The following is a 57671-nucleotide window of genomic DNA, read 5'->3' as shown; positions in this document are numbered from 1 at the left end:
TTGCTCAGGCAGCTGAACGCTTCGCTACCATGAGCGACGAAGACAAAGCGCGTCTGACCCGTAACATCATCGCCGGTCTGCCGGGCGCGGAAGAAGGTTATACCCTCGACCAGTTCCGTAAGCACCTGGAGCTGTACAAAGATATAGATAAAGCGAAGCTGCGCGAAAACTTTGCCGTCTTCCTGAAAGCGATTATTCCAGTTGCCGAAGAAGTTGGCGTGCGTATGGCTGTTCACCCGGACGATCCGCCGCGCCCGATCCTCGGCCTGCCGCGCATTGTTTCCACCATTGAAGATATGCAGTGGATGGTTGATACCGTAAACAGCATGGCGAACGGTTTCACCATGTGCACCGGTTCCTACGGCGTGCGTGCTGACAACGATCTGGTTGATATGATCAAGCAGTTCGGTCCGCGTATTTACTTCACCCATCTGCGCTCCACCATGCGTGAAGATAACCCGAAAACCTTCCACGAAGCGGCGCACCTGAACGGTGACGTTGATATGTACGAAGTGGTGAAAGCGATTGTTGAAGAAGAACACCGTCGTAAAGCGGAAGGCAAAGAAGACCTGATCCCGATGCGTCCGGACCACGGTCACCAGATGCTGGACGACCTGAAGAAGAAAACCAACCCAGGTTACTCCGCGATTGGTCGTCTGAAAGGCCTGGCCGAAGTTCGCGGTGTCGAACTGGCGATCCAGCGCGCTTTCTTTAGCCGTTAATATCCACCGGCATGGCTGCGCGCCGTGCCGGTTCCTTCTTCCTTGCCGTCACTCTCTGAAGACGGATTCTGGAGTTTACGATGACTACTATTGTTGACAGCAATCTGCCGGTTGCCCGCCCGTCATGGGATCATTCTCGTCTGGAATCACGCATTGTGCATCTCGGTTGCGGGGCGTTTCACCGCGCGCACCAGGCGCTGTATACCCATCACCTGCTGGAAAGCACCGATAGCGACTGGGGTATCTGCGAAGTTAACCTGATGCCAGGCAACGACCGCGTGCTGATCGAAAACCTGAAAAAACAGCAGCTGCTGTACACCGTGGCGGAAAAAGGCGCGGAAAGCACCGAGCTGAAAATTATCGGTTCGATGAAAGAAGCGCTGCACCCGGAAATCGACGGTTGCGAAGGTATTCTCAACGCGATGGCGCGTCCGCAGACGGCGATTGTCTCCCTGACGGTCACGGAAAAAGGCTACTGTGCCGATGCGGCGAGCGGTCAGCTGGATCTCAATAACCCGCTGATCAAGCACGATCTGGAAAACCCGACTGCGCCGAAGTCCGCAATTGGTTACATCGTAGAAGCCCTGCGTCTGCGTCGTGAAAAAGGGCTGAAAGCGTTTACGGTGATGTCCTGTGATAACGTGCGTGAAAATGGTCATGTGGCGAAAGTTGCCGTTCTGGGGCTGGCTCAGGCGCGTGACCCGCAACTGGCGGAATGGATTGAAGAGAACGTCACCTTCCCGTGCACCATGGTTGACCGTATCGTTCCGGCGGCGACGCCTGAAACGTTGCAGGAAATTGCTGACCAGCTGGGCGTTTATGACCCGTGTGCCATTGCCTGCGAACCATTCCGTCAGTGGGTCATTGAAGATAACTTCGTTAATGGTCGTCCGGACTGGGATAAAGTCGGCGCGCAGTTTGTTGCGGATGTTGTACCGTTCGAAATGATGAAACTGCGTATGCTTAACGGCAGCCACTCTTTCCTGGCGTACCTCGGTTACCTCGGCGGTTATGAAACCATTGCCGACACCATGACTAACCCGGATTATCGCAAAGCGGCCTTTGCCCTGATGATGCAGGAACAAGCGCCAACGCTGTCGATGCCGGAAGGGACGGATCTGAACGCCTATGCGACGCTGCTGATCGAGCGTTTCAGCAACCCGTCTCTGCGTCACCGTACCTGGCAGATTGCGATGGACGGCAGCCAGAAGTTACCGCAGCGTTTGCTGGATCCGGTGCGTTTACACCTGCAAAACGGCGGTAGCTGGCGTCACCTGGCGCTTGGCGTAGCGGGCTGGATGCGTTACACCCAGGGCGTGGATGAGCAGGGTAATGCTATCGACGTGGTAGACCCGATGCTGGCCGAGTTCCAGAAGATCAATGCGCAGTATCAGGGCGCAGACCGCGTGAAAGCGTTGCTGGGCCTGAGCGGTATCTTTGCCGATGATCTGCCGCAAAATGCAGACTTTGTTGGCGCGGTGACTGCGGCATATCAGCAGCTGTGCGAGCGCGGCGCGCGTGAGTGTGTGGCTGCACTGTAACTGACTGATTACCCTACAGACTCACTGGTCAATCAAAAACATATTTGGTTGACCAGTTTTCGTTTTTTGCCCACCTGTACGTGCCAACTTCCAGTGCTAATGGTATAGTTTGAAATTAACGGTCAACGTAAAATTGCCCGGTAAGTAAGCCTGGCGGGCCTACGGATCAATCGCAATTTATTGAATACGCACTCTTTGTAGGCCGAATAAGGCGTTCACGCCGCATCCGGCAATAATTTGATTAATCGCATCTAACGGACACAACATCATGAAATCTGCCACCTCTGCGCAAAGACCTTACCAGGAAGTTGGGGCGATGATCCGCGATCTGATCCTTAAGACGCCGTACAATCCTGGCGAACGGCTACCGCCGGAGCGTGAAATCGCAGAAATGCTGGATGTCACCCGCACGGTGGTGCGTGAGGCACTGATCATGCTGGAGATCAAAGGGCTGGTAGAAGTACGACGTGGTGCCGGTATTTATGTGCTCGACAGTTTACCCAGCCACAATGCAGAGAGCACAGAGGCCAACGTCTGCAATGACGCCGGTCCTTTTGAGCTGTTACAGGCGCGCCAGTTGCTGGAAAGTAACATCGCCGAGTTTGCCGCTTTGCAGGCTACCCGCGAAGACATCGTTAAAATGCGTCAGGCATTGCAACTGGAAGAGCGTGAACTGGCTTCCAGCGCGCCGGGTAGTAGCGAAAGCGGCGACATGCAGTTCCACCTCGCTATTGCTGAAGCCACGCATAACAGCATGCTGGTGGAACTGTTCCGTCAGTCTTGGGAGTGGCGGGAAAATAATCCAATGTGGATCCAGTTACATAGCCATCTCGATGACAGCTTATACCGCAAAGAGTGGTTGGACGATCACAAACAAATCCTGGCTGCGTTAATCAAGAAAGATGCCCGCGCGGCAAAACTGGCGATGTGGCAGCATCTGGAGAATGTGAAGCAGCGCTTGCTGGAGTTCTCTAATGTTGATGACATCTATTTCGATGGTTATCTGTTTGATTCGTGGCCGTTGGATAAAGTGGACGCCTGATCCCTCATTTCTGGTGCAAAGTTGAACCGCTTTGCACTATGTATGTTCCCTGAATAATTAATTATGTTCTGCAGAATATATTATGCGTAATTTAATCATTACGTACGATATATTGTTTTGGAATAATTATATATCAGTTTAACGCTGAGAAATTATTCGGAATAATCAGAATATGTTAACGTATTTCCGTTATGTTTAATGACTTTTGTCAAATGATACCTTTTTAAATAAAAAGTCAGTGGATATTCTTTTCTGTACAGTGTTTTATCTTTGGCGGATCTTATAAATCCCTTATGAAAGTGCCAGGGACGCAATGAGCATAAAGGAATGATTATGGAATATGAGCATCAACCCAGTGGTGTCCAGCAGCCAGGGCAGGATACAGATGCCACTAAACGTCAGGAGTGCGCAAAATGATGCGCCAATCAGTTCAGACGGTATTACCTGAAAGTACAGGGAACAATACGTTATCGCTGCGTGATTCCGTATGTCGGGATCTCTTTCAACTTTTTAGTTCTCCCCATTCACCGCTACCAATATTACTTGTTTCAGGCATGCCTGAGTGGCAAGGGCATAATCAGAGCGACAAGCTTCTCCAGAGTTGGTATTGCCGCCAGTTACGTTCCGCGCTTTTATTTCATGAGCCACGTATTGCGGCATTGCAGGTCAATCTGAAAGCAGTCTATTGCCACGAGTTGGTCATTAGTCTGGAGATGATGCTGTACCACGATGATGAGCCGCTAACGTTTGACCTGGTCTGGCAGAAGGGGAGCTGGCATAGTTCAATACCGGGACTTTCAGCCAGGTTCAATCTTTAGCCCACGCAGTTCACGCCAGAAACGCTCTGCAACGGGATTCATCCGGAATGCGGGATAACTAATTCGTCCCGATTCAGGACAATGAGCTACCCGCTGCGAATTTCTTGTTGTATGGCGTACTCCGGTAGCCAGATATTCCACAGCTGCCGAAGGCAACTTGCTTGAATAATTGGCCCATGAAGAGCCAAAAAGTGCTGAAACGTAACTCGCAGTGGCATGTCAGGGGGCGGTTAATAAATCGCCCCACACAGGAGTTGTAGCGTTGCCTTTGGCGATTAAACAGCTCAACGCCAGTCGCCTGTTCAAGCGTTCGGAACTGCTTATGCAGTTTCAAACGTCCCTTTCACACACGCTTTGCCGTCTTTGACCATCAGTTTGCCGCGAGCGTATACCTGCTCAATACGCAACTGCGGTGTCATCACTAACAGATCCGCGTCATTGCCCGGCAGAATTTCGCCTTTACCGGTCAGGTTGAGGAAACCAGCGACGCTACTGGTGAGTGGACGCAGAGCATCGCTGATACTAAAGCCATAGTCTTTAACCAACACTTGCACGGTTTCCAGCAACGTCTCAAAACCCGCAACACCGATATGCGTTAAATTCCCTTCATCGTCAAAGAACGGCTGACTGCCGTTGCCGTCGGAGCTAAGGGTAACGCGAGCCAGCGGAATACCCGCCTGAACGGCGCGGGCAATACCTTCGGCAGGGGCGACCGGTTCGTCAATGCTGCTGGTGATATCGATGGTGCCGCCTTTGCGCGCGAACTCCAGCGCCTGCTCAAACAACGGAACGTTGCGGTTAACGTGGGTCGGCAGCAACTTGCTGATGGGGACGTCGCAGTTTTCCAGCAGGTCATAGATAGGCTGTAACGCCTTTTTGCTGTCGCCCATGTGGAACACGGTGACGCCAGGTTTACCGCCGAGCAAACCTCCAACGCGGGATTCCGCCGCCATATTGGCCAGGTGATAAACGTCCGGCGCGGCCGAGCGGTGGTCTGAGATGGCACATTTCACGCCAATCACGCGATCGATAATCGCCACATCTTTTTCCACCGAGCCTGTAATGGTACGGGAAGGAACATGATAAGCACCGGTCAGCATCCAGGCGCTAATGCCTTCTTCATTGAGCGCACGAGTCTTGGCGAGTAAGGATTCCGGGTGGCGAGAGATAGAGTCGGTGCCGAGCAGACCAACCACTGACGTGACGCCCGCTTCTGTCAGACGACTAAGCGCGACTTCCGGCGTGCGTGTAGTGGGGCCTGCTTCGCCGCCGCCGCCAATCAAATGGACGTGTTGATCAATAAAACCGGGGCAGAGGATCTGCCCGCTGAGATCGACAACCGTGCAGTCCGGTACGATGTCAGAAGGGATGTTGCTGGCAACGGCGATAATCTTGCCGTTAGCGACGAGGACATCGCAAATTCCTCGATCTTCCGGCGCATATAAATGCGCTCCCTGCAGCAGGGTAAAACCGGCTGCGGAATAATCAATCATGGTAACTCCTTGTTAAATAATAAGCTGCATAACCAGGTTTGACAGCAACGCGTTAATCACGCCGACGGCAATGATATGCGGGTAGCCTTTGGCATTCACTTTAGCTGTCTCCATGCAGCGACCGACATTTTGCACCGGGTTGCCTATTAAATACATCGCGGGCAGTAAAACGGTGACATCATGCTCGGTTAACACGCCAGCTACAGCATCCCCTTGTTGTGCCATAACAATCCCCATTATGTATGCTTGTGGCGGCTACGTGGAAAAATTACGCTGCGCGGAGAACCTTCCTGTAAGGATTGAGTTGCAGAAAATTCATAAACACAGTGACAATAACAGCTGGTGAGTAAAGGCGGCGAATACAAGGACGAATGCAAAATGGCAAAATACAACGACAAAGAGCTGGCAGAGACGAGCAAGTTTTTAAGTTTTGTCCTCCGACATAAACCGGAGGCGATTGGCATCGTGCTGGACCGTGAAGGATGGGCGGATATCGATAAGCTCATACTCTGTGCACAAAAAGCTGGCAAGCGGTTAACCCGCGCATTACTGGATACTGTGGTCGCCACCAGCGATAAGAAGCGCTTTAGTTATTCCAGTGATGGTACGTGTATTCGCGCCGTTCAGGGGCATTCGACTTCGCAGGTCGCCATTGCCTTCATCGAAAAAACACCGCCACAATTTCTCTACCACGGTACGGCAAGCCGTTTTCTTGAGGCGATAAAAAAACAGGGGCTGATTGCAGGGGAGCGTCATCATGTGCATCTCTCTGCTGATGAAGCAACGGCCCGCAAAGTTGGGGCAAGACACGGTTCGCCGGTTATCTTAACCGTCAAAGCACAGGAAATGGCGAAACGAGGGATCCCTTTCTGGCAAGCGGAAAACGGGGTCTGGCTGACATCAATGGTTGAGGTTGAGTTTCTTGAGTGGTAAGGGAAACAGCCCTCATGAAGTGACCACTTGTAGCTTAAATAATTGCACTGTGCTGATAAGCGCAGCAATAAACAACGCCGCCGCGCCGCAGAGAGTGGCGCTGGCAAGCGCCGATGTTCCATTGCCGAGCATACTGGTCAGCGCCGGGCCGAGGATTTGCCCAATGCCGTAAATGAGCGTCACAAAGCCTAAAAGATTGAGATTTCCCGGTACGCTCAGTTGGCGGGCGATAGTCATCACCAGAGATGTCGTGCCCATAAAGGTACCGCCAAAACCGATACTACTGATGATAAGCAAGAGAGGCGAGTCGCTGGCGAGAGTAAGCAGCACACAGACAGCCTGCACCAGTAAATTCGCCGTCAGGCAGGGTAATGCTCCCCAACGTTTTGCTGCCCATAGCCAGCCAAAACAACCAGGCACAATTGATAAGCCGACTAACGTCCAGAGATGGGCGGTTAACAATGGTGAGCCTGCATCTTTCGCCATGAGCGGCAGGTAAGTCGCGACGATGATATAACCAAATCCCGCCAGGCCGTACAGAATAGCCAGTAACCACCAGCTCATTATCTGTTGCTCCGTTTTTGCCAATGGCGTTGGCGCGACGGTGTGTTTTTTCGAGGGCATTAAAAGCGTAAGTGCAATCAGCATCATGCCAGAAAGCACCCCAGCGCCTTGCCATAACGTTTGCGAGGAGAGGGCAAAATGCAGGCCTGCCAGAACATATTCATTGCCTAGCGCGATGCCAATGCCAACGCCAGAAAACAAAGCTGCCAGCACAAAAGGATGGCGCGTGTGCTGCATAATCAGCGTCGAACCAAAAATCAGCATTCCAGCGCTGGCGACACCCGCCAGGAAGCGAATCAATAACACCAGGATAAATGACGGCAACCATGCCATTGCGAGGATCAACAATCCGCTCGCCAGGGCAGAAGCCAACAGAAATGGGCGCAGGCGCGACGGCTGGTGAAATGCGCCAAACGAAAATAGCAGACTGCCAGCCAGATACCCCGCATAGTTGCCGCTGGCAATCCACGAGAGCTGGCTAAATGAAAACGCCCCTTCCGCCATCATGACGGGCAACATAGGTGTATAAAGGAAGCGACCTAATCCCATACCTAAGGTCAGAACCAGCATCCCGAAAAGCGCGGTGCTGAAAGAAAAGCGTTCTACGGGATGCGAGGACGGGGGCATGTTTAACCTTGTTTGTATTTTTTGTAATTAACAAGTTAATAACAAAAAAGTGAAACATGCCAGCCTGTTAATGTGATTATTTAGGGGTAAAGCGATAAAAATGATTTGGTTCGCTAACGATATAAATATTACCAGAGGCATCCATCGCAACCCCTTCGGCCTGTTTGATGTTATGTGAAAGGCCATACTTGCCTTTGGTTAACGACATTTCGCCGATCACGTCTCCTGTTACGGTTACTTCCTGGAGTGCGCGTGATTCATGAGACAACACCAACAAGCTATTTTTTTGTGGGTTAAAATCTGCGCCAGAAACATCATCTAAATTAAACTGCTGCTGTAATGTCTGGTCTTTGCTGATGTGTAATTCATCGTTACGCAACAGCCCGCTCACTTTGTAGACCTCGATCGGATTTTTCTCTTTAAAAAACCAGAAAGTTTGATCGGCAGGAGAATAGGCCAGCCCTTCAAAACCACAATTGGTCGGGGTTTCCTGCAGCGGGATTTTTATTTTTTTGAGGATTTTTACTTCCGAGTTGGCATTAAGTGAAATCACATAAATGGCATAATCGCGCTCATCGCTAATGACAAACTGATTATCGCCAATGTATTCGATCGTCTCGAGATCTTTAACAAAATCCAGAGGAATAGTGCGGATCAAATCGCCATTGGTGGTCATTTCAACAATGGCGGCAGGTTTGTTGATAGTGCTAAACAGGGTATTGCTCTGTGCCGACCAGGTCAGCGAGGAGATATTATTCGTTACGCCTGCAATTTCTTTGCCGTCAATGGTGGCGTGGTAATTCTGAAATGATGCTGCATGATTGCTTTTACGGGCGCAAGATTGCACGAAGAAAGTACACACTGCCACAATGGCAAAAAGAATCACAATAACGGAGATGCGTTTACTTAATGAAATACTTTTTGTCACGGTAATCCCTTTAAGGCAAATCAATAAGATATCGGGAAGTATACGTAGCGATCTTAATAAATCCTTAACGCCGTTCGGCTGTTGCATTACATGAACAGGTTTAAACGCCGCCATGTATTCGTACATTTTCTTTTTGCTGTCGCAGATAGCTTCACTGACCACCAGGTCAGAAAAATAGAAGTAGGGGCATTATTGGTTTGCTGAAACTGTAGCTGCTTTTCTCAGTTCGCCCCTGGCATAATTTTTATCGCTTCCTAAAAATTGCTGAAGGGTAGCAAGGCCGGGATCTGCGACAACAAATACAAAATCAGACCAATACAACCGCCGACTAGCGTACCGTTAACACGGATAAACTGGAGGTCCTTGCCAATATTTAACTCGATCTGCCGCGACATATCGCGCGCATCCCAGCTTTTTACCGTATCGCTGATGTGGCGCGTCAGGAATGCCGAAAACTCTGGCGCGACGCGGTGCGCGGCCTGTTCCAGATGACCATTTAACGAGGCGCGCAGGGCATCATCGGCAATTAACGTCTCGCCAAACCACTGTCCTGCATGAGCAATACGTTCTTTCACGCGAGAATCTTCGCTGTTGATATCCGCTTTCAGCCACTCCCGCAAATCTCCCCACAATTCACCAAGATAGCGGTTAAATGCTTCATCTTCTTTCAGATAACTTTTCACGGCATCGGCCCGCGCCGCCATTTCCGGATCGTTTTTCAGTTTCTCGATCAGCGCGAAGGTAGCGCGATCAAACGCATGGCGGATCTGATGTGCGCGATCGCGGCTGATATCATCAAGCAAAGAATTCACGGCGTCAGAAACCAACTCCGCACTGTGTTCGCCCAGCCATTCAGTGGGCAAAATTTTCGCTTTCAGCGGATGCTCGCTCTCCAGCCAGCGAACAATTTGCTGGGCAATAAACTTGCGCGATTTGTCTCGTTGCAGCAGGGCGATCAGTTGTGCGATTAACGTATCGAGCAGCACCTGATGACGATCGTTTTTGGTCATGCTCTCCAGCATCAGTGCACTGGTGCCGGAAAGATCCACTTTATCGATCGCCTTATGCACCGCACGCTTAAGCAGACGTTGAATACGCGCATCATCGGTCAGTTCGAGAAAACCACTCATGATCTGCAACAGATGCTGTCCAACGCGACGGGCGTTTTCCGGCTGACTAAACCAGTTGCCGATTAACAACGCCGGTTCATGACGCCGGATTAGCGCTACCAGCGACTGAGTATCGAGAAATTTTTCCTGCACGAACTGGCCGAGATTTTCGCCAATCCGGTCTTTATTACGCGGAATAATCGCCGTATGGCGAGAAATAATCGGTATCGGCACGCGGCGAAACAGTGCCACCACCGCAAACCAGTCCGCCAGCGCGCCGACCATCGCCGCTTCGGCAATCGCCTTCACGCCGCTCACCCAAAAATTAGGCGGTAAAAACAGCGTAACGATAAAAGTCGCGGCAGCAACGAGCAGCAAAGAGAGCGCCAGCATTTTGGCGCGTCGGAGTTCAATGATTTTATTCATATCGTAAGAATAGAGCCTGACGGTAAGAAAACGCAAAAAGCGAGATATCTTCCATAAAAATGTATCGCTTGCAGGAGAATAAAAATAGCCTGGAAAGTGCCTCGGGGAATGGGAAATTGCCGGGTGAGAATGGTTTTATTAGTCGCTAAAGTCGGGTCATCTTATCAACAGGTGATGGATCGCCATGACAAACTTCACGACCAGCACGCCGCATGATGCATTATTTAAAACCTTTCTCACGCACCCTGACACTGCGCGGGATTTTATGGAGATCCATTTACCAAAAGGCTTACGTGAACTATGCGATCTCGACACCTTAAAACTGGAATCTGCCAGCTTTGTCGATGAAAAATTGCGGGCGCTACACTCCGATATTTTATGGTCGGTAAAGACCCGCGAAGGCGATGGCTATATCTATGTGGTGATTGAACATCAGAGCCGCGAGGATATCCATATGGCGTTTCGCCTGATGCGCTATTCCATGGCGGTGATGCAGCGCCATATCGAGCATGATAAACGCCGGCCGCTACCGCTGGTCATCCCGATGCTGTTTTATCACGGTAGCCGTAGTCCTTATCCCTGGTCCCTGTGCTGGCTGGACGAATTTGCCGACCCGGCTACCGCACGGAAGCTTTATAACGCCGCGTTCCCGCTGGTGGATATCACTGTCGTGCCAGACGACGAGATTGTGCAGCATCGCAGAGTCGCCCTGTTGGAGTTGATCCAAAAGCATATTCGCCAGCGCGATCTGATGGGGCTATCGACCAACTGGTAGTATTACTGGTTACAGAGTGTGCTAATGACAGCCAGATAACCGCGCTGTTAAATTACATTTTACTGACTGGCGATGAAGCGCGTTTTAAGGCGTTTATCAGCGAACTTACCCGTCGAATGCCACAACAAAGGGAGCGAATAATGACTATTGCAGAGCGAATTCATAATGATGGATGGCTGTTGGGGAGGGAGAAAGGGAAAGAAGAAGGGGAACAGCGCCTCCTCCGATTGTTGTTGCAGAATGGGGCAGATCCTGAATGGATACAAAAGATTACTGGACTTTCGGCAGAGCAAATGCAGGCATTAGAGCAGCCCTTGCCTGAAAGCAAGCGCGATCCATGGATCGAATACTAATCAGAGGCTGATGACAAACGCAAAGCTGCCTGATGTGCTACGCTTATCAGACCTACATAATCTCTGCAATCTATTGAATTTTCGCGGTTTGTAGGCCGGATAAAGCGTTCACGCCGCATCCGGCATGAACAAAGCGCGCTTGGCCTAAGCCATGCTGGAACGTGGCGATGGCCCAGCAGAGATAAAACGAGTTACAGGTGATTCGTGAGAGTAAATCAGGTGTTTCGCCACTATTTCGAAATTATTCCATTGCCCGATACACGGCCTCGCCAATTTGCTTCAGTGCTTCGCGATAGGTTTCGCTGAGCGGCAAAGCGCAGTTGATGCGCAGACAATTACGGTATTTGCCGGAAGCCGAGAAAATCGAGCCTGCCGCCACCTGGATTTTCATGCGATACAGCTGCCGCGCGACGCAGACCATATCGACCTGTTCAGGCAATTCTATCCACAGTAAAAATCCGCCTTTCGGGCGCGTAATACAGATTTCGCAGGGAAAATATTCCCGTATCCAGCAGGTATAAAGCGCCATATTGCGCTGATAGTTCTGCCGCATACGCCGGATATGGCGATGATAGTGGCCTTCCAGTACAAACGTTGCTGCCGCCATTTGCGTGGACGGTACGTTAAAGCTGCTGGTGGCGTATTTCATATGTAGCAGTTTATCGTGATAACGTCCCGGCGCGACCCAGCCCACGCGCAGGCCGGGCGCAATGCTTTTACTGAACGAGCTGCACAGCAGCACCCGACCGTCGATATCCCATGAGTGAATGGTCCGCGGGCGCGGATACTCCGTTGCCAGCTCGCCGTAGACATCATCTTCAAAAATCACAATATCATGACGCTGAGCGAGAGAGAGAACGGCCCGTTTGCGCGCGTCCGGCATAATAAATCCCAGCGGATTATTACAGTTTGGCACAAGAATGATGCCTTTAATCGGCCACTGTTCCAGCGCCAGTTCCAGCGCTTCAACGCTGATGCCAGTTTCTGGATCGGTCGGGATTTCAATCACGTTCACGCCAATGCCACGCAGCATCTGCATCGAACCGTAATAACAGGGCGATTCGACTGCGACGATATCGCCTGGTTTACACACTGCCATTAACGCCAGCGCCATCGAGTTATGGCAGCCGCTGGTGATGACAATGTCATCAGCGGTGACCACCGAGCCGCTGTCGAGCATCAGTCGGGCAATCTGCTCGCGCAATACCCGCTGACCGGTTAATGAATCATAGCTGAGAACGGTTTGTAGATTATGCTGCACCACCCGACTTAGCTCCCGCCAGAGCGGTTTCAGGCTGGGCGCTTCGACATCCGGCGTGCTTTTACTGAACGGAACAATAGAACTGTCGCTATGCGCTTTCAACATATCCAGCACCTGATCCCACTGGGTAATTTCCACCGGGCGCTGCACCGGACGTGTCATTGGCGGCACTGGCGGCTGGGCTTTATGTTGCGTGACAAAATAACCCGAACGTGGTTGCGGAGTGATGAGCTTCATCGTCTCCAGCGTCTGATACGCCTGCTGCACGGTGCTGATGCTGACGCCGTGCTCCTGACTTAAGCTGCGCACCGACGGCAATTTCTCCCCGTGACGATACAGCCCTTGCTCAATCCGCCCGGCAAGCAGAGTCGCCAGATGTTGGTAACGCGTCATGCTGTATTCCTTCTTTGGACCATACAGAGAGAAAAACCGGTACAGATGAGGCTAAAAAACCGGATGCAGATGCTGTTTTAACCTGTCTGTATGTTAAATAAAAGTAATATTTGCATCTGTATTGTGAGCTGCCAGAAGGCGGATGATGAAGCCTCTGAAAGATGAGGAGGCAGCAGATGGAATTTCACGAAAACAAAGCTAAAGCGCCGTTTATCGGACTTGTGCAACTCTGGCAGGCGGTGAGGAGTTGGTGGCTGAAAAAGCAGGCCCGGCGCGTGTTACAGCAGATGAGTGATGAGCGGTTGAAGGATATTGGGTTACGCAGGGAGGATGTGGAGTGAGAGGGGCAATTCGTCGCGGATAAACTGGATTTCTCTATAACCTCCACAAGGAAGTGGTTATTATTGCGAAATCATCGCTTCACGGAAAGACGTCAGAATGAAAGCTACAGAAGCTCGCCTACTCGATTTTTTAAAACGTTCGCAGCAGTTTGTTATTCCCATTTATCAACGCACCTATTCATGGACAGAACAACAATGTCGGCAACTTTGGGACGACATCATTCGTGCCGGAAAGCGTGACGATATATCAGCGCATTTTATCGGTTCGGTTGTTTATATTGAGCAGGGGTTGTATCAGGTTTCTGGTATTTCTCCGTTGCTGGTCATTGATGGTCAACAACGGCTGACGACCGCAATGTTGCTGATTGAGGCTTTATCGCGCCATCTTGGCGAAGACGAAGTGTTTGATGGCTTTTCGGCAATGAAATTGCGTAATTATTATTTGCTCAATCCTTATGAGTCCGGCGAGAAAGGATTTAAATTACTGCTGACCGAGACTGATAAAGACAGTTTGCTGGCGTTAATAAAACAAAGACCAATGCCAGAAAACTATTCCCATCGAATAATGGAAAATTTTACTTTCTTTGATGAACAAATTGCCAAACTCGGTGATGACTTGATCCCCTTATGTCGTGGGTTAGCAAAGTTATTAATTGTCGATGTGGCGCTTAATCGTGGTCAGGATAATCCGCAACTGATTTTTGAAAGTATGAACTCCACCGGTAAGGCGTTAAGTCAGGCCGATCTGGTGCGCAATTTTATTCTGATGGGCCTCGAACCAGAGCATCAAACCCGGTTGTATGAAGATCACTGGCGTCCAATGGAAGTCGCTTTTGGTCAGCAAGGTTACAGCGAATATTTTGACAGTTTTATGCGTCATTATCTGACGGTAAAAACGGGGGAGATCCCTCGGACAGATGAAGTCTATGAGGCATTTAAACTCCATGCCCGCAGCCAGAGTGTTGCTGAAAAAGGCGTAGATCGGCTGGTTGAGGATATTCACATCTACGCGGAGTATTACTGTGCAATGGCATTGGGAAAAGAAAGTGACAAATCGCTTGCTACGGCTTTTCAGGATTTGCGCGAGTTAAAGGTCGATGTGGCGTATCCTTTCTTACTGGCGCTTTATCATGACTATAAAAATGGCGTTTTGTCTCACGAAGATTTCCTGAGCATAATTCGTTTAATTGAATCTTATGTTTTCCGCCGTGCAGTATGTGCGATTCCGACAAATTCTCTTAACAAGACGTTTGCTACTTTTTATAAGGTCATTAATAAAGAAAAATATCTGGAAAGTATTCAGGTACATTTTATGAACCTGCCTTCATATCGTCGTTTCCCCAACGATGATGAATTTAAACGGGAATTAAAAGTTCGCGATCTCTATAACTTCCGCAGTCGCAGCTACTGGTTACGACGACTGGAAAACGATAAACGCAGAGAGCGCGTGGAAGAGTTTACGATTGAACATATTATGCCGCAGAACGAAAATTTGTCGGCTAAATGGCGTGAAGAGCTGGGAAGCGACTGGCAGCGTGTGCATAAAGAACTGTTACATACGTTGGGGAATCTCACTTTAACGCGCTATAACTCCCGCTACAGTGACAGACCTTTCGCGGAAAAACGCGATATTGAAGACGGCTTTAAACATAGCCCGCTCTATTTGAATATCGGTCTTGGACAGTGCGAAAAATGGGATGAAGCCGCCATTCACGCCCGAGCCGATCGTCTGGCGGAGCTTGCGGTTCAGGTCTGGCAAGCGCCTTCTCTTCCTGAAGAGGTTTTAGCTGTTTATCGAGGTCAGCCGGAGAACAAAACCAGTTACAGCCTGAGTGATTATCCTTTTCTTGCTGATGGTTCGCATAGCCGGGTGTTATTCGATCATCTTCGCGATGAAGTTATGCGCCTGGACGCAGGGATCACGCAGGAAGTTTTAAAGCTGTATATTGCGTTTAAAGCTGAAACGAATTTTGTTGATGTTGTGCCGCAAAAAAGCCGACTGCGATTGTCGCTTAATATGCAGTTTCATGAACTGGTCGATCCGAAAGGTATTGCCAAAGATGTGACAAATGTTGGGCGCTGGGGCAATGGCGATGTAGAAATTGGTTTCAGTGACCTCGCACAACTTCCTTATATTATGGGATTAATTCGCCAGGCATTTGAAAAACAGATGGAGAGCGCGTTGGTATAACGCGGCGAATAATACCCGGTAGCACTGGCGCTACCGGGTCAATTTATCTGGCAACTTTCTGTTTACCTGTAATTACCCCAATAAATTCCTGCACCTGCTTTTGTTTACGTGCCGACAGCTTGCACACCTGGCGTAGCGACTGCATCAGTTCGCTCTCTTCGGCGGCGGGTGGTTGGGCGGTGAGGACAATACAGCCTTCCATCACTTTGACATCTACCGCCGTGCCGGTGGCAAAACCGGCGGCTTCCAGCCACTGACCTTTCAGGGTGATGGCGGGAATACGGCTGTAATCCGGGTAGCGGCTCGCATAACTCACGGTTAATTGACGGTTATTTGCCGGGGAGACTTCTGCTTCGAACGGTTGTGCAATAGAATGCGTGTCAGTCATAACTGCTATTCCTTGAAAATAGTGATTGTGATTAGCGGTGCGGGTGTGTTGGCGCACATCCGTACCGCGCTAAACACCTGGATATATCATCAGTAAATATGGGGAAAGTCCAGCTAAAAATTAATGAAAATAAGATGAAAATTAGCGTAAAATATAATTTTTGGTGATGTGAATAAAGCGGCTATTTAGCCGCTTTATTGGTTTTATGAGGGCGAGAAAATTAGTTTATCGCCGCGTCAGTGAGTGCATTTGCAAGGTGCAGTTGGGTTTGCAGGGCGGATTGGATACGATATTTCAGATTATCAATTATATTATTGATATAATGGATTTTCTTAACAATTCTCTCTTGTTCTTGAGTTGGAGGAAGAGGGAGTGTTAATTTCTTCAACAATCCTAAATTAAGAATGTTCATAGTAGAACCATGACTATCTTCAAATAATAAATTTTGGATGTATGGGCTAGCCAAGATATACTGTATATAACTTCTCGATATATCTTGATAGAGACTTAGTTTTACAAGTCGTGGGTTTATTATCCCCGGAATGCAGTTTTCTGATAATATAAGAACTTTACCGATTGTTCCTACAAGGCTTATTAACATATCTCCCGGTTGGATCTTACATGATATTAATGAGTTATATTTTTCTTCATTAATAAAATAGTCTCCATAGTTTTCGTTTCCTGATATTACTTGTTCTTGTCCATAAATTTTATATCCACTTTGGACATACATTGACTTTTTCAGAGCAGAGCCAAATGGTCCTGCTTTTAAGGCATTTTCTTCATTTTTGGCAATGTGTTCAAATTTACACCATTCCCACCCATCCGGCAGTTCAAACGGTTTTTCCTCATCGCTAATCGGCGGCAACGGCTTTTGTTTTTTTATTTTCCCTTCTTTCACCAGTTGAGCTTTTTCCTGCGCAATTCGTTTGAGCAGTTCAGAGGCGGGTTCGTCATTCGGATCCTGCGGCACAAGTTTACCCATTACGGCCAGTTGCAGAATGGTCTGTTTTAACGCATCCACGCTGGCTTCGGTGGTAAATAGGGTGTCGAAATGCTCGTTAATTCGCGCCCAGTTTACAGCCAGTTCCTCGGCGTTTTGGCTGTCTGTAAGCGTTCCCAACAGGGTTTCAACCAGTTGCTGATGTGCGTCCAGACTGGTCAGGGATTGCTGTTCCAGTTGGTCGCAGAGAACTGTAAGTTCTCTGATTTTTCTGACAATTTGTTGTTGTTCATTTATAGGCGGTAAAGCGATTATCTGTTGTTCCATTTTTTCTTTAGTCATATGGAGCATTGCAATACCGTTACCTTGCGATTTTATTTTATCTGTAATGGATAAAAGAAAATCATGTATAAAATATTTGTTTGAGTACTCTTCTGCAAATAAATTTAATTTCCATATATGGTAGTGATAAATTACTTTTTCTCCTGTCCAAATGAATGGCCCAAAAGATGCGGACCAAGCGTATATTAAATCACCATTATTTATATATTTGTTTTCGTCTAATTGGAGGTCAGAGTAATACCACTCATTTGATGTGAATAGATTACCAACACGCAGCAAAGGAGTGCCTGTTTGAAGCATTTCATGTTTTTTATATGCTCGACCGTTAATAACCTCCATGAGATCTGCAACCCGCACCCACTCCCATCCCTCCGGCAATTCAAACGGCTTCTCTTCCTCGCTAATTTCCGGCAGTGGTTTTTGCTTTTTAATTTTACCTTGCTTCACCAGCTCTGCTTTTTCCGCCGCAATACGCTTCAGCAGCTCCGACGCCGGTTCATCGTTCGGATCCTGCGGCACCAGTTTACCGCGCACTGCCAGTTCCAGAATCAGCTCACGCAATTTCTTAATGCCATACAAATCAATTTTTCCGGAACTGCCGCGCCCGGCGGTGGAACGGGTTTGCAACGCCGAGGTCCAGGTTTCCATATGATCAACGATTAGCTTTTCCATACTCATCAGTTAACCTCCTTGCCAGACAGTGCTGCGCCGAGAATATCGCGCAGTTGATTACGCAGCGTCTGGATCTCCGCCTGCTGTTTTGCATACTGCGCTAACAGCTCGGCCGGATCATGGCTAACGGTTTCCGCCTGATGTGGGTTTTTAATATCCAGATTGAAGTTACGCGCAATCACGTCATCAATGCTGACTTTCCACGCCTGCTCATTCTCGACGCGGCTGGCAAAACCATCGGCCTCGTTCCCCCACCAGTCGATTTCCGCCTGAAACTCTTCAAACTTCATCGGCTTGGTTTTACTGTAATTTTTCACGCCCGCCGGATACGGATGCTCATAGAACCAAATCTCTTTGGTTGGCTGACCTTTGGTAAAAAACAACAGGTTGGTTTTAATGCCGGTATAGGGGTTAAACACACCATTCGGTAAGCGCACGATGGTATGCAGGTTGCACTCTTCGGTAAGTAGCTTTTTGATTTTGGTTTTAACGCCTTCGCCAAATAGTGTGCCATCCGGCAATACCACCGCTGCGCGACCGTTTTTCGCCAGTACTTCCACAATCAGTTGCAGGAACAGATCCGCCGTTTCGCGGGTTTGCATCTCTGCCGGAAAGTTCTTCTCAATACCGTCTTCTTCCGTGCCACCAAATGGCGGGTTGGTAACAATGACATCCAGTTGCTCATCCCAGGAGGAAAGCGGTTTGTTCAGGGTGTTGTCGTGACGAATTTGTACCGGTACTTCAATGCCGTGCAGCAGCATATTGGTGGTCGCCAGCAGGTGCGGAAGCTGTTTTTTCTCAACACCGTGGATCTGTTGTTGCAGCGTCTGATGATCGGCGACGCTCTTCACGTATTTGTTCTTTACATGATCGAACGCGCAGGCAAGAAAACCACCCGTACCGCAGGCCGGGTCCATAATGGATTCGCCGAGTTTCGGATCAACGCGATCCACCATAAAGCGAGTGACGGCGCGTGGAGTATAGAATTCTCCCGCATTGCCCGCAGATTGCAGATCTTTAAGGATCTGTTCGTAAATATCACCAAACAGATGGCGTTCGCTGGCGCTGGTAAAGTCAATTTCGTTCAGCTTGTTGATCACCTGGCGCAGTAGCGTACCGTTTTTCATATAGTTATAGGCATCGCTGAATGCCTGCTTCACCACGTAGCCGCGTGGGTTTTTATCGATAGGCGCAGTGAGGTTTTTCAACGCCGGAAACAGATCATCATTAACGAATTCCAGCAGGGAATCACCGGTAATGCCCTGCGCGTTGGCGGCCCAACTGCGCCATAAATAACGCTGTGGGATCGGATATTGATAGTTATCCTGCTCCAGTTCCAGCGCCTCTTCCTGGGCATCGAAGATTTTCAAAAACAGCAGCCAGGAGAGCTGACCGAGACGCTGCGCATCGCCGTCCACACCGGCATCTTTGCGCATAATATCTTGTAATGATTTGATTACTGAACTGATAGACATGTTGTATTCCATGAAAAACAAGGCCCTCTGCAACATGTTGGTTGCAGAAGGCACAAAAGAGAGTTGTTAAGCAGAGCGGGGCGGTAATTGGTAGATTTCGTTTTCCAGCTCGCTGAGCGCCTGATTATACCCGTTACGATCGCCAAATCCGGTTTTAATAATCTCCGGTAAGGTGCCCATGCTATCGAATGGTTTAAGTTTCAGCACCTGAATACTTTCGATCTCCTGTACGCCCGCATCGGCGTATTTATCCAGCAGATTATCGAGCACGGCTTGCGCTGCTTCAGAGTATTTTGTGAAGTAGTTACGCTTGCGCACGTTCTCGGCGCGCTCTTTGCGGGTTAACGGCGGCTGACCATACACTACGTGGCAAAGCATGTCGAACGGGTCGAGATCTTTACCGACTTCTTCTGCCAGTACTTCCCAGATGATCCCCTGTTGCTCCAGCTCGTGAATGATCGCTTCTTTGCGATCGGCGTCCTGCCACTTGCGGGTAAAGTCATCCAGCGAGGCATATTCTTTGAGCAGTGTTTTGCGGGTGTAATCTTTAAAGGATTCGGTAACCAGTTTACCGTCGGCGTCGTAATACTGAACACGCTGGGCAATAACGCCCACCGCTACACCGTTGACGTGAAACTTGCGGATTTTCTTCTCGTCTTCTTCCGGAAGTGGGCCGACATCATCGGTATCGGTAACCTGGTATGGTGGCGCAGGCGGTTCATCAACGCCTGTTACCTGTTCGTCGTCATGTTCGCTGATTTCTTCGAGTTTCTCTTCAAAATCAGATTCTGGATCGGCGATATCCTCTGGTGTGGTATCCATGACTTTTTCGGGAATGCCATCGAAACGCTCATCGGCAAACAGTTCGGTGGCTTTTTTAAAGTCGAGGATGGTAAACCAGAGTTTGCCGTAACGTTCGTCGATGCGTGTACCACGACCGATAATTTGCTTGAATTTGGTCATCGACTGGATGTTCTGGTCCAGTACTACCAGTTTGCAGGTTTTAGCATCCACACCAGTGGTCATCAGCTCTGAAGTGGTCGCGATAACCGGGTACGGTTTTTTCGGGTTGATGAAGTTATCCAACTGAGCTTTGCCAATCTCATCATCGCCGGTGATTTTCATGACGTATTTGTCGTTCTTTTTCACCTGCTCCGGGTTGAGATTAACCAGGGCGCGGCGCATACGTTCTGCATGATCGATGTCGTTACAGAAGACGATGGTTTTATCCATCGGATTGGTGCGCTTGAGGTAGTCGGTAATGGTTCTGGCAACCAGTTCTGTGCGTTCGTCGATTACCATCGTGCGATCGAAATCTTTCTGGTTATAGATACGATCGTCGATCACTTCGCCGTTTAAGTCAGTTTGCCCTTTGGTTGGGCGCCAGCCTTGCAGATCAACATCAATATCAACACGGACAACTTTATAAGGGGCGAGGAAGCCGTCTTCGATCCCTTCTTTTAGCGAGTAGACGTAAACCGGATCGCCGAAGTAATCCGTGCTGGAGACTTCATGCGTCTCTTTTGGCGTGGCGGTTAAGCCAATTTGGGTGGCGGAACTGAAATAATCAAGGATCTCTCGCCAGGCGCTGTCTTCGGATGCGCTGCCGCGATGGCATTCGTCGATCACGATCAGATCGAAGAAATCTGGTGCGACTTGTTTAAACGCTTTTTGGTCTTCCTCCGGGCCAGTTATAGCCTGATAGAGCGCGAGGTGAATTTCATAAGCGGGATCAATGGTGCGTCCGCTGACTTTGGTCATTGCCGTACCAAATGGCTGGAAATCATTATTTTTGGTTTGGTCGACCAGAATGTTGCGATCGGCAAGGAACAAAATGCGTTTTTTATTTTTTGATTTCCACAGGCGCCAGATGATCTGGAATGCGGTATAGGTTTTCCCTGTTCCGGTCGCCATGACCAGCAGAACGCGGTTTTGCCCGTTGGAGACGGCGTCAATGGTTTTGTTGATTGCCTGAAGCTGGTAATAACGTGGCGATTTACCGCTGCCATCGTCGTAATAGTCCTGAGTAATCACCGGAAGCTGATCTTGTGTGTATCCTTTCCAGAGGCAGAATTTTTGCCAGAGTTCAGCGGGGGAGGGGAAGTCATCCAGTGTTATTTGCTTTTCAAGGCATTCACCTTCAGCTGCGGTGGTATCGCGGAAGATAAAGCCATCACCGTTGGTGGCAAAAACAAAAGGAACGTCCAGCAGGCGCGCATATTCAATGCCCTGTTGCATCCCTTTGCCAATTTCATGTTTGTTGGCTTTTGCTTCAATCACGGCTAAGGGAATGCCTGGTTTGTGATACAGCACGATGTCAGCAGATTTTACCGTTCTGCGTGCCGCAACTTTACCACGTACGATGACTTTACCGTCCCGGAGTTTGACCTCCTGTCTGATTTGCGTTGTGTTGTCCCAGCCTGCATTGAGAATGGCTGGCATAACGCATTTGGTAATGATGTCTGCTTCCGTCAGGTTACTTAGGTTCAGTTCCGCCATGGGGTGTTCTCATCTAAATGCGATGCGCAAATTCTACACAGAAAAATAGATGAATTCATCTGTTCAAAGAGTATTATCAGCGTTAAGTCACTGTTTTAAAGGTATTCTTGAGTTTCATCAATAGCTGGATAAGGATTCATATGGAGAATGTTCGGTTCTTGCAAGGAGTGAAACAATATTTTTGTACTAAGGCATTAGATGTCATTCTGCTAATTTATCTACTCCTTGGTTTTATACTTCTCCCTTATAAATATCTGTGGAAAGATATTATTTTATCTCTGTACTTTGTTGGTATTCTTCTTTATGCATTAGTGGAAGAAAATCGCATTACAGAATATATGGGGTATTTTGTTAAGTTCAGCAATAAAAGCAGGTTGAATAGTTGTGCTGCCTGGTGTTCACTTATTGCATGGTTTATATTTTTGTTTTTTGTGCTTTCAATTAATATTTTTCCAGTCAGTGCCTCTGTATATATTTTTAGTGCTTTTTCAGTATTTGTTTTTCTGGGAGGTATTTTTATTATATTAGAGTTAGAGTTTAAAGAAAATAAAAAATTAATGATTATTAGGTCTATGACTATAGCTGTCATGCCAATTATATATTTATTCACAAGTAGTTATGCTTCCAGTTTATTTTTAAGTTTGAGTAATCTAAACATTACGCTAACTCCATGGGTTGAGTATTTCTGGAAAGGGATGGTTTTTATGTTGCTTTTCTTCATGTTAATGCAACTTATTATCTATTTTGCTTTTTTAACTCTGGGGACTAAATTAAGTGTGTATAGGTTGTTTATACTTGCCGGAGCATTTGTAGTATCTACTTTTTTAGTGGCTTTTGCTTCAAAAAATGTAGAAGGTATTTCGTACTACGTTTTAAAAAGCACCATTGATTTTGAATGGCGCAGTCAGGTTAAATGTGGAGAATTGAATATTTCACATCCGAATGAAAGGTATTTCGGTTTTAATACTGATAAATATACTGTATTTTATTCCAATAGAGAGGGTAAATGGGGTTTTGATGAGTTGAAATGTAAGAAAGGTTCTGACAGGAGAGATGCATATTCCATTGAGAATGTCTCAGAATATAACGTGCCTGGATGGCTGAAATAAGATATCTTTATAAATTATATAGTAAAGGTTCTGGTCATAAATGAGCATGGTTAAACATAAACGGGGCACACTCTACACACTTGATGTGCAGCAAGAAGCTGAACTCATGGTTTTGGTTAATAAATCCGATGAAGACATTGATTACAGCGACATTCCTGCTTCTGGTAGCGAAGCATGGTCTGACGCCAAACGCGGCAATTTTTTGCCAGATCCAGGTATTCACGCGCAATAAAACTTAGCGGAGGGGAGCACGTCGTTCTGTTTCCCCCCTCACTGCTAAATGGGGCATTGAGCTGCTTTACACTCAACCTTTCACGATTACTTCCTCAACCCCGCAAACGCTGCCCGAATCTCTTCCTCCGGCAGCTGAATCCCGATAAACACCATCGTGCTATGCGGTTTTTCATCGCCCCACGGGCGGTCCCAGTCGGCGCTGTAGAGGCGTTGGACGCCCTGGAACAGCAGGCGGTTAGGTTCGCCGTCAATCCACAGCATCCCTTTGTAACGCAGCAGTTTATCTGCCGATTCCAGCAGCAGGTTTTCCATCACGCGGGAAACTTCGCTGATATCTACCGGGTAATCCAGTTCCACCACAATCGACGAAATATCGTTTTGTTTGTCCGCGATAAAGTGAAAACGTGGCTTGGTGCTGACGACGTTCTCTTCCAGCATAAAACCGTTGGTGTTGAACAGCAGCCCCAGGTCGATGTCGCCGTGGGTGACAGTGTAGACCGGTGCGCGGGCGTTGATTCGTGCCAGACGTTCACGCAGTTTCTCTGCTTCGCCTGCGACGTCGGTTTTCGTCAGCAGAATACGGTCGGCGTAGCCAACCTGTGACTGGGCGATGGTGAACTGGTTCATCTGCTCATCGGCATGTACCGCATCCACCAGCGCAATCACGCCGTCCAGCAGGTAGCGCTGGCATAAAATCTCATGGGAGAAAAAGGTCTGAATAATCGGGCCGGGATCGGCCATGCCGGTGCATTCAATAACCAGACGGTCGAACTGAATATTGCCCTTGTCGAGATTGTCCAGCAGGTCGAGTAGCGCGTCCTCCAGCTCGTTGGAGCGCGAACAACAGATGCAGCCGTTGGTCAGCGTTTTGATCTGCGTGGCGCGGTCGCCAATCAGTTGATCATCAACGGAGACTTCGCCGAATTCGTTTTCAATCACGGCAATCTTGTAGCCGTGTTGTTCGTTAAGAATATGGCGCAGCAGGGTGGTTTTGCCCGCGCCTAAAAAACCGGTGAGTAGGGTAACTGCAATCGGGTTCATGCTCTCTCCATTAACAACAGCGCATACCGCCTTTACCATCGCCGCCGTAGCGCGCGTTCTGGCGTTCGCGGAAGAATTCTTCATAGCTCATGTACGGCTTGTCGGGATGGTTGGTCTTCATATGCTCGACGTAGTTGTCGTAGTCTGGAATGCCAATCAACATCTTCGCCGCCTGGCCGAGATATTTTTTTGCCTGTCCTAAGTTACCAAACATTTTGCCTTCCAGATATGCGTAAAGCCCGGAAGGTCCGGGCTGGGGATTTGCCGGATGCGGCGTAAACGCCTTATCCGGCCTACGATAGACACTTTGTAGGCCGGATACGCGCAGCGCATCCGGCAACCGGTTAGTGGTGCGAAGAGATCTTCACGCCGCCTTCCGGGATTGGAACGTACGGAGTTTCTTTGTCAGTACGTTTGTCGCTGTTACGCACCTTCAGCCAGGTTTTGAAACCGTAGAAGATGATGCTGTACACCACAATCAGAAACAGAATACTCAGGCCTGCGTTGGTGTAGTTGTTCACAACGATGTGGTTCATGTTGGCAATCTGCTGCGCCGTCAGGTCAGTACCGTTAGCAATCTTCTCTTTGTACTGGCTTGCCATGTAGAAGAAGCCTTCCATCTGCGGGTTGGTGCTGAACAGTTTCAGACCCAGCGCCCAGGTGGTGCAGATAAGCAGCCATACAGCCGGAACAACAGTTACCCAGATGTATTGGGTGCGCTTCATCTTAATCAGCACAACGGTGCCCAGTACCAGCGCTACGGCTGCCAGCATCTGGTTGGAGATACCGAACAGCGGCCACAGGCTCTTAACGCCGCCCAGCGGATCGACCACGCCCTGATACAGCAGGTAGCCCCACAGACCCACACAGCCCGCAGTACCGATGATACCGGCAACCAGAGAGTCGGTTTTTTTCAGGAACGGGATGAAGTTACCCAGCAGGTCTTGCAGCATAAAGCGGCCAGAACGGGTACCCGCATCCAGCGCGGTCAGGATGAACAGGGCTTCGAACAGAATACCGAAGTGATACCAGAAGCCCATGTCAGCCATCGGCAGCACTTTGTGGAACACGTGAGCGATACCTACCGCCAGCGTCGGCGCACCACCTGCACGGTTCAGGACAGAAGGCTCACCAATGTCTTTCGCGGTTTGCAGGATCTGCTCTGGCGAAATCACGAAGCCCCAGGAGCTGACAGTCGCTGCCGCGTGTGCGGTAACGTCTTTCAGCTGCGCCATGATGATCGGCGCGTTCTCGCCACCCATTTCATGCAGGTTAGGCATGGTGATGCCAAGGCCCGCAGGCGGTGTGTTCATCGCGAAGTAAAGACCCGGTTCGATGATGGACGCAGCAACCAGCGCCATAATCGCCACGAAGGACTCCATCAGCATTGCGCCATAGCCAATGAAACGCGCGTCGGTTTCATTAGCCAGCAGTTTCGGCGTCGTACCGGAAGAGATCAGCGCGTGGAAGCCAGATACCGCACCACAGGCGATGGTGATGAACAGGAACGGGAACAGAGCGCCTTTCCACAGCGGGCCAGTACCGTCAATATACTGGGTCATCGCAGGCATTTTCAGTTCCGGGTTCAGCACCACGATACCCAGCGCCAGGCCGACGATAACGCCGATTTTCAGGAAGGTTGCCAGATAGTCGCGCGGTGCGAGGATCAGCCACACCGGCAGCAGTGCGGAAACAAACGCATAGCCAATCAGCGCAAAGGTAATGGTGGTGTCTTTAAAGGTCAGTGCCGGACCCCAGTACGGATCGTGAGCAATCACGCCACCGAAGTAGATAGAGGCAACCAGCAGCACGATACCAATAACAGAGACTTCACCCACACGCCCCGGACGGATAAAGCGCATGTAGATACCCATAAACAGCGCAATCGGTACGGTTGAGCAAACGGTGAAGACACCCCACGGACTTTCGGCCAGGGCTTTAACCACAATCAGCGCCAGGACGGCGAGGATGATGATCATGATTAAGAAACAGCCAAACAGCGCGATAGTCCCCGGTACTGGCCCCATCTCTTCTTTGATCATCTCACCAAGAGATGCGCCGTTACGGCGAGAGGAGATAAACAGCACCATAAAGTCCTGTACCGCACCGGCCAGCACGACCCCCGCCAGCAGCCACAGCGTGCCAGGCAGGTAGCCCATCTGCGCGGCGAGAACCGGACCGACCAGCGGACCAGCACCGGCGATAGCGGCGAAGTGGTGACCAAACAACACGTAACGGTTGGTCGGAACGTAGTTCAGACCGTCGTTGTTAATAACCGCAGGCGTCGCGCGCGTGGGGTCGAGTTTCATCACCTTCTGGGCGATGTACAGACTGTAGTAGCGATACGCCACCAGATACACCGACACAGAGGCGACCACGATCCACAGGGCGCTGACGTGCTCCCCCCGACGTAATGCAACTACCGCGAGGCAGAATGCACCGATGATTCCGAGAATCACCCAGGGTATGTGCTTGAATAGTTTTTTCGTATCCATAGTAAAACCTGGCATTTTACTCGTCGTCTTTTGGCTTACGGGTGCGGCAGCTGCGTTCGTTCACCTCTGTCACTTACTTTTGTAAGTGACAGGAGATTCACTCACTGGCTGCCTTCCTGCAAACCAAAATCCATAGAGTAATTTGTTAATCATAGGCCGAAGCCGTTCTAGGTTTGCGTTGCGTTTGAGGAGGTAAATTGACCGCTATCCTGCAGTGATGTTGCCAGAGTTACGCGCGCGTAAAGTAAGGTAAATAACTGAGTGGTTATATTAGGGACGTAAGCGGTCAGGAATGGCGGTGAGCGGTTGGGCAAGAATTATTCATTAGGTGAATATGTGATTGAGATCACGAATTTTTTTGCCTGGATAGATTTCTCGTTTGCGCCTCAATAATTGCCAGATGCGCCACGCTTATCTGGCCTGGATAGATTCTGCAATGTATTGAATTTGTAAGATTTACCAGACCGGATAAGCCATTAACGTCAAATCCTTATCAGGGATTTAATGTGGTGAAGGTGGCTGGTGCGCCAGGGCAATTAACGTTTCGCTGCGAGAGGGGGAAAGGGGTTCTCGCGGTTGCGGTAATGGCCAGCCGTACAACCATCGAGCGGTAGCGGCGCAGGTTCTCCCCTGGCAGGCTCCCATGCCGCAGCGGGTCGTTAATTTGGCCTGCAGCCAGCTTTGTGCTTGCTCTACATCGCTACAGCGAATGTCTTCGCAGCGGCAAAGCAGCGTTTCTGGTGTCGCAACGCGCTTGAGACTTTCGGGCAGGGCAAAGGTTTTATGAAGTGCAAGGGCGAAGCGCTGCCACCCGGCACGTTTTTGTTGCAGAAACCTGGTTTCATGGGCGCGATCGGCCGCACAAAGTCCGGCTATCTCACCTTCTATCAGCGCCAGTTCACTGCCACCAAATCCAGTACATTCACCGGCTGCATAGATGTTTTTAACCGAGGTTCGCTGAAGTTCATCCACCTGCACGGCATCATTGCTGATGACACAATTGAAGAACAACCCTGGTTCAAGATTAGGCACCAGACCATAGCCAATAGCCAATTTGTCGCATGGCAGTGTGATTTCCCTACCATTGTGTCGGAGGGTGACAGCACGCAATGTGGCGTCGCCGTGAGCAGCGATAACCTGGCTTGCACTGAGATAACGACGAGGAAATAGTGTCGCCAGTTGGCGCAGCTTACCCGGCCAACGCCATAGCCCGAGGCCAAAGCGCAATAGCGCTGCGCGTGGGGCTTGTTCCACAATCGCCACCACTTCGCCTCCGGCACGGCGAACGTTGTCAGCAACGGCCAGTAATAGTGGCCCGCTTCCGGCAATAACCACTTTTTGATTCGCCATGTGCAGCCCCTGTTTCACTTGTGCCTGTAACCCACCCGCGCCACTGACACCGGGCAGCGTCCAGCCTGGAAACGGTAATGCAAGTTCACGAGCACCGCAGCAGAGAATCAGCTTATTCCAGCTTACTGTGCCGTAGTCTTCTGCAGTTTCGAACAGTACACAATTTTCGCTGCGGCGGGCGATTAACCTCGCTCCGTTGAGCACACGAATCCGCGATTCGTTGGCAACGGCATCGCGGTAATGGCGGGCCAGTGGAGGAAGCTGACTTTGTGGGCCATCGCGCCAGATTTGACCGCCAGGACGCGGATTATCATCAAGAATGATGACCTGCTTATCGCACTTTGCTGCGGCCAGAGCAGCTGATAGCCCCGCCGGGCCTGCACCGAGAATTAAAATGTCACACTGTAAGGTCTGCATATCCGCTCCTTTCAATCTGCATGTCTGGCTGGCAAAGGGTCTGACAACCTGGTACCCGACGACCATTAACGCTCACCCGACACTCCTGGCAAACGCCCATGCCGCAGAAGGGCGTACGTGGTTGCCCGCTCACCGAAAGGCGCGTAATGGGGTTATCAGTTAAGGCCAGTGCCGCCGCTACGCTAATACCCGTCGGGACAAACCAGGGCTGTCCGGCAATAAAAATTCGAATGGTGCCACTCATGCGCTGGCCTCCAGGGAGATAAGTCTGGCGGGTAGCCAGGGGGCAGGAGATACGAGGCTGCGTTCACCCAGCAACTGTGCGGCTAACAGCGACGCGCTGGCGGGGGCAGTGGTCACGCCAAGCCCTTCATGACCAAGAGCCAGCCAGACGCCAGCACGGGAAGGATGCGGACCGAGAAGGGGATTACCATCCTGCGAGGCGGCGCGAAAACCGCTCCAGCAACGAATAATATTGAGCGTTGCCAGAGACGGCAGAAAGTGTTGCGCTCTGGACAGCATCGCGGCCAGGAGTGGAAGGTCCAGTTCGCGATCCAGGTTATCGAACTGACGTGAAGAGCCAACCAGCAGTTGGCCGGTGGGACGAGGCTGCACATTAAAGGCCACTGACGTGCCGCCGCCGTGAGCACTGGCGCCGTAGCCAAGTTCAACCAGTTGGTGATTGACCAGTGGGCCATAGCGATCAGTAATCGCCAGTTGGCCTTTCTTCGCGCGCAGCCATGGCTCCCCCAGTAACGTATTGGCCCCCAGACCACTGGCGATGACGATCGCGTCGGCGCGTAATTGGCGACCGCTCTGTAATGTCACTGTTGGTTCTTCCAGACGAATGGCGGGATCAACCAGATGTGTCAGCTTATCGCCCGCATTGGCAATAAACCAACGGGCAACGTTTGGGGCATAGACGATGCCATCGCCCGGCACCCATAACCCGCCGGATAGCCCCGGGCGTAGCATAACTTCTCGCTCGGCCAATTGTGCGGTGCTTTGCATTTCGCTGTTTACTTTCTGCGATGCCAGACGTCGCTGCTTCTCTCGGGCAATTTCCAGTTCTTCTGGTGTTTCCGCCAGCCACAATGTGCCACAGCCGCGCCAGGCACAGCTTTGTGGTAACTGAGGCGTCAACGTGCGCCACAGTTCCAGCGACCAGGCAGAGAGCGTCAGTTCTGCGGGATCATCATCCATACAGACCAGATGCCCCATTCCTGCAGCTGTAGCTCCGGCTCGGCCGTCGTCAATTAACGTGACTCTCACCCCTCGTTTTGCCAGTTGCCATGCGCAGGCGGCCCCGATGATGCCTGCGCCGATGACAATGACCTCCGTGCTGTTCACAGGCTAATCCCCCAGCAGAAGGGATCGTCCGGATTAAGGAGCAGGCGATTGTCGCCGCATACCCAGGCTTCTCCACGAATGGTGGGGATAATCTTCTCGCCATGGCGGGTATAGTGAGCCGTAAACTGGCTACCAATAATACTGGCCTGGCGCCAGATATCGCCGGGGGCGAGTTTTCCGTCCTCTGCCAGACAGGCCAACTTGGCGCTGGTACCTGTGCCACAGGGAGAACGATCCCACGCTTTGCCAGGGCAAAGGACGAAGCTACGGCTATCCGCCTGATCGTCATCGGCAAAAAGTTCGATATGATCGATAATGCCACCATTTTCACCGACGATACCCGCATTATCGAGTCCTTCCCGTACCGCCCAGGCGTATTCAGTTAACTGCGGGATTTGTTCCGGCACAATATCAAATGGATGATCATTAATAAGAAAAAACCAGTTGCCACCCCAGGCGATATCACCTGTAACTGTACCCACCGCCGTTTCCACACTTACCTGTTTTTGCCAGCGCCAGGCCGGAACGTTTTCAACTGACACACTGCCATCGTCATGCAATGTGGCGTTTACATCTCCAACAGGGGTTTCAATGCGATGAACGCCTGGTTTAATACGATCTAACCAGGCCAGTGAAGCAACAAGCCCGATAGTGCCGTGCCCACACATATTCAGGTATCCAGCATTATTGAAAAAGATGACACCCGCCGTGGCATGAGGGGAAACCGGCTCACACAGTAGCGCGCCGACCAGCACGTCGTTACCGCGTGGCTCAAGAATTATGGCTTTGCGCCAACTGTCAAATTCCCGGGCAAAACGTTCGCGCCGTTCGGCCATGCTGCCGCTACCGAGATCGGGAAAGCCATCAATAATCAACCGGGTCGGCTCGCCTCCGGTATGGGAGTCGATAGCCCTGAGTTCAGTGATTTGGTGAGGAACATGCATGCTTTGGCTCCATGTGGTTAACGAAATGTTTCTAAATGCTGGCGTAATTGCAACTTTATCGCTTGAAGGGTTTCTGCAAGGGAAATGACGAAATCAGCACAGTGAATTATTTCGCGACACCAGGAGCGGTCATACTTTTTTAATATTAATCATCTTGTTAGTGATGTGTTAGACCAAGAACAAGCGTTCGTCAGTAGTGAGAGCAACGGAAAGTGGAAATACACGGAAGGATCGCAAAATGCGCTTTCAGTACTTGTTATGTTAACTAAAGGTTAATAAACATTCATCCTCAATCGCTATGAGGAACAGCTATGTCCAGCATATGTCATCAGACTATTGAGTTTTCCCCTTGTGAAGAAACTGCGCTGGCCGTTGATGAACTTAGTCAAATTTGCGAGGGGCTGGCGCGGCAGCGTCCACAAAATATTCAGGCATTGTTAAATGCACTGGCACTGATTGCGCCACTTCTTAACGCCATTCCTAATGTGGTGTTTTTTATTAAGGATGTGCAGGCCCGTTATCTGTTAGTCAATATGACGTTGGCGCGACGCTGCGGGTTTAAAAACGTGACATCGCTACTGGGGAAGACATCGGCAGATGTTTTCCCTTCTGCACTGGGACGAGGATATACCGAACAGGATCTGCGTGTGCTACGCGAAGGGGTTGCGTTACGTGATCAACTGGAGATGCATCTCTATAACGGGCGCGAACGCGGCTGGTGCCTGACGCAGAAACTGGCACTGCGCGATATGCAGGGGCGTGTGATTGGAATGGCGGGGATCTCACATGATCTCCAGGAAGCACATGCACGTCATCCTGCCTGGCAACGTCTGGCGATCATCGATGAGCACATTCGCAATCACTACCACCGCGCGATCTCTATGGAAGAGTTGACTGAAATGAGCGGAATGTCTGTGGCGCAAATTGAACGCTACTGTAAGCGGATTTTTCACCTGACTCCTCGCCAGATGATCCACAAAGTTCGACTGGAAAAGGCCACGGAGTTGCTTGCCGGAACTACGCCGATTACCGATATCGCTTTGCAGTGCGGTTATACCGACCACAGTGCGTTCAGCCGTCAATTTAAGGCGATGACAGGCTCAACACCGCGTGATTTTCGGATGACGTTGGTCGGGTAGCACGACAAATCGCAACCGGGCATTGTGCTAATTTCGTCATCCTGGGGAAAGAAAATCGACAAGCCGCCAGCGCAAGGAGAGGTCAATCTGTTAATGGGAATTCACTTTTAATTCACATTAACACAACAGGTTGACAATAAGGAAACCAAAGATGAGCAATAAAGCGATTAACTGGAGTGGCGTTTTTCCGGCGGTTAGCACTCAGTTCCGTAGTGATTACTCACTTGATTTGGATGCCACCCATGCGGTGATGAAAAACCTGGTTAAAGACGGGGTTTCTGGCCTGGTAGTGTGCGGTAGCGTAGGAGAAAACACGTCACTTACCACTCAGGAAAAACTGCAAATCATCGAAGTCGCGAAAGATGCTGCTGGCGGAAAAATTCCGGTGATTGCCGGGGTTGCTGAGTTCACCACCGCCTTTGCCCGGACGATGGCAAAAGAGGCCGAGAAGGTCGGTGTTGATGGCGTTATGGTGATGCCTGCTTTGGTTTACTCGTCTAAGCCTCATGAAACTGCAGCGCACTTCCGCAGTGTGGCAATGGCGACCGACCTGCCGATCATGGTCTATAACAACCCACCGATTTATAAAAACGATGTCACCCCTGATATCCTGGAAACACTCGCTGATTGCGAAAATATTGTCTGCTTTAAAGATTCCTCTGGTGATACTCGTCGCTTTATCGATCTTCGCAATGCGGTAGGAGATCGCTTTGTGCTGTTTGCAGGGCTGGATGATGTCGTGGTTGAGAGCATTGCGGTGGGCGCTGAAGGCTGGATTTCCGGGATGTCAAACGCCTTCCCACGCGAAGGTGAGACGTTGTTCCGTTTGGCAAAACAACAGCGTTTTGACGAGGCTATGGCGCTGTATCGCTGGTTTATGCCGCTGCTGCATCTCGATGCGCGCCCTGACCTGGTGCAGTGTATCAAGCTGTGCGAAGCCCTGTTGGGGCGTGGCAGTGAGGTTACTCGCCCGCCGCGTCTGGCGCTGGAAGGTGAAACGCGTGCCCAGGTTGTGGCGATAGTTGAGAAAGCGCTGGCGACTCGCCCTGCGCTGCCGGACGTGGGCCTTTGAGGTGGGGAGAGACTATGACTGAAACTTTTCCTTTCACCGGGCAACAGTTCATCGCCGGGCAACGTGTTGCCAGCGGTGAACCGTCGCTGGTCAGCCTGCGAGCGCAGGATGGCGAACCTACCGGGCAACGTTTTTACCCGGCCTCCGCGGAGGAGGCCGCGCAGGCGGCTATTGCGGCGCAGCAGGCTTTTGTGCGCTATTCACAGACCAGCGTCGGGCAACGTGCCGATTTTTTAGAAACCATCGCCGATGAACTTGATGCGGCAGGCGACGAACTGTTCGCTACGGCACATCAGGAGACGGCGTTACCCCTGGCGCGTTTACAGGGAGAGCGGGCAAGAACCAGCGGGCAGATGCGCATGTTTGCCGGGTTATTACGTCGGGGCGATCTGTTTGAGGTAAGAATTGATACTGCGTTGCCGGAGCGTCAGCCTTTGCCTCGACCGGATTTGCGCCAGTATAAAACGGCTCTCGGGCCGGTGGCGGTATTTGGTGCCAGCAACTTTCCACTCGCTTTTTCTACCGCCGGTGGTGATACAGCAGCGGCACTGGCTGCAGGATGCCCGGTAGTTGTGAAAGCGCATCCTGGGCATATGGCAACGGCAGAAATTATCGCATCAGCGATCGCTCGTGCCGTGACTAAATGCGCCATGCCCGCAGGCGTATTCAATATGATTTTCGGTACTGATATCGGTGCTGAACTGGTGAAACATCCCGCAATTCAGGCGGTGGGTTTTACCGGCTCATTACGTGGTGGCATGGCGCTCTTTCGTTTGGCCCAACAGCGTCCACAGCCGATACCGGTTTTTGCCGAAATGTCGGCTCTCAATCCCTTTTTCATTCTGCCGCAGGCGCTATCAGTACGTGCCGATACGCTGGCCCGCGATTTAGTCGCGTCGTTCACGCTGGGATGTGGACAGTTCTGCACTAAACCAGGCTTGGTTGTGTTGCTGAAGGGGGAGAAAAACGCGGACTTTTTGCAGCAACTGGTTGAGAAAGTGAATGCCGCCTCACCGCAACTCATGCTGAACGCCTCCACGCTTGAGCACTATCGCCACAGCGTAGAGAAACTGGCAGGACATCCGACAATTCAGTGTTTGGCGGGGGACGATAATCATCAGACCGGACGTGCAGAAGCTCGTCTCTATCAGGCTCAGGTGGCAAGCGTACTTGAAAAAGATCCTCTGTTGCAGGAGGAAGTGTTCGGGCCGCTCGCGATTGTGGTTGAAGCCGCTGATGAAGCGGAGTTGTTGCAGGTGATTAACGCTCTGCAAGGGCAACTTACTGCCACACTTCAGGCGGATGAGGATGACCGGCAACTGGCTGGTCGTTTATTGCCGTTGTTGGCTGATAAAGCCGGACGCGTATTGTTCAACGGCTATCCCACCGGCGTCGAGGTTTGCGATGCCATGGTACACGGTGGTCCGTTCCCGGCAACCACCGACGCGCGCGGCACGTCCGTAGGCACGCTGTCCATTACTCGTTTTCTGCGCCCGGTATGCCTGCAAAATGCACCCGCTGCGCTATTACCGCCTGCGTTGCAGGACAGTAATCCATTAAACCTGCTGCGCCTGGTTAACGGCCAGTGGACCCGGGAAGCCATTTCCTCCTTGTTGACTCATTGAAGGGCATCACTATGACAATTCCTTCTACCCAAAGCACGCAAACCGTCGTTGTTGAGTCGGGGAAGTTTAAAAAGCAGTTAACGCTCACCGACTTGACCTTTATTGGTCTGGGGGCGATTTTTGGTTCTGGCTGGCTGTTTGCTGCCAGCCATGTCGCATCGATCGCTGGCCCAGCTGGGATTGCTTCCTGGGTTATTGGCGGTTTTGCGGTGTTGCTACTGGGGATTATTTACTGCGAACTGGGGGCGGCGCTTCCCCGCGCGGGCGGTATTATTCGTTACCCGGTATTTTCGCACGGCGAATTGATGGGCTATCTGCTGGGCTTTATTACCCTGATTGCCTTCTCCAGCCTGATCTCCATTGAGATTGTAGCCGCACGGCAATATGCTGCCGCCTGGTTTCCGGCGCTGACGCAGACGGGGAGCAGTGACCCGACGCTGTTAGGCTGGGTGGTGCAGTTCTTACTGTTGTGCTTCTTTTTTGCCCTGAACTACTACAGTGTCAAAACGTTCGCCCGCTCGAACAATTTTATTAGTGTGCTGAAGTTTCTGGTGCCGTTGCTGGTGGTAATAACGTTATTTGCCTTCTTCAAACCGGAGAATCTGCATATACAGGGTATGGCTCCATTTGGTATGTCAGGAGTGGAAGCGGCAATTAGCGCGGGTGGGATTATCTTCGCTTACCTTGGGCTGACACCGATTATCTCCGTTGCCAGCGAGGCGCAAAATCCGCAACGTACCATCCCATTTGCGCTGATCCTCTCGGTAATTCTTTCGACCATCATCTACGTTCTGCTGCAGATAGCCTTTTTGGGCAGCATTCCTACTGAATCGCTAAGTGGGGGTTGGGCGGAGATCAGTAAGAACTATTCGCTGCCGTATCGTGATATCGCCATTACCCTTGGGATGGGCTGGCTGGCATTTATGGTGGTATGTGATGCTATTGTGTCTCCCAGCGGCACTGGCAATATTTACATGAATGCGACACCGCGCGTGATCTATGGCTGGGCGAAGGCGGGAACATTCTTTAAAACCTTTACTCATATCGATAAGGAGTCAGGTATTCCACGTCCGGCACTGTGGCTGACGTTTGGTTTATCTATCTTCTGGACGCTGCCGTTCCCGTCGTGGGAGCAATTGATTAGCGTGGTTTCTGCGGCTCTGGTACTGAGCTACGCCATCGCGCCAGTTACAGCTGCCGGGCTGCGTCGTAATGCACCAGATATGCCGCGCCCGTTCCGCGTTCGTGGTTTTGCGGTGCTCGGCCCACTCTCTTTTATGATTTCCGCGCTGATTGTTTTTTGGTCTGGTTGGGGAACGCTTTCCTGGCTGCTGGGGCTACAAATCGTAATGTTTGTGGTTTACGTGGTTTGTAAGTCGAAAGTGCCTGTTCAGCATGTCAGCCTGGCGCAGCAGATTAAATCTTCATTGTGGCTTATTGCCTTCTATGCCCTGATTATGCTGTTTTCCTGGTTGGGTAGTTTTGGCGGTAGCGGCATTATAGGTCACCCGTGGGATACTATCGTCGTCGCGCTGATGTCGTTGGGAATTTATTACTGGGGCGCATACACCTGTCTTCCTCGGGCGAACTTTAACGGGGATGAAGAAGAATAAAGGAGTAGAAAATGGATAGAGTAATCCTCTCATTATCAGAGGCTTACGCACTAGCCTATCATGCGCTCATCAGTAACGGATTTAGTGAGCAACATGCGGTGGTGATTGCAAACAACGTTACCGCCGGGGAGCGCGACGGTTGTGCCTCGCACGGTTTATGGCGACTGCTGGGGATTGTTGACACGCTGCGAAAAGGGAAAGTCTCTGCCGATGCTCTGCCGACAGTGGAATCTCAGGCTCCGGCAATCGTTAAGGCCGATGCCAAAGGTGGCTATTCGCTGTTGGCTTATCAGCAGGCACTGCCGTTACTGATCGAGAAAACGCGTCAGTGCGGGATTGCAGCACTGGCGATTAATCATTGTGTTCACTACTCCGCCTTATTTGTGGATGTTGAACCGCTGACTGAAGCCGGACTGGTGGCGCTGGCGACCACGCCAAGCCATGCCTGGGTTGCGCCGAAAGGGGGGCGCAAACCTCTTTTTGGTACTAACCCAATCGCGTTTGGTTGGCCGCGCGACAAGCAGCCGCCATTTATTTTTGATATGGCGACCAGTGCGGCGGCACGCGGGGAGATTCAGTTACATCAGCGAGCCGGGAAATCACTTCCTGAAGGTTGGGGGATCGACAGCAATGGCAACGCCACCACCGATCCACAAGCTGTGCTGGACGGAGCAATGTTAACCTTCGGCGGTCATAAAGGTTCGGCACTGGCAGCGATGGTGGAGCTGATTGCGGGGCCACTGATTGGCGATATGACCAGTGCTGAGTCTCTTGCGTGGGATAATGGTGCAGGTGGTTTGCCATATGGAGGAGAGTTGATCCTGGCACTCGATCCGCAGCGTTTTCTTGGTGAGGATGCCGGGAGGCATCTGGCAAGGGCGGAAACACTGTTTAGTCAGATGCAGGCACAGGGCGCGCGCCTGCCAGGAGAACGTCGCTACCAGGCACGATTGCGCAGTGAGCAACAGGGTGTAGAGATCAGCCAATCACTCTATGACGATATTCGATCCTTAAGTAGCTGATAGATACTAAAGGATATACATACAATTAATGGCGGGAAGGATCCCGCCATCTGCGCTATCAAAACAACGTATCCAGCTCTGCCAGTACGTTGTAGTCGTCATCAGTCAATAACAACGTTTTCCATTTGTCGAAGGTCAGGCACGGATGGGAAGTGCCAAACACCAGAATATCCCCCACCTGCACGTCGCTATTAGCTGACAGTTGCAACATACAGTGCTGATCCATAATGCCGACACTGCGAATAGCCTCAGGATCAAACGCCAGTGGCTTGCCGTTGCGATAGTGGGCGACTGGTTGCGGCAGTCCGGCGTCGAAGGCGCAATCACGCTTACCAAAATTAGCCACCGCACGATCGGCCTCCGGCACCGATTGCACCATGGCGACCAGTTCCAGTGCAGATGTGAGATCGCCTGCCAGATCGCAAGCCACTGGATCACGGGCGATCAATTGCTGTTGCGCGATGTCGTAGATCCCTGCGTCATGGGTGATGTAGCAGCCTGGGCGAATGACGATCCGGTAGTTATCAGGCTTTTCTGCCGCCAGCCAGATATTGCACACCACGTCATACCAGACAGTGCCTGCTCCGGTGAGAATAAACTCGCCATCAACCAGACTTGCCATATCACAAGCCAGTTGTGCGGCATCCCGCAGCAGCGCTTCTACCTGCGGTTGTGGATCGTCACCGTGTAAAACCCCTTCATATAACTCCAGCCCGCGCAGACGTAGCCCTGGTAATTGGGCCGCTTGTTTAGCCAGTGCCAGTGCGGCATCCGTTGAGCGGCAACCACAGCGCCCGCCGGGAACCCCCAGCTCAATCATCACGTTCAGCGTCTGTTGCTGGCTGGCAAAAAAGACAGACAAAGCGCGGGCGTTCTCAATGCTGTCGATACAGCAGATAAAATCGACTTTCGGGTAATGCCGTTGCAACTGGGCAATCAACTGCATATTCGCCTTGCCGACCAACTGGTTAACCATCAGCACACGCTGAATACCGCTCGCCATTGCCGCACCAGCCTGCCACGCGCTACCGACACCTATTGCCCAGGCGCCAGCCGCCTGCTGCGCCTGAAAAATCCACGGCGTCATGGTGGTTTTACCGTGCGGTGCCAGCGAAACGCCGCGCGCGTCAGCATAGCGTTGCATCCACATAATGTTGTTCTCCAGAGCCTGCTTTTTAATGATCGCGGCAGGTAAACAAACATCTTCGGTAAGGATATTTGCGGGCATTTGCATCAGGGCAGATTTATGGGGAACCAGCGGCTCCGAGTGGTATTTCATAACATTCACCTTTTAAAGATTTCACTGTATCGGATGTGAGTATCATTTTTAACTAAATGAAATATAAACATTTAGTTTATTTATCTTATGATTTATGAATAAAAGTATCAGAAAATCATCTGGGTTTTGCGTAGTTTTCCACTGTTTTTCATCCTTGTAAATGGTTAACTTATCACCATTGCAGAAATGGAGTGACGAACATGCAGGTTGACTGGTTATTCAAAAATGTGACGGTTATCGACGGCAGCGGCGGCCCTGAATTTCGCGGTGACGTGGCAATAACAGGTGATCGGATTGTCTATATAGCCCCTGCGCTTAACGTTACGGCGCAGCAGGTCATTGACGGTGAAGGACGGGTGCTGGCACCAGGGTTTATCGACGTTCATACCCATGACGATATCAACGTTATTCGCATCCCGGAATATCTGCCAAAAATCAGCCAGGGGATCACCACCGTGATTGTCGGCAACTGCGGGATCAGTGCAGCGTCGGCGAAAATGAAAGGCGAAGTCCCTGACCCGATGAATCTGTTGGGGGAAGCGGAGCACTTTATTTATCCCACCGTTGAAAGCTATGCCCAGGCAGTGGAAGCAGCCAGACCGTCACTGAACGTAGGCACGCTGATTGGTCATACGGCGCTGCGTAATAATCATATGGACGACCTGTTTCGCCCGGCGACGGCGGATGAAATTACCGCTATGCGTGCCGACTTACGTCTGGCGTTGAGTCAGGGGGCGCTGGGGTTAAGTTCCGGACTGGCTTATGCCACGGCATTTCAGGCGACTACCGAAGAGGTAATGGCGCTGGCGGAAGAATTAGCCGGTGAGAAGGGGGTTTATACCACTCATCTGCGTTCTGAATTCGAACCGATTCTGGATGCGCTGGATGAGGCGTTTCGTATTGGGCGTCATGGCAAAGTGCCTGTCGTTGTTTCTCACCATAAATGCGCCGGGGCGAAAAACTGGGGGCGGACAAAAGAAACGTTGGCCTTTTTTGACCAAATGCGTCAACACCAGGAAATTGGCTGCGATGTCTACCCTTACTCAGCCAGCTCTTCAACGCTGGATCTCAAACAAGTCACCGACGAATTCGATATTGTGATCACCTGGTCACAAACACATCCGCAGCAGGCCGGGAAAACACTGGCGCAAATCGCCACCGACTGGCAGATGAGTATGCTGGAGGCCGCGAAGCTGCTAATGCCTGCCGGGGCTATCTATTACAACATGGATGAGCGCGACGTCCGCCGAGTATTGAGTTATCCAGTCAGTATGATTGGCTCTGATGGCCTGCCCAATGATCCCATGCCGCATCCGCGTTTATGGGGCGCTTTCCCTCGTGTGCTGGGTCACTATTGTCGTGATGAAGGCTTATTCCCGCTGACCACGGCTATCCACAAAATGACCGGGCTTTCTGCCAGCCGTTTTTGTCTGCCCCAGCGTGGACTGGTGAAAGTCGGCTATTTTGCGGACCTGGTGTTGTTCGATCCGCAAACCATTCGTGATGTTGCCAGTTTTTCTGATCCCAAACGCCCGGCAGAGGGCATTGAAGCGGTGATGGTAAATGGCGTTATGAGCTATGGTCGCGATAAACATATTACAGGCCGTGCGGGCCGTTTCCTGCGCCGCCAGACCTCACATTAAGGAGTGAATATGAGCATTAAACGTTACGGTACGGAAGGTGGAACAGGCACTGGTGGGCAGCATTTGCCGTTTGCCAGGGCGGTTGAGGCGGGCGGCTGGCTGTACGTCTCCGGGCAAACACCCATGAAAAACGGTGAAGTGGTAGAAGGCGGTATCGTTGAACAGTCACGACTGGCGATCCAAAACTGTGTCGACATCATGACTGAAGCCGGTTATAGCCTGGCGGATGTGGTTCACGTGAAAGTGATCCTGACCGACGCCCGCTATTTCCAGTCCTTTAATAAAGTATTCAGAGAATTTTTTGGCGAAAATCCGCCTGCACGTATTTGTTGTGTGGCTGATCTGGTTGTCGATTGTAAAGTCGAAGTCGATGTGACCTGTTATAACGCGACCCGCTAATAAATTTAAGAATTAAAAAAACAGACCACAATTGAGTGCTGAATACATTTAGCACTCCGGGAACTCTTACATTATTTTCTCTCTACTGGCAGGATGTGAATTATGAACAGTCATATCTTTTTAGTCGGCTTTATTATTTATGCCATCGCCATGATTTGGCTTGGTTGGTTTGTTTCTCGTAATCAGAAAAGCGGAGAAGATTTTCTGCTGGGCGGGCGTTCGCTGCCGCTGTTTCTGACGCTGGGCTCAACCGTTGCCACGATGGTCGGCACGGGTTCCAGTATGGGCGCAGTGGGCTTTGGCTACAGTAATGGCTGGGCCGGAATGCTTTATGGCGTCGGTGGAGCCGTAGGTATATTGCTGGTGGCGTGGCTGTTTGCTCCGGTACGTAAATTACGTTTTATGACCATGAGTGAAGAACTCTCTTATTATACTGGCGGGAGTCATTTAATTAAAAATATTGTCGGTCTGATGATATTTATTGCCTCTATTGGCTGGCTGGGCGCGCATATTTTAGGTGGCAGTATGTATCTTGCCTGGGCAACAGGTATTGATCTTACTGTAGCAAAATTAATTATCGCCTTAGCTTTTGCGATTTACGTTATTATCGGCGGTTATTCGGCGGTAGTGTGGACAGACACCATTCAGGCCTTAATTTTGTTCTTTGGTTTTATTTTGATGGCTATTCTTGCCGTTGTTCACGTAGGCGGCTGGAGTGCGATTGAACAGGCGATGGACCCAAAAGCGATGAGCCTGTTTGCGATTGATAAAATGGGCGTGTTACCTGCGCTTTCGCTGGCGCTGGTTATTGGCGTAGGTGTGCTGGCAACACCGTCTTATCGCCAGCGTATTTACTCGGGTAAAGATGTTCCCTCTGTACGCCGTTCGTTTGTTATTACTGGCGTGTTGTATCTGTTCTTCTCAATTCTGCCTGCCATTATCGGCATGGCGGCGTTCACCATGAACCCGAATCTGGAAAACAGTAACTATGCCTTCTTGTTCGCCACCAGTTTTCTGCCGCCATTGCTTGGCCTGGTGGTACTGATTGCCGGGCTTTCTGCCACCATGTCTTCCGCCAGCTCTGATGCCATCGCTGCGGTGGCGATTATGATGCGCGACGTCTACACCATGGTTACCGGCAGAATGCCGCCGGAGAACAAGGCAATCACTTACTCACGCTGGATGCTGACCTTTGTTATTGGCCTGGCGCTGGTCTTTGCTCTGACCTCTAATGACATCATCAGCTACATTACCAAAATGATTTCGATGCTGATGTCCGGGCTGTTTATCTGCTCGATTCTCGGTCGCTTCTGGCTACGTTTTAACTGGCAGGGCGCGCTGGCGGCGTTAGTGAGCGGTATGGTGATGTCAATTGTGGTGCTGATGAATGCCGACTGGCTGGCTTACTGGGGTAACCCGTGTATTCCGTCAGTGCTGGGAAGCCTGGTCGCTGGCGTACTGGTGACGCTGGTAACGCCAGCAAGCGAGATCAGCCGGGAAGAAGCTCTGGCTATTATCACCAATGAGCGTGAAAACCAGAGGGTCGTGATCACCAAACCTGAAGAGGCATAACCAATAGTGCTAATCGCCAAGTGGCTGGCGGTTAGCGCCACCCCGGTGGCTGTCTAGTGCCAGTTTTATCCGCCGCAGGCGATCTTTCGCCTGCGCTTTATTTGCCATAGCCAGCTCTGTTGCCAGCACATCGATCATCGCGAGCATGGCGTAACGGGAAGGGGTGGGCTTAAAAATGTAATCACTTTCCTGAACCAGCAACGGCAATACCAGATCCACCTGTTCTGCCAGCGGTGTTTGTGCTGGCGTAATGGCAATAACACGCGCGCCATACTGACGGGCGATTGCGGCACTTTCGATGATTTCCGGTGTATAACCGCCCAGCGACAGTACAATCACCACATCCTGCGGCATAACCGCAGAGCACATCATTCTCATCATGAGTGAGTCGTTCTGACTGACCACTGGCAATCCCAGGCGGAACAGACGGTACTGGATCTCCTGCGAGCAGATGGTAGAACCGCCGCCCGTTCCCAATGCAAGAATTTGCCGCGCCTGGCTTAACCAACTGACCGCCTGGCTGATGGCGTTCATATCCAACGAGCGACGATGCGTTTCCAGCACGCTGATAATTGATTCGTAGATCCCCTGAACACCGTCAAGATCCGGTACATCGAGAATAAACCGCTGCCCGATAGCCAGTGACTGCGCCAGTTTGACTTTCAGTTCGCGGACATCTTTGCAACCCAATGCACGGGCAAAACGCGTAACCGACGCCTGGCTGGTTTGTGTTAACCGCGCCAGCTCAGCAATTGGCAGTTCCACGGCTGCGGAGACGTCATCAAGAATAAATTGTGCGATACGCTTTTCAGTGGCGGTTAACGCCATAAACCGTTCGGTAATGCAGGAGATGATATCGATGCTATAAGCCATGGGAGTATCACTGATTCAGTAAAAACTGGTACTTTGTACCATAAAAATTGCTCCAGAGTGTGACCCTCATAAAAAATGTAAGTACGCAGCGACAAAAAAACGCTCAACACCGCTCCAGATCATAAAGTTTTCTACCACCAGGCCGACAACCTGAGTATCAGGTCTGGAGGGAAGAGAAACCATGTTTAAACGTATTAAGATCGTGACCAGCTTATTGCTGGTTTTGGCCGTTTTTGGCCTTTTACAACTGACATCAGGCGGTTTGTTCTTTAATGCCTTAAAAAATGACAAAGAAAATTTCTCCGTTTTACAAACCATTCGTCAGCAGCAATCCACGCTGAATGGCAGCTGGGTCGCGTTGTTGCAGACACGTAACACTCTCAACCGCGCGGGTATCCGCTACATGATGGATCAGAACAATATTGGCAGCGGTTCAACCGTCGCCGAGCTGATGCAGAGTGCCAGTATTTCGCTGAAGCAAGCGGAAAAAAACTGGGCGGACTACGAAGCGTTGCCGCGTGACCCGCGTCAGAGCACAGCCGCAGCGGCGGAAATCAAACGTAATTACGATATTTACCACAATGCGCTGGCGGAGCTGATCCAGCTGTTAGGCGCAGGCAAAATCAATGAGTTCTTTGATCAGCCAACTCAGGGATATCAGGACGGTTTCGAGAAGCTGTATATGGCTTATATGGAGCAAAACGATCGTCTCTACGATATTGCCGTCAGCGATAATAATGCTTCCTACAACCAGGCGATGTGGGTGCTGGTGGGCGTGTTGATCGCCGTGTTAGCCGTCATTGTGGCCGTCTGGTTTGGTATTAAAGCCTCGCTGGTAGCACCAATGAATCGCCTGATCGAAAGCATTTGTCATATTGCTGGCGGGGATTTGGTAAAACCCATTGAGGTGGATGGTTCTAACGAAGTAGGACAACTGGCTCAGAGTTTGCGCCATATGCAAAGTGAACTGATGCGTACTGTCGGAGATGTACGTAACGGTGCTAATGCCATTTATAGCGGTGTCAGCGAAATTGCCACGGGTAATAACGATCTCTCATCACGTACTGAGCAGCAAGCGGCTTCACTGGAAGAGACGGCGGCCAGCATGGAGCAACTGACTGCAACGGTGAAACAGAACGCCGAGAACGCGCGTCAGGCCAGTCATTTGGCCTTAAGTGCTTCTGAAACCGCGCAACGTGGTGGCAAGGTAGTGGATAACGTGGTACAGACGATGCGCGATATCTCCACCAGTTCGCAGAAGATTGCCGATATTATCAGCGTTATCGATGGTATTGCCTTCCAGACCAATATTCTGGCTTTGAACGCGGCGGTTGAAGCGGCGCGCGCGGGCGAGCAAGGGCGTGGTTTTGCGGTAGTTGCGGGGGAAGTGCGTAACCTGGCGCAGCGTAGCGCCCAGGCGGCCCGTGAAATTAAAAGCTTGATTGAAGACTCCGTAAGTAAAGTGGATGTCGGATCTACGCAGGTCGAAAGTGCCGGGGAAACCATGACAGAGATTGTCAGCGCCGTAACACGCGTTACTGACATTATGGGAGAAATCGCTTCAGCCTCTGATGAGCAAAGCCGTGGCATTGATCAGGTTGGTTTAGCGGTTGTCGAAATGGATAGGGTAACGCAACAGAACGCCGCGTTAGTGGAAGAGTCTGCTGCCGCTGCCGCCGCGCTGGAAGAGCAGGCCAGCCGTCTGACCGAAGCCGTAGCGGTGTTCCGTATACAGCAAACGCAACAGCATCAGTATGAAGCTTTGCCAGTGGTAAACGCAGCGTTGCCGGTAGTGTCGCGCAAAATTGTCGTCGCTGATAGCGGGGATAACTGGGAAACGTTTTAATCGCCATGAAAAATGCCCGATAAGCGATGACTTATCGGGCAAGGGAAAATTACTCTTTATGTGGATCGCTAATTGGCTGATGCACCATGAAGATGTACGCCAGCGCACCTGCCGCTGTGACACAACCGCAGATAATCAATGCCAGGCGAAACGAGTTGGTGGTATCAACAATGAAACCGGTAACAACTGGCGCGAAAGAGGCGCAGATGAAGCTGGCAAAGTTCTGGATACTACCCACCGTCGCAGCCATGCGAGAAGCTACTGCTACGTGGACCAGCCCCCAGCCGGATGTTCCGGCAAAGTGCAGGAAGAACAGCGCCATGCCAATCAGTAGAACCGCTGTCATGGGCGTTGTCGCTTGCGGTACTACCAGAGTAAAGGAGGCTGAACAGAACATCCCAGTAACAATACATATCTTACGATTCTTAATCGGATCCATCCCTCTTTTGACCAGCCAGTCGGTCGCATATCCGTTGAGCAGCATCCCTGTTCCCCCAAACATAAAAGGTATTGCCGCCATCAAACCGGTGCTTTTTAAATCCAGGTGATAGACTGTTTGCAGGTAACCTGGCAACCAGGCAATGTACAGCCACCCTGCATAGTTCATACCACTGAAACCGAGCATCATTCCCCACATTGTGCGGTTACGAAACAGGCTGCGCCATTCGGCAAAATTGAGTGGATCGCGGCGGGTATTGACGCTACCGCTGTTAAGATAGGTTTGTTCAACGGCGGTCAGTGTTATCTGCTCGCGGTTGCGATAGAGCATAAACCAGGCGATGGCGAGAAAAATGCCCAGTGTGCCAATGGAAATAAACATTCCACGCCAGCCGATGGCCAGCATCATCGCTGCCAGAATCGGTGGGCTTAAGGCAATGCCAAGGACGGAGGCTGCGTTGAAAAAGCCCATAGGACGCCCACGCTCTTTGATGTTGAACCAGTCGTTAATGACTTTGACACCACACGGGTTCATCGGTGCTTCACCGAGTCCCATACCAATACGTACCAGCACAAACTGTGTGAAGTTGTGTACCAGGCCAGACATTGACTGGAACAGCGACCAGACGATCATCCCCAGCCCAAGTATCAGTCGGGGGCCTTTACGGTCCAGCAGCACGCCGCTGGGCAACTGCCCAATCCCGTAAGAGAGCGAAAACACAGAGAGCAACGCACCAATTTCGGTGGCGTTTAACCCCAGTTCTTGACGAATAGTTAAATTCGCAACTGACAGCGAGCTGCGATCAAGAAAGTTTATTACCGCTGCAACAAATAACAAAAACATGGCGATGGTTCTGATGCGTTTAATTCGGGGGCTGCATTGAACTAATTTCTCTGGCTGCTCAGGTATATCTTCCGATAACGAACTAAACGAAGAGCGTGGTGCGAGGTTAATATTTCCTTTTTTCACGCCGGACTCCTGTGTTTATATTTAATCGTTTGCGTAATAATATATTGCGCAAGGTTGATATTAATGGCAGATGAAAGCTTTAGGCTTTCACTACCGCTCACAAAAATATTTATAGTCGACTGATTGTGAGAATAAGTAAGCGGGAATTTTGCTGTGTTTATATTTTGATAAAACCGTGCACAAGCTAATGGTTTGCTGTTTTTAATCTGTACTTAATGAGGGAACCGTTTGTTCTTATTGATGGAGCGAATCATCGATTGTTTGGCTGAATTTAAATGGCTACGTAGTGTGATAATGGCATCCAGATTGCTGCGACATATCAAAGCGCATAGAATGGTCATATGTTCATCTATAGCAATAATATTGCGCTGCTTGAGATCGCTTTCATCCCATTGCAGATGAAAATGAAAGATAACTGAGATTATTTCAAACGAGTGGTCAAAAAAGATATTCTCGGTCGCTGAAAGAAGTAGGGCGTGAAAATCTCTGTCCAGTTGTGAGAACATGCGAAAGCTGCTGCCGATGTTGTCCCGTAGCGTCCGGTGACGTTCGAGCATGGTTTTTGCCTCCAACCAGCGTGGATCATTATCAGGCAGGTTGAGAAAATGCTTAATTGAGTGCGTTTCAAGCATTTCACGCAGTTCAAAAAGCTGTTCGGCGTAGGACTGGTCGAATTGCTTCATGCTCCACTGGCCGCGTTTTTCACTTTGAATAAAGTTATAACACCATAATTTTGAAATATATTTCCTTGCTGTCATTGAGCTAACTCCCGCCGCTCGTGCCAGTTGTAGCTCAGAAAAAGTTTCCCCAAGGAGTAACTGACGCTGATTTATCATCGTAAAAAAAAACTGCTCAAATACTTTATTTTGTTCATTCATCAAAGTAGTAGTAGAGGCAAATCCGTCGTTATGATCAGGTTTACGCGCGATGACGTATTCGTTTCCTGACAGGATAATGACACCGCATTGGTGTAAATGGCTAAGAATATGACGCACCGTAGTTCGACTGACACTGTACATTTCCGCCAGTGCGCTTTGCGAAGGGAGTGGGGAAGGGATATACCCACGTGCCATATCATCAATGAACTGGTTAATCACATTGTGGCGTAAATTTTTCGAACGACTCATATTTTCCTCCTTGTCGCGCCATTAAAACCCGATTTAAAACATTTTTATGTGTGTGTTTTCACAAAATGGATTTTACGTTGCGCAGGTGTTTTTTATTTTTATAAATATCTAAGAAAATGAAAAAATGGAGAACGGAATCATGTCTAAGATAAATATATTAATTTGTCAGAAACCAAAGGAGTTAGTCTGGAAACAACGTGAAATGCCTATTCCTGGTAACGAAGAAGCATTAATAAAAATTAAGTCTGTTGGGATTTGTGGTACCGATATTCATGCCTGGGGTGGAAATCAACCATTTTTTAGTTATCCACGCGTTTTAGGCCATGAAATATGTGGGGAGATTGTTGGATTGGGAAAAAATATTGCTGATCTTAAAAATGGTCAGCAAGTTGCGGTTATCCCTTATGTTGCGTGTCAGGAATGCCCTGCGTGTAAAAGTGGTCGCACCAATTGCTGTGAGAAAATTTCGGTCATTGGCGTGCATCAGGATGGCGGTTTTTGTGAGTATTTGAGCGTGCCGGAGGCGAACATTTTGCCTGCCGATGGTATTGATCCGCAGGCGGCAGCGTTGATTGAACCTTTCGCTATTAGTGCTCATGCAGTTCGTCGCGCAGCAATTGCGCCTGGTGAGCAGGTGCTGGTGGTCGGGGCGGGGCCAATTGGTCTGGGCGCGGCAGCAATCGCTAAAGCCGATGGCGCACAGGTGGTGGTGGCGGACACCAGTCCGGCGCGGCGTGAGCATGTGGCAACGCGTCTGGAGTTACCCGTGCTGGACCCGTCAGCCGAGGATTTTGACGCGCAGCTGCGAGCGCAGTTTGGCGGTTCGCTGGCGCTGAAAGTAATCGACGCGACAGGTAATCAACATGCGATGAATAACACCGTGAATCTGATTCGTCACGGCGGCACGGTGGTCTTTGTCGGTCTGTTTAAAGGCGAGTTGCAGTTCTCCGATCCGGAATTCCATAAAAAAGAAACGACGATGATGGGTAGCCGAAATGCCACGCCGGAAGATTTCGCGAAAGTCGGGCGGCTGATGGCGGAAGGGAAAATCACTGCCGACATGATGTTAACCCATCGCTATCCGTTCGCCACGCTGGCAGAAATCTATGAGCGCGATGTGATTAACAATCGTGAGTTGATTAAGGGCGTAATTACTTTCTGATAATCGAGTTGCCATGCAGCGCCCGGGGAAATGTTGGGCGCTGTTTTTTCTGTTTTCAATAATGTTTTGTAGGTCGGAGAAGGCGTTTTCGTCGCATCCGGCATTATGTACTCAATGTTGGATGCGACGCTTGCGCGTCTTATCTAACCTACAAATCAGTCAGTGATTACCCTTCACGCGCCACCACTTTGATTTCCACCATACCAATGCCGAGCTTACGCGGCGAATGGCCGAGAATATTCCCTTCGTTGGTTGAGACAGGTTCTGGCGGAACAATTACCAGCGTGTCGGCATCGGTTGGGTTCTCGAAATGCAGCGTGGTGGTGGTCACTTCATTGTCCAGCACGATGGTTTGTTCTTCGTTGCCTACGCGTACCGGAATGGGACGGCTGGCGTTATTACCGTATGCTTTGGCGGTGATCACCAGGTCAAATTTCTTCGGCAGAGGATGTTTGTACTCGATTTTCACTTCATCGCCCAGCTGCGCGTTGGACCAGCGTCCCCACGACTCCGGACGGGAAATCCCGCTAAACTGTTTCACTTCTTCCGGTGCACCTGCGACGTTAAAAATGAAACTGTCGGCTTTGTAGCGAATATCGTTATCGACAATCTTCAGCGTATCGACATTGCCTTTGTAGCGTTCCATATCGATGACGGTATCTTTAAATACGGTTTTGCCCTTCCACGTCGTTTTATCAACATGTTGAACAATTTGCTGACCACCAAGCTGCCCCTGGGAAACACACCAGTCAGTGGAGAGAGCCAACTCTGGCGCCCATAGCTGCGCCATCTTGTAGCAGCGATCAACCCAGACGAAATTGTCGCGCGGCGCGAAATCGGCCAACTGGAAACGAAGTGGTGCAGAATATTCACTTTCTGGCAGTGGTTCCACACGTTTATCCGACACGCGTAACAGCAGCGGCAGACGGAAATGGGTACCCGAGAAGGCGATCATGTTTTTATTCTGATCGATGGTGAACTCTTTCATCTCGGTGGGGAATTTCCACAGACGAATGATATCGGGCTTCCACGCCAGCACTTTCTCTTTAATGTTGAGGAACACTTCCGACATGGATTGACCAGAGAGGCTACTACGCCCAAGGCCGATAAAGTTATCGCCACCAAGAATATCCAGCACTGTAGCGCCGTTGTCCATGGTGTTGCGCTTCACCGCCAGCGTCTCTTGCTGTGGCTTGTCGCCACGAATGACGAAAAACAGGTTGTTACGATCCTGTTTATTAAGGTATTTCCACGCCGTGTTGTTCATCGCTAAATGGTCAGATGAGACGACGATGACGGTATCTTTAAACCACGGTGACGCTTTGATTTTATTGATAAACGTCGCGATGTTCTCCTGGCTGCAACTTACCGCACTGAATGACTGATTCGGCTTACCGTCAAAATCATATTTTTTGCGGTTGCAGGTGCGAGAGATAAAACCATCCGGGTGATGGGTATCGACCGTCAGAGTAAACAGTGAGAATCGCTGACCAGAGCGGGAAAGCTCTTCAAACTTTTTCCACGCTTCATCCAGCACGGTATCGTCGTAGAATCCCCAGTCGTTGCGATAATGCGGATCCGCCACCACACTTTTCAGCTCTTCTGCACCATACAAATGGTCGAAGCCGTGTGATTTCAGGAACACATCTTTACCCGCAAAACGCAGGTTAGCCCCTTGCACAAAATAGTTCTGATAACCTGAGTTTTTCAGGATATCGCCAAGACAGATGTTCTGCGGGAAGAAGCTGGAAACCGAGGCAGAGGCGTTACCTTCAAACGGAGCAAACAGTGGAATCCCGCACTGAGACGCCACCATGCCCGCGATAGTGTAATCCGTTCCTGGTAGTTGCTGAGTATGACTGAAATCCAGCCCTTCATTTTTCAGTGCGCCCAGTTCGGGAGTGAGGTCCGGAAAAGCGTCGTTATCAAAATAGGTCCGCTCCAGACTCTCACCATAGATATAAACCAGGTTAAGTTTGGGGGCAGGGATGGTTTTCGACGGTTCTTTATAATAAGCAGCAAAGTCAGGATCGCCGTCGCGTGACTGGGATTTTACCAGCTCCGTTATCTGGCGAAACGCCGGGCTGGCGTCCACAGAACCCAGCGCCAGTAAGAGTGCCAGCAGGCTGTAGCCAAAATGGTGAGGATGATGACGGCGTCGGCGTAGGATCCAGCCCAGCGCGCCGAAAACTACCGCCAGTGCCAGCACGATACCCACTCCCGGCAGGATATACTTGCTGACGCCAGCACCGGTCAGGCTGTTAGTTAAGGTATAGAGCACCGCGTCGTTAATGCCGTCGCCAGTAAAATAGTCACTGGCAAACAGGGTAATGTTTAAAACGACAAATAACCCCAGTACCGTTAACGTGGCGGCAAACCACCAGGTGTTACGTCCCGCTTTCCATGCGTAGATCAGCACAGAGGCGAGAAATAGGGCGAAAGAGAATAGTTCTGACAACGGGCGATCCTCACTAAAACAGGCCGGTTAGCCGATGTTTAAGATTTTTTGAGAAACACAATGTAATGGTGCTGCCATATAGCTGCAATTCTAGTGTCAAAAAAATGCGATGTTGTTAGGAATTAGTTTATAAACAGACTTTTTTGCGCAAGAAAGCTTCCCGTGTAACAGAGGGAAAGACGTCCAGAAACAGGGAAAAGAGCGGGGAAGGGCCGCGTTAGTTTGTTAATAGCTAAAACGCGGCGTTATGCGGATCAGGAAATAAAGTTCAGACCTTGCTTTAACACCAGATCGCAGGCTTTGGTTTTTACCTTTTCAGCCAGAGGCGTCGTACCGATGTTATCCAGGTTAAGCTGCTGACCATCTTTGGTTTTTAGCAAACCCTGAATGCCATCCAGATAGTTGGTATCTTCTTTCTGTTCTTCGCTGTTCAGGCCCAGCTTCTCCAGGACCTGATTTTTGATGTTTTCCGCGTCGGTAACTGAAGCCAGTTTTTGCTTCGCGCAGTATTGCAAAATGCCTGCGGCATTGTTCATGTTGTCTGCGCTTAACGCTTGGTTGCCACTACCAAGCAGGTTAGTTAATGAGGCGAGCGACCAACCGCCTTCCTGTGTGGTGCTGTTTTGGTTGCCAAGTTCGCTGGCGGCGCTGGAAAGCGCATCTTTCCAGGACGCGGCATGCACCCCGGTGGAAATTAATGCGCTGGTGGCAATTGCACAGCACAGAAGGTGTTTAATAGTTTTCATCATCATTACTCAAGGTGGAATTGTGTCGCAGTATAGCGCCGGAAAGGAGGATTAATACTCTTTACCCGTTACCCGGCTACGATAGCTTTCCCAGTTAAAAATAACCCACAGACTGTTACCCAGTCGCATACGATCCATAACGCGTTCGCCCAGTAACTTGGTCATCTCGTCCATATTGCTGTTGGTCAGCATCCCGGTCGGGCGTTTGGAAGAAGAGCGGCGATCGACGATCTGGTTGATGATCACTTTTTCGTATTTCGATTCGGTCTGCACGCCGATCTCATCGATCACCAGCAGGTCAACGTTGCTCAGATCGTTAAGCAGTTGTTCTTCGCTGGTACCGCTATTTCTGAAGGTATCTTTCATCGCCGACATAATATCGGCCACGGTGATGATCAATACGGATTTACCGCGTAGCAGCAGTTCGTTGCAGATTGCCGCCGCCAGATGGTTTTTACCCGTTCCCGGCTTGCCAGAAAAGATAAAGCTGGCGATGTTGCCGTCGAACTCTTCGACATACTGGCGCGCTTTGCTCAACGCATTCATCTGCCCTTCGCACTCAACACGATAGTTCTCAAAGGAGCAGTTTTGATGCAGTGGACGAATGCCAGAGCGGTTAAAGGTACGCTGCATTTTCATCGCCCGATTCTCGCGCTCAAGAGCGGCGGCACGGAGCGCCCCTTGTTCTTTCTGCCACGCCAGAAGTTCTTCACCCGTTTTGAAGGCGGGTTTGATATGGGCTGGCATCATTTTTTGCAGACGTTGCATCAGGTCGCCAACGTTTTTCATCGTTACCCTCTGAATCCCGGTGGAATTTGGCTGTCAGGTTCACTGACTGTGTTCACATCTCGTTTCGTTAATCCGCCATTGCTGGCACGACCTATTTGCAGGCTGCGCGCCAGTTTTTGTTGCCACTGCACATGATGGAAGACTTTGCCTTCCGCCTGCCAATAAGAAATAAATGACGCCAGTTCTTCGGCGGTTACCGGCTCTTTTAGCGCCACGCCCCATAATGCCGCCTGACGGATAAAGTCGGTATCGGGTTGCCAGTCTGGGTACATGGCGAATTTACCCATGGGTACGGCAACGGGGGCGGCTTGCGGTTCCTGATAGAGTTGATCGTCCAGGGCCACGTCACTTCCCGGACGCGTCAGTTTTTCTTCCAACGCCAGCAGTTCAGCAAGACGCGCGGGCGTAACGGCATAAAACGCCGGGGCATTGTTGGCAAATACGGCAACCATGCCGCCTTCTGCTTTTGCCAGAACGGTTTGGTGATCGTGTACCAGGGCGTCAATACCAACGACGTCCGGGGTCAAAACTCTGGAGGACATACTGTTTCTCAATATGGAACGATGAACGAGAAGGGAGATTACTTTTATAGTAACACACGGATGAGGCCAGGCAGCCTCTCATCCATGTGCTTTAAGCGAGGCAATTTTATACGCGGGGGCGCTTGCGGTACAACCACAATCCAGGAACGGAAAGACCGATGGATAACGCGCCAACAATTGATGAAGCGGTAAGAAAGTTAGTTAACAGGGTAATCATTAACGGCTCGCTGTAACCTAACTGACTGATTTTTACCGCTGAAATCATTGCAGTATACGCCGGGATGCCCGGGAACATCGGAATGACAGCCGCCACGGTAAAGACTTTCGGGTGCGCCAGATACCAGCGCGACCACTGAATACCAATGGTGCCGACCAGTAGCGAAGCCATAAACGTCGACCACTCAATATTGAGTCCAGTAGTCATTAAAATCATTCGCGAACCATGACCCATCGCGCCAAGCAGCGTACACCAGCGTAATGCCCGGATTGGCACGTTGAACACCATCGCAAAGCCGACTGCTGGGATTGCCGCGAGAATCATATCCTGCGCTAATGCTAATAGAAATTCGATTACACCCATCCGCGTAGCCCCCAAATTGTGAGTGCCATCACCACGCCAACGCAGGTTGCCAGTGTCAGCAGGCTGGCAATCGCCCAGCGTGCCAGTCCGGTATTTATATGACCTTTAAACATATCGGCTACAGCATTTATCAACGGAAAACCCGGCACCAGTAAAAGAACACTGGCCGCCATTGCCACAGTAGGCGTATGACTGAATGTCGGAAGTTGTAGAAGAAGGCCAGAAATTGTGGTGGCGGCGAAGGCAGTGATGCAAAAGTTTATTTGTGGATGGAGGTGGCGTTGTGCCAGTAGCTGGCGGATATACATGGCGATCATACTGGCGAAGAATGTAATCAACGCACCATCCCAACCACCGTTATTCAGTTTACAGAAACAGGCGCAAGAGAGTCCCACCATCAAAGCGACCAGCCAACGCGGATAGCGCAGGGGATGTATTTGGCTAAAACGTTTCTCAACACCTTTGTAATCCAGCAGCTTATGTTCCGCCAGAATCACAATGTGTTGTACCTCAGTAACCACATGCATATTAATGCCGCGATCGTGGTTTTTGCGCGTAGATGTCAGACATTGACCATCTTTAATGGTGGTCAGCACTATGGCGTTCGAAGAGATAGAACTTTCGACGCAGTCCATCCCTAACGCCCGACCCAGTCGTGAGGAAAGCTCATCAACCAACGCACTTTCCGCACCATGTTGTAAAAGAAATAATCCGCACTGGATACATAGCCGTGTAACGGCTCGCTGTTGCTCTGTTTGCATAACTCGCCCTTTGTTATAGACGCGTTGCGTATTTTTCAAAAAATGAGAACCCTTTTGTATCACGAAGCATGGCTGTTTTGACGTTGGTTAAGATCAAAATTGCGCTGATTAATCCTGGTTGCGGTGATGAGTTCGCTGAAGGGAAGCGATGCAAATTTTGAGTGGAATAAATAATTTCATGAATATTATCATTAAAATGAATTTATCGTTTTATTTTTACGCGTTTGAGTAATGACTGATGAAATCATTTTTTTCGGAACCGGGTAAGAAATATCCTTCAGTTTTTATTGGTTTTTTTCTTGATATTCTGGCTAAAGGCGTTTCATTTAACTTTTATTCGTTATTTTAAATGATATCTTAAACTGATTGGTTTTGAGGGTTTTGATTAAGTATTTCTAACAACATAATTTAGATATTTTAAATGTGTCAGAGGTATTTTTCCAGGTTATTATTTGATGCTAGTCTCCTGAAACATACAAAGGATTTTTTGTGTGGCTGGGGTAAACTGATATGAAGTGAATGCTAAGGATAAATTATTCGCTCAATCTATTAATTTGTTGGAGTCATTTGAAGGGTGAATGTCCTGAATAAACCATCATAATTTATAGACAGTGGATATGGAGGATATATGTTGCCAGGATGCTGCAAAAATGGAATTGTTATCAGTAAAATACCCGTTATGCAGGCAGGGTTAAAAGAGGTCATGAGGACCCATCTCCCTGAATACGATATAACGAGTAGCACCTCTGCGGAGGAGCTGACCATATTACAATTACGTCGTGCTGGGTTAGTTATTGCCGATTTAGCCGGACAAACAGAAGATCCGCGTTCTGTTTGTGAACATTACTATTCATTGATCTCACAATACCGGGAAATTCATTGGGTTTTCATGGTTTCGCGAGCCTGGTACTCTCAGGCGGTGGAGCTGCTTATGTGTCCAACTGCGACGTTACTGTCCGATATCGAGCCTATTGAGAATCTGGTCAAGACCGTTCGTTCCGGCAATGTCCATGCAGATCGCATCAGCGCCATGCTGACTTCGCCTGCAATGCCGGAAATTCAGGAAGTTGGTTATCGCACCGTGATTCTTACCCTTTCTGAACGCAAGGTACTGCGGCTGTTAGGTAAAGGATGGGGCATCAACCAAATAGCTTCATTGCTTAAGAAAAGCAATAAAACCATCAGCGCACAAAAAAACAGTGCGATGCGTCGGCTGGCAATTCACAGTAACGCTGAGATGTATGCATGGATTAATAGCGCACAGGGGGCAAGGGAACTTAACTTGCCTTCTGTTTATGGAGATGCCGCGGAATGGAACACAACCGAATTAAGAAGAGAAATGTCGCACTCATAGAAAAGTGCGTCATGAGCAGTATCGGTATTGAGAGTTTATTCAGAAAGTTTGCGGGTAATCCTTATAAACTCTATACGTACACCAGCCAGGAGGCTTTTCAGGATGCTATGTCGCGGGTTTCATTTGCGGCGGTCATTTTTTCTTTTTCTGCCATGAGAACTGAGCGCAGGGAGGGATTATCTTGTCTGACTGAGCTGGCAATCAAATTTCCACGTACCCGGCGTTTGGTTATTGCGGATGATGATATTGAAGCGCGATTGATTGGCTCATTATCGCCTTCTCCTATGGATGGTGTGTTAAGTAAAGCATCAACACTGGATGTTTTTCACCAGGAGCTGTTTCTGTCATTAAATGGCGTGCGTCAGGCGACCGATCGACTGAACAACCAGTGGTATATTAATCAAAGCCGGACGCTGAGCCCGACGGAGAGGGAAATATTACGGTTTATGTCGCGTGGCTACTCAATGACGCAAATTGCTGAACAGCTTAAACGGAATATAAAAACGATCCGCGCGCATAAATTTAATGTGATGTCGAAACTGGGTGTCAGTTCTGATGCCGGATTGCTTGAGGCGGCAGATATTCTGTTATGTATGCGGATTTCAGAAACAAGTAATGTGTTGCATCCATATTAATCTACTTAATGCCGGGTTTATCCTCCCGGCAGTGTGCTTATTTCAGCGTGCAATCCCCACACTGTTGCACATCCGGTAAGCGATAACGCTGGCAACAGGTGCGGCGCACCAGCAGGCCGTCGCGCAGCACGACTGTGCGCCACAATGGATTATCTTCGCCGCTGGAGAGCGTTTTCTCAAAGAACAGGGCATGGCGGAGCGATTCAACTAACGCCTCGCCAAGCAACTGCTTCATCTCGGTCAGATACCAGTTAATCAAATAACCGGTATTACTCCAGATAAGTTTGCCGTTAATTTCACCTGTCGCTTCTAATGCCTGCACAACCGGAACCAGCGCCTGGCTGATTAACGTTTCCATTCGCTGCTGTGGCGAATGTGATGTTGCGTTTTTATCTTCACACACATCGACCCAGAAACAGGCGGCGCGTCCGGTTTCGTGAAACTCAACGTGGAAATGTTCCGGGGAAAGATCTAACGCTTTATCCTGCGTCAGCAGCGCCAGCATTAATGGCGGCACCATCAGGCCGATATACCATTGCGCCCACAGTGAGATTAGCGGTTTGTTCTCGCGGATCATCATTGGTTGATTGCGGTAAATATGATCGGAGTAGACCGCCAGTAGAGAACTTAGCGCATTGGGAGAGGACCATTGCGCCAGCGTCATGGCACTAAGCGGGGCGGGTTCATCCAGACGGATAAACTCCAGCAAATGTTCACGATGTTCGGCGATCGTCGCGCGAACCGCTTGTGCAAGCGTGGGATCTTGCGGCTTGAGATGCGTTCGCCAGATAACATCTTCATAGAGCGGTGCGGAACGATAGGCCATAATCGTGATAGTAATCTAAATGATAATGATTGCTAATCCTAGCGATAGGTTTACCCGATAGCAAGGGATTTTTCTGGTTTGCAAATGATAAAAATTATCATATGATATTGGTTATCATTATCAATAAAAGAGATCAAACCATGTTGCAACGTATGCTGGGCAGTGGCTGGGGAGTGTTGCTGCCGGGATTGCTGATTGCAGGGCTGACATATGCTGATTTATCGCCGGATCAGTGGCGGATTGTGATTCTGATGGGATTAGTATTGACGCCGGTGATGCTGTATCACAAACAATTACGGCATTACGTTTTGCTACCATCGTGCCTGGCGCTTATTTCTGGCGTTATGCTGATGATAATGAACGGGAATCAGGGATGATAAAACAGGGAAGGAAGTAAAGATAATTGGTGCGAGGGGGGGGACTT

Annotated in this window: 49 protein-coding genes and 5 pseudogenes (1 of these 54 running past the window's edge); 24 read left to right on the top strand and 30 right to left on the bottom strand. The window is 50.1% G+C overall.

Features of this window, described 5'->3' with window-relative positions:
• The 4 genes from uxuA to iraD form a co-directional block, all read left to right on the top strand.
• A protein-coding gene (gene uxuA / locus FEK46_RS12665; RefSeq protein ID WP_000438582.1) for a mannonate dehydratase crosses the window boundary here: on the top strand, window positions 1–722 show its 3' portion. It extends 463 nt beyond the left edge of the window; only the last 722 of its 1185 coding nucleotides appear in the window; its start codon lies off the left edge, out of view; the stop codon is at window positions 720–722.
• Window positions 723–802: 80 nt separating this feature from the next.
• On the top strand, window positions 803–2263 hold the full coding sequence (locus FEK46_RS12660; RefSeq protein WP_130204660.1) for a fructuronate reductase: 1461 nt from the start codon (window positions 803–805) through the stop codon (window positions 2261–2263).
• Between the two features lie 268 nt (window positions 2264–2531).
• Complete coding sequence (gene uxuR / locus FEK46_RS12655) at window positions 2532–3305, top strand: Uxu operon transcriptional regulator (RefSeq protein ID WP_130259556.1); 774 nt, start codon at window positions 2532–2534, stop codon at window positions 3303–3305.
• A 413-nt stretch (window positions 3306–3718) separates the two neighbouring features.
• On the top strand, window positions 3719–4123 hold the full coding sequence (gene iraD / locus FEK46_RS12650; protein WP_130259557.1) for an anti-adapter protein IraD: 405 nt from the start codon (window positions 3719–3721) through the stop codon (window positions 4121–4123).
• Here the strand turns inward: iraD and FEK46_RS23705 are convergent.
• From FEK46_RS23705 to FEK46_RS12635, 3 genes and pseudogenes are all read right to left on the bottom strand, one after another.
• Window positions 4103–4379, bottom strand: a pseudogene (locus FEK46_RS23705) (LysR family transcriptional regulator); the annotation flags it as partial. The gene iraD and the pseudogene FEK46_RS23705 overlap by 21 nt on opposite strands.
• A 64-nt stretch (window positions 4380–4443) precedes the next feature.
• Window positions 4444–5616 (bottom strand): beta-aspartyl-peptidase, encoded by a 1173-nt coding sequence (gene iadA, locus FEK46_RS12640; protein ID WP_130204694.1) that lies wholly within the window; start codon window positions 5614–5616, stop codon window positions 4444–4446.
• Between the two features lie 12 nt (window positions 5617–5628).
• A pseudogene (locus tag FEK46_RS12635) lies at window positions 5629–5823 on the bottom strand (hypothetical protein); the annotation flags it as partial.
• 171 nt (window positions 5824–5994) lie between these two features.
• Between FEK46_RS12635 and kptA the strand changes: the two are divergent.
• Complete coding sequence (gene kptA / locus FEK46_RS12630) at window positions 5995–6549, top strand: RNA 2'-phosphotransferase (protein ID WP_130204700.1); 555 nt, start codon at window positions 5995–5997, stop codon at window positions 6547–6549.
• Between the two features lie 12 nt (window positions 6550–6561).
• Here kptA and FEK46_RS12625 read toward each other — a convergent pair whose 3' ends face one another.
• The 4 genes and pseudogenes from FEK46_RS12625 to FEK46_RS12610 all read right to left on the bottom strand — a co-directional run bounded on the left by FEK46_RS12625 (window position 6562) and on the right by FEK46_RS12610 (window position 10203).
• Window positions 6562–7740, bottom strand: coding sequence for an MFS transporter (locus FEK46_RS12625; protein WP_135560120.1), 1179 nt, complete (start codon window positions 7738–7740; stop codon window positions 6562–6564).
• 76 nt (window positions 7741–7816) lie between these two features.
• Complete coding sequence (locus FEK46_RS12620; RefSeq protein ID WP_130204704.1) at window positions 7817–8668, bottom strand: YjiK family protein; 852 nt, start codon at window positions 8666–8668, stop codon at window positions 7817–7819.
• A 60-nt stretch (window positions 8669–8728) separates the two neighbouring features.
• Window positions 8729–8857: pseudogene (locus tag FEK46_RS23985) on the bottom strand (2-hydroxyacyl-CoA dehydratase family protein); the annotation flags it as partial.
• A 65-nt stretch (window positions 8858–8922) separates the two neighbouring features.
• Window positions 8923–10203 (bottom strand): DUF445 domain-containing protein, encoded by a 1281-nt coding sequence (locus FEK46_RS12610; RefSeq protein ID WP_135560119.1) that lies wholly within the window; start codon window positions 10201–10203, stop codon window positions 8923–8925.
• Between the two features lie 184 nt (window positions 10204–10387).
• Between FEK46_RS12610 and FEK46_RS12605 the strand changes: the two are divergent.
• Window positions 10388–11331, top strand: a pseudogene (locus tag FEK46_RS12605) (Rpn family recombination-promoting nuclease/putative transposase).
• Window positions 11332–11572: 241 nt separating this feature from the next.
• Here the strand turns inward: FEK46_RS12605 and FEK46_RS12600 are convergent.
• Entirely contained in the window at window positions 11573–12985 is a 1413-nt protein-coding gene (locus FEK46_RS12600; RefSeq protein WP_131161299.1) for a PLP-dependent aminotransferase family protein, read from the bottom strand.
• Window positions 12986–13235: 250 nt separating this feature from the next.
• On the opposite strand from FEK46_RS12600, the gene FEK46_RS23700 reads away from it, so the two are divergent.
• The 3 genes and pseudogenes from FEK46_RS23700 (at window position 13236) to FEK46_RS23690 (ending at window position 15517) form a co-directional block, all read left to right on the top strand.
• Entirely contained in the window at window positions 13236–13280 is a 45-nt protein-coding gene (locus tag FEK46_RS23700; RefSeq protein ID WP_240731119.1) for a hypothetical protein, read from the top strand.
• 143 nt (window positions 13281–13423) lie between these two features.
• Window positions 13424–14306 (top strand): annotated as a pseudogene (locus FEK46_RS23695) (DUF262 domain-containing protein).
• Window positions 14307–14353: 47 nt separating this feature from the next.
• Window positions 14354–15517, top strand: coding sequence for a DUF1524 domain-containing protein (locus FEK46_RS23690; RefSeq protein WP_240731118.1), 1164 nt, complete (start codon window positions 14354–14356; stop codon window positions 15515–15517).
• Between the two features lie 43 nt (window positions 15518–15560).
• Here FEK46_RS23690 and symE read toward each other — a convergent pair whose 3' ends face one another.
• From symE to FEK46_RS12565, 4 genes are all read right to left on the bottom strand, one after another.
• Window positions 15561–15905 carry an endoribonuclease SymE gene (symE, locus tag FEK46_RS12585; RefSeq protein WP_135560117.1) on the bottom strand — a complete coding sequence of 115 codons (345 nt, stop codon included), beginning with the start codon at window positions 15903–15905 and terminating at the stop codon, window positions 15561–15563.
• A 220-nt stretch (window positions 15906–16125) separates the two neighbouring features.
• Window positions 16126–17868, bottom strand: coding sequence for a restriction endonuclease subunit S (locus FEK46_RS12575; protein WP_240731117.1), 1743 nt, complete (start codon window positions 17866–17868; stop codon window positions 16126–16128).
• Complete coding sequence (locus FEK46_RS12570) at window positions 17868–19337, bottom strand: type I restriction-modification system subunit M (RefSeq protein WP_089520583.1); 1470 nt, start codon at window positions 19335–19337, stop codon at window positions 17868–17870. The genes FEK46_RS12575 and FEK46_RS12570 overlap by 1 nt, the downstream gene beginning before the upstream one ends.
• Before the next feature lie 66 nt (window positions 19338–19403).
• Entirely contained in the window at window positions 19404–21836 is a 2433-nt protein-coding gene (locus FEK46_RS12565) for a DEAD/DEAH box helicase family protein (RefSeq protein ID WP_135560115.1), read from the bottom strand.
• Between the two features lie 140 nt (window positions 21837–21976).
• Here FEK46_RS12565 and FEK46_RS12560 point away from each other — a divergent pair, with 140 nt between their 5' ends.
• Entirely contained in the window at window positions 21977–22945 is a 969-nt protein-coding gene (locus tag FEK46_RS12560) for a hypothetical protein (protein WP_135560114.1), read from the top strand.
• 40 nt (window positions 22946–22985) lie between these two features.
• Window positions 22986–23177: an antitoxin gene (locus FEK46_RS12555; protein WP_135560113.1), complete on the top strand. Its 192-nt coding sequence runs from the start codon at window positions 22986–22988 to the stop codon at window positions 23175–23177.
• Between the two features lie 86 nt (window positions 23178–23263).
• Here the strand turns inward: FEK46_RS12555 and yjiA are convergent, their stop codons facing one another.
• The 7 genes from yjiA to FEK46_RS12520 all read right to left on the bottom strand — a co-directional run bounded on the left by yjiA (window position 23264) and on the right by FEK46_RS12520 (window position 30776).
• Window positions 23264–24220 (bottom strand): GTPase, encoded by a 957-nt coding sequence (gene yjiA / locus FEK46_RS12550; RefSeq protein WP_001297640.1) that lies wholly within the window; start codon window positions 24218–24220, stop codon window positions 23264–23266.
• A gap of 10 nt (window positions 24221–24230) precedes the next feature.
• Complete coding sequence (locus FEK46_RS12545) at window positions 24231–24434, bottom strand: YbdD/YjiX family protein (RefSeq protein ID WP_000467859.1); 204 nt, start codon at window positions 24432–24434, stop codon at window positions 24231–24233.
• Between the two features lie 130 nt (window positions 24435–24564).
• On the bottom strand, window positions 24565–26715 hold the full coding sequence (btsT, locus tag FEK46_RS12540; protein WP_001309197.1) for a pyruvate/proton symporter BtsT: 2151 nt from the start codon (window positions 26713–26715) through the stop codon (window positions 24565–24567).
• Between the two features lie 501 nt (window positions 26716–27216).
• Complete coding sequence (locus tag FEK46_RS12535) at window positions 27217–28482, bottom strand: FAD/NAD(P)-binding oxidoreductase (RefSeq protein WP_130259568.1); 1266 nt, start codon at window positions 28480–28482, stop codon at window positions 27217–27219.
• Window positions 28463–28726, bottom strand: a complete 264-nt coding sequence (locus FEK46_RS12530) for a (2Fe-2S)-binding protein (RefSeq protein WP_000017085.1) — start codon at window positions 28724–28726, stop codon at window positions 28463–28465. The genes FEK46_RS12535 and FEK46_RS12530 overlap by 20 nt, the downstream gene beginning before the upstream one ends.
• The gene (locus FEK46_RS12525; RefSeq protein WP_130259569.1) at window positions 28723–29832 is read right to left on the bottom strand and encodes an FAD-dependent oxidoreductase; all 1110 of its coding nucleotides are present in this window, start codon (window positions 29830–29832) and stop codon (window positions 28723–28725) included. Before FEK46_RS12525 ends, FEK46_RS12530 begins: the two co-directional genes overlap by 4 nt.
• Entirely contained in the window at window positions 29829–30776 is a 948-nt protein-coding gene (locus FEK46_RS12520) for a 4-hydroxyproline epimerase (RefSeq protein ID WP_130259570.1), read from the bottom strand. The genes FEK46_RS12525 and FEK46_RS12520 overlap by 4 nt, the downstream gene beginning before the upstream one ends.
• 311 nt (window positions 30777–31087) lie before the next feature.
• Here FEK46_RS12520 and FEK46_RS12515 point away from each other — a divergent pair, with 311 nt between their 5' ends.
• The 5 genes from FEK46_RS12515 to FEK46_RS12495 all read left to right on the top strand — a co-directional run bounded on the left by FEK46_RS12515 (window position 31088) and on the right by FEK46_RS12495 (window position 37247).
• Window positions 31088–31915 (top strand): AraC family transcriptional regulator, encoded by an 828-nt coding sequence (locus tag FEK46_RS12515; protein ID WP_130221703.1) that lies wholly within the window; start codon window positions 31088–31090, stop codon window positions 31913–31915.
• 151 nt (window positions 31916–32066) lie between these two features.
• Window positions 32067–32987, top strand: coding sequence for a dihydrodipicolinate synthase family protein (locus FEK46_RS12510; RefSeq protein ID WP_130204736.1), 921 nt, complete (start codon window positions 32067–32069; stop codon window positions 32985–32987).
• A gap of 14 nt (window positions 32988–33001) precedes the next feature.
• Complete coding sequence (locus FEK46_RS12505; protein WP_135490741.1) at window positions 33002–34612, top strand: aldehyde dehydrogenase (NADP(+)); 1611 nt, start codon at window positions 33002–33004, stop codon at window positions 34610–34612.
• Window positions 34613–34623: 11 nt separating this feature from the next.
• Window positions 34624–36225: an APC family permease gene (locus tag FEK46_RS12500; RefSeq protein WP_130204740.1), complete on the top strand. Its 1602-nt coding sequence runs from the start codon at window positions 34624–34626 to the stop codon at window positions 36223–36225.
• A gap of 11 nt (window positions 36226–36236) precedes the next feature.
• On the top strand, window positions 36237–37247 hold the full coding sequence (locus FEK46_RS12495; RefSeq protein ID WP_135560112.1) for an Ldh family oxidoreductase: 1011 nt from the start codon (window positions 36237–36239) through the stop codon (window positions 37245–37247).
• A 58-nt stretch (window positions 37248–37305) separates the two neighbouring features.
• Here FEK46_RS12495 and FEK46_RS12490 read toward each other — a convergent pair whose 3' ends face one another.
• Entirely contained in the window at window positions 37306–38526 is a 1221-nt protein-coding gene (locus FEK46_RS12490) for an amino acid deaminase (protein WP_135560111.1), read from the bottom strand.
• A 200-nt stretch (window positions 38527–38726) separates the two neighbouring features.
• On the opposite strand from FEK46_RS12490, the gene FEK46_RS12485 reads away from it, so the two are divergent.
• From FEK46_RS12485 to FEK46_RS12475, 3 genes are all read left to right on the top strand, one after another.
• A complete protein-coding gene (locus FEK46_RS12485) occupies window positions 38727–40169 on the top strand; it encodes a D-aminoacylase (protein WP_135560110.1) in 1443 nt (480 codons plus the stop codon).
• A gap of 9 nt (window positions 40170–40178) precedes the next feature.
• A complete protein-coding gene (locus FEK46_RS12480) occupies window positions 40179–40568 on the top strand; it encodes a RidA family protein (RefSeq protein ID WP_000023754.1) in 390 nt (129 codons plus the stop codon).
• Between the two features lie 102 nt (window positions 40569–40670).
• Window positions 40671–42140 carry a sodium:solute symporter family protein gene (locus tag FEK46_RS12475; RefSeq protein ID WP_130204748.1) on the top strand — a complete coding sequence of 490 codons (1470 nt, stop codon included), beginning with the start codon at window positions 40671–40673 and terminating at the stop codon, window positions 42138–42140.
• 9 nt (window positions 42141–42149) lie between these two features.
• On the opposite strand, the gene FEK46_RS12470 is transcribed toward FEK46_RS12475, so the two are convergent.
• Complete coding sequence (locus FEK46_RS12470) at window positions 42150–43013, bottom strand: MurR/RpiR family transcriptional regulator (RefSeq protein WP_064530245.1); 864 nt, start codon at window positions 43011–43013, stop codon at window positions 42150–42152.
• Window positions 43014–43194: 181 nt separating this feature from the next.
• Here FEK46_RS12470 and tsr point away from each other — a divergent pair, with 181 nt between their 5' ends.
• Complete coding sequence (tsr, locus tag FEK46_RS12465; RefSeq protein WP_135560109.1) at window positions 43195–44859, top strand: methyl-accepting chemotaxis protein; 1665 nt, start codon at window positions 43195–43197, stop codon at window positions 44857–44859.
• A gap of 49 nt (window positions 44860–44908) precedes the next feature.
• On the opposite strand, the gene FEK46_RS12460 is transcribed toward tsr, so the two are convergent.
• Both FEK46_RS12460 and FEK46_RS12455 read right to left on the bottom strand, forming a co-directional pair.
• Window positions 44909–46267 carry an MFS transporter gene (locus FEK46_RS12460; RefSeq protein WP_135408840.1) on the bottom strand — a complete coding sequence of 453 codons (1359 nt, stop codon included), beginning with the start codon at window positions 46265–46267 and terminating at the stop codon, window positions 44909–44911.
• Window positions 46268–46479: 212 nt separating this feature from the next.
• On the bottom strand, window positions 46480–47394 hold the full coding sequence (locus tag FEK46_RS12455) for a GntR family transcriptional regulator (protein ID WP_135560108.1): 915 nt from the start codon (window positions 47392–47394) through the stop codon (window positions 46480–46482).
• Between the two features lie 139 nt (window positions 47395–47533).
• Here FEK46_RS12455 and lgoD point away from each other — a divergent pair, with 139 nt between their 5' ends.
• Entirely contained in the window at window positions 47534–48556 is a 1023-nt protein-coding gene (lgoD, locus tag FEK46_RS12450) for an L-galactonate oxidoreductase (RefSeq protein WP_135560107.1), read from the top strand.
• 166 nt (window positions 48557–48722) lie between these two features.
• On the opposite strand, the gene opgB is transcribed toward lgoD, so the two are convergent.
• From opgB to FEK46_RS12420, 6 genes are all read right to left on the bottom strand, one after another.
• Window positions 48723–51014, bottom strand: a complete 2292-nt coding sequence (opgB, locus tag FEK46_RS12445) for a phosphatidylglycerol--membrane-oligosaccharide glycerophosphotransferase (RefSeq protein WP_135408845.1) — start codon at window positions 51012–51014, stop codon at window positions 48723–48725.
• Window positions 51015–51268: 254 nt separating this feature from the next.
• On the bottom strand, window positions 51269–51763 hold the full coding sequence (gene yjjA, locus FEK46_RS12440; RefSeq protein WP_135404049.1) for a DUF2501 domain-containing protein YjjA: 495 nt from the start codon (window positions 51761–51763) through the stop codon (window positions 51269–51271).
• A 48-nt stretch (window positions 51764–51811) separates the two neighbouring features.
• Window positions 51812–52549: a DNA replication protein DnaC gene (gene dnaC / locus FEK46_RS12435; protein WP_130204755.1), complete on the bottom strand. Its 738-nt coding sequence runs from the start codon at window positions 52547–52549 to the stop codon at window positions 51812–51814.
• Window positions 52550–52551: 2 nt separating this feature from the next.
• Window positions 52552–53091: a primosomal protein DnaT gene (gene dnaT, locus FEK46_RS12430; protein ID WP_130259582.1), complete on the bottom strand. Its 540-nt coding sequence runs from the start codon at window positions 53089–53091 to the stop codon at window positions 52552–52554.
• Window positions 53092–53197: 106 nt separating this feature from the next.
• The gene (locus tag FEK46_RS12425; protein ID WP_135408847.1) at window positions 53198–53671 is read right to left on the bottom strand and encodes a threonine/serine exporter; all 474 of its coding nucleotides are present in this window, start codon (window positions 53669–53671) and stop codon (window positions 53198–53200) included.
• Window positions 53662–54432 carry a threonine/serine exporter ThrE family protein gene (locus FEK46_RS12420; protein ID WP_130204758.1) on the bottom strand — a complete coding sequence of 257 codons (771 nt, stop codon included), beginning with the start codon at window positions 54430–54432 and terminating at the stop codon, window positions 53662–53664. Before FEK46_RS12420 ends, FEK46_RS12425 begins: the two co-directional genes overlap by 10 nt.
• Window positions 54433–55060: 628 nt before the next feature.
• Here FEK46_RS12420 and FEK46_RS12415 point away from each other — a divergent pair.
• Complete coding sequence (locus FEK46_RS12415) at window positions 55061–55786, top strand: response regulator transcription factor (protein ID WP_130204760.1); 726 nt, start codon at window positions 55061–55063, stop codon at window positions 55784–55786.
• Window positions 55744–56421, top strand: a complete 678-nt coding sequence (gene bglJ / locus FEK46_RS12410; RefSeq protein WP_135560106.1) for a DNA-binding transcriptional activator BglJ — start codon at window positions 55744–55746, stop codon at window positions 56419–56421. The genes FEK46_RS12415 and bglJ overlap by 43 nt, the downstream gene beginning before the upstream one ends.
• A gap of 37 nt (window positions 56422–56458) precedes the next feature.
• Here bglJ and fhuF read toward each other — a convergent pair whose 3' ends face one another.
• Complete coding sequence (gene fhuF, locus FEK46_RS12405; RefSeq protein ID WP_130204764.1) at window positions 56459–57247, bottom strand: siderophore-iron reductase FhuF; 789 nt, start codon at window positions 57245–57247, stop codon at window positions 56459–56461.
• Between the two features lie 140 nt (window positions 57248–57387).
• Between fhuF and FEK46_RS12400 the strand changes: the two genes are divergently transcribed.
• The gene (locus FEK46_RS12400; RefSeq protein WP_130204766.1) at window positions 57388–57624 is read left to right on the top strand and encodes a DUF1435 domain-containing protein; all 237 of its coding nucleotides are present in this window, start codon (window positions 57388–57390) and stop codon (window positions 57622–57624) included.
• Window positions 57625–57671: the final 47 nt, after the last annotated feature.

The sequence above is a fragment of the Escherichia sp. E4736 genome (genome assembly GCF_005781225.1).
Taxonomy (GTDB): Bacteria; Pseudomonadota; Gammaproteobacteria; order Enterobacterales; family Enterobacteriaceae; genus Escherichia.
The sequence above is the reverse complement of the archived record's forward strand: the minus strand, read 5'-3'. Positions and strand labels throughout refer to the sequence as shown.

Bases quoted from the DNA above. Each gene is read 5' to 3' on its own strand.
- FEK46_RS12660 (WP_130204660.1), top strand. From the start codon at position 803: ATGACTACTATTGTTGACAGCAATCTGCCGGTTGCCCGCCCGTCATGG.
- uxuR (WP_130259556.1), top strand. From the start codon at position 2,532: ATGAAATCTGCCACCTCTGCGCAAAGACCTTACCAGGAAGTTGGGGCG.
- iraD (WP_130259557.1), top strand. From the start codon at position 3,719: ATGATGCGCCAATCAGTTCAGACGGTATTACCTGAAAGTACAGGGAAC.
- iadA (WP_130204694.1), bottom strand. From the start codon at position 5,616: ATGATTGATTATTCCGCAGCCGGTTTTACCCTGCTGCAGGGAGCGCAT.
- kptA (WP_130204700.1), top strand. From the start codon at position 5,995: ATGGCAAAATACAACGACAAAGAGCTGGCAGAGACGAGCAAGTTTTTA.
- FEK46_RS12625 (WP_135560120.1), bottom strand. From the start codon at position 7,740: ATGCCCCCGTCCTCGCATCCCGTAGAACGCTTTTCTTTCAGCACCGCG.
- FEK46_RS12610 (WP_135560119.1), bottom strand. From the start codon at position 10,203: ATGAATAAAATCATTGAACTCCGACGCGCCAAAATGCTGGCGCTCTCT.
- FEK46_RS12600 (WP_131161299.1), bottom strand. From the start codon at position 12,985: ATGACGCGTTACCAACATCTGGCGACTCTGCTTGCCGGGCGGATTGAG.
- FEK46_RS23690 (WP_240731118.1), top strand. From the start codon at position 14,354: ATGGCATTGGGAAAAGAAAGTGACAAATCGCTTGCTACGGCTTTTCAG.
- symE (WP_135560117.1), bottom strand. From the start codon at position 15,905: ATGACTGACACGCATTCTATTGCACAACCGTTCGAAGCAGAAGTCTCC.
- FEK46_RS12575 (WP_240731117.1), bottom strand. From the start codon at position 17,868: ATGAGTATGGAAAAGCTAATCGTTGATCATATGGAAACCTGGACCTCG.
- FEK46_RS12570 (WP_089520583.1), bottom strand. From the start codon at position 19,337: ATGTCTATCAGTTCAGTAATCAAATCATTACAAGATATTATGCGCAAA.
- FEK46_RS12565 (WP_135560115.1), bottom strand. From the start codon at position 21,836: ATGGCGGAACTGAACCTAAGTAACCTGACGGAAGCAGACATCATTACC.
- FEK46_RS12560 (WP_135560114.1), top strand. From the start codon at position 21,977: ATGGAGAATGTTCGGTTCTTGCAAGGAGTGAAACAATATTTTTGTACT.
- FEK46_RS12555 (WP_135560113.1), top strand. From the start codon at position 22,986: ATGAGCATGGTTAAACATAAACGGGGCACACTCTACACACTTGATGTG.
- yjiA (WP_001297640.1), bottom strand. From the start codon at position 24,220: ATGAACCCGATTGCAGTTACCCTACTCACCGGTTTTTTAGGCGCGGGC.
- FEK46_RS12545 (WP_000467859.1), bottom strand. From the start codon at position 24,434: ATGTTTGGTAACTTAGGACAGGCAAAAAAATATCTCGGCCAGGCGGCG.
- btsT (WP_001309197.1), bottom strand. From the start codon at position 26,715: ATGGATACGAAAAAACTATTCAAGCACATACCCTGGGTGATTCTCGGA.
- FEK46_RS12535 (WP_130259568.1), bottom strand. From the start codon at position 28,482: ATGCAGACCTTACAGTGTGACATTTTAATTCTCGGTGCAGGCCCGGCG.
- FEK46_RS12530 (WP_000017085.1), bottom strand. From the start codon at position 28,726: ATGAGTGGCACCATTCGAATTTTTATTGCCGGACAGCCCTGGTTTGTC.
- FEK46_RS12520 (WP_130259570.1), bottom strand. From the start codon at position 30,776: ATGCATGTTCCTCACCAAATCACTGAACTCAGGGCTATCGACTCCCAT.
- FEK46_RS12515 (WP_130221703.1), top strand. From the start codon at position 31,088: ATGTCCAGCATATGTCATCAGACTATTGAGTTTTCCCCTTGTGAAGAA.
- FEK46_RS12510 (WP_130204736.1), top strand. From the start codon at position 32,067: ATGAGCAATAAAGCGATTAACTGGAGTGGCGTTTTTCCGGCGGTTAGC.
- FEK46_RS12505 (WP_135490741.1), top strand. From the start codon at position 33,002: ATGACTGAAACTTTTCCTTTCACCGGGCAACAGTTCATCGCCGGGCAA.
- FEK46_RS12500 (WP_130204740.1), top strand. From the start codon at position 34,624: ATGACAATTCCTTCTACCCAAAGCACGCAAACCGTCGTTGTTGAGTCG.
- FEK46_RS12495 (WP_135560112.1), top strand. From the start codon at position 36,237: ATGGATAGAGTAATCCTCTCATTATCAGAGGCTTACGCACTAGCCTAT.
- FEK46_RS12490 (WP_135560111.1), bottom strand. From the start codon at position 38,526: ATGAAATACCACTCGGAGCCGCTGGTTCCCCATAAATCTGCCCTGATG.
- FEK46_RS12485 (WP_135560110.1), top strand. From the start codon at position 38,727: ATGCAGGTTGACTGGTTATTCAAAAATGTGACGGTTATCGACGGCAGC.
- FEK46_RS12480 (WP_000023754.1), top strand. From the start codon at position 40,179: ATGAGCATTAAACGTTACGGTACGGAAGGTGGAACAGGCACTGGTGGG.
- FEK46_RS12475 (WP_130204748.1), top strand. From the start codon at position 40,671: ATGAACAGTCATATCTTTTTAGTCGGCTTTATTATTTATGCCATCGCC.
- FEK46_RS12470 (WP_064530245.1), bottom strand. From the start codon at position 43,013: ATGGCTTATAGCATCGATATCATCTCCTGCATTACCGAACGGTTTATG.
- tsr (WP_135560109.1), top strand. From the start codon at position 43,195: ATGTTTAAACGTATTAAGATCGTGACCAGCTTATTGCTGGTTTTGGCC.
- FEK46_RS12455 (WP_135560108.1), bottom strand. From the start codon at position 47,394: ATGAGTCGTTCGAAAAATTTACGCCACAATGTGATTAACCAGTTCATT.
- lgoD (WP_135560107.1), top strand. From the start codon at position 47,534: ATGTCTAAGATAAATATATTAATTTGTCAGAAACCAAAGGAGTTAGTC.
- yjjA (WP_135404049.1), bottom strand. From the start codon at position 51,763: ATGATGAAAACTATTAAACACCTTCTGTGCTGTGCAATTGCCACCAGC.
- dnaC (WP_130204755.1), bottom strand. From the start codon at position 52,549: ATGAAAAACGTTGGCGACCTGATGCAACGTCTGCAAAAAATGATGCCA.
- dnaT (WP_130259582.1), bottom strand. From the start codon at position 53,091: ATGTCCTCCAGAGTTTTGACCCCGGACGTCGTTGGTATTGACGCCCTG.
- FEK46_RS12425 (WP_135408847.1), bottom strand. From the start codon at position 53,671: ATGGGTGTAATCGAATTTCTATTAGCATTAGCGCAGGATATGATTCTC.
- FEK46_RS12420 (WP_130204758.1), bottom strand. From the start codon at position 54,432: ATGCAAACAGAGCAACAGCGAGCCGTTACACGGCTATGTATCCAGTGC.
- FEK46_RS12415 (WP_130204760.1), top strand. From the start codon at position 55,061: ATGTTGCCAGGATGCTGCAAAAATGGAATTGTTATCAGTAAAATACCC.
- bglJ (WP_135560106.1), top strand. From the start codon at position 55,744: ATGGAACACAACCGAATTAAGAAGAGAAATGTCGCACTCATAGAAAAG.
- fhuF (WP_130204764.1), bottom strand. From the start codon at position 57,247: ATGGCCTATCGTTCCGCACCGCTCTATGAAGATGTTATCTGGCGAACG.
- FEK46_RS12400 (WP_130204766.1), top strand. From the start codon at position 57,388: ATGTTGCAACGTATGCTGGGCAGTGGCTGGGGAGTGTTGCTGCCGGGA.